General features: G+C 62.8%; 47 protein-coding genes, 2 rRNA genes and 3 pseudogenes. 29 read left to right on the top strand and 23 right to left on the bottom strand.

The genetic code is table 11. The features are described 5' to 3' along the window. From C9I57_RS31175 to C9I57_RS31200, 6 genes and pseudogenes are all read left to right on the top strand, one after another. Positions 1-110 (top strand): 23S ribosomal RNA (locus tag C9I57_RS31175); the annotation flags it as partial. 232 nt (positions 111-342) lie between these two features. After that, positions 343-455: ribosomal RNA gene (rrf, locus tag C9I57_RS31180) — 5S ribosomal RNA — on the top strand. 208 nt (positions 456-663) lie between these two features. Then, positions 664-930, top strand: coding sequence for a VF_A0006 family four-cysteine protein (locus C9I57_RS31185; protein WP_107154405.1), 267 nt, complete (start codon positions 664-666; stop codon positions 928-930). 229 nt (positions 931-1,159) lie between these two features. Further along, positions 1,160-2,626: an alkaline phosphatase family protein gene (locus C9I57_RS31190; RefSeq protein ID WP_107154366.1), complete on the top strand. Its 1,467-nt coding sequence runs from the start codon at positions 1,160-1,162 to the stop codon at positions 2,624-2,626. Positions 2,627-2,934: 308 nt separating this feature from the next. After that, positions 2,935-3,225, top strand: a pseudogene (locus C9I57_RS31195) (hypothetical protein); the annotation flags it as partial. Between the two features lie 110 nt (positions 3,226-3,335). Continuing rightward, positions 3,336-4,148, top strand: coding sequence for an alpha/beta hydrolase family protein (locus C9I57_RS31200; protein WP_107154406.1), 813 nt, complete (start codon positions 3,336-3,338; stop codon positions 4,146-4,148). Between the two features lie 60 nt (positions 4,149-4,208). Here C9I57_RS31200 and C9I57_RS31205 read toward each other — a convergent pair whose 3' ends face one another. Next, positions 4,209-5,390 (bottom strand): metallophosphoesterase, encoded by a 1,182-nt coding sequence (locus C9I57_RS31205; RefSeq protein WP_107154367.1) that lies wholly within the window; start codon positions 5,388-5,390, stop codon positions 4,209-4,211. A 255-nt stretch (positions 5,391-5,645) separates the two neighbouring features. Here C9I57_RS31205 and C9I57_RS31210 point away from each other — a divergent pair, with 255 nt between their 5' ends. Then, a complete protein-coding gene (locus tag C9I57_RS31210) occupies positions 5,646-5,984 on the top strand; it encodes a tetraspanin family protein (RefSeq protein WP_107154407.1) in 339 nt (112 codons plus the stop codon). A 237-nt stretch (positions 5,985-6,221) separates the two neighbouring features. After that, positions 6,222-6,812, top strand: coding sequence for an alpha-ketoglutarate-dependent dioxygenase AlkB family protein (locus C9I57_RS31215; RefSeq protein WP_107154368.1), 591 nt, complete (start codon positions 6,222-6,224; stop codon positions 6,810-6,812). Positions 6,813-7,134: 322 nt separating this feature from the next. On the opposite strand, the gene C9I57_RS31220 is transcribed toward C9I57_RS31215, so the two are convergent. Further along, positions 7,135-7,500, bottom strand: coding sequence for a DUF3564 family protein (locus C9I57_RS31220; RefSeq protein ID WP_020566378.1), 366 nt, complete (start codon positions 7,498-7,500; stop codon positions 7,135-7,137). Between the two features lie 542 nt (positions 7,501-8,042). On the opposite strand from C9I57_RS31220, the gene imuA reads away from it, so the two are divergent. From imuA to C9I57_RS31245, 4 genes are all read left to right on the top strand, one after another. Beyond that, positions 8,043-8,750, top strand: coding sequence for a translesion DNA synthesis-associated protein ImuA (gene imuA / locus C9I57_RS31225; RefSeq protein WP_107154369.1), 708 nt, complete (start codon positions 8,043-8,045; stop codon positions 8,748-8,750). Beyond that, positions 8,680-10,149: a Y-family DNA polymerase gene (locus tag C9I57_RS31230; RefSeq protein ID WP_181322019.1), complete on the top strand. Its 1,470-nt coding sequence runs from the start codon at positions 8,680-8,682 to the stop codon at positions 10,147-10,149. Before imuA ends, C9I57_RS31230 begins: the two co-directional genes overlap by 71 nt. A gap of 413 nt (positions 10,150-10,562) precedes the next feature. After that, positions 10,563-10,829 (top strand): translation initiation factor IF-1, encoded by a 267-nt coding sequence (gene infA, locus C9I57_RS31240; RefSeq protein ID WP_107154371.1) that lies wholly within the window; start codon positions 10,563-10,565, stop codon positions 10,827-10,829. A 305-nt stretch (positions 10,830-11,134) separates the two neighbouring features. Beyond that, complete coding sequence (locus C9I57_RS31245) at positions 11,135-11,425, top strand: hypothetical protein (RefSeq protein ID WP_107154372.1); 291 nt, start codon at positions 11,135-11,137, stop codon at positions 11,423-11,425. 23 nt (positions 11,426-11,448) lie between these two features. Here C9I57_RS31245 and C9I57_RS31250 read toward each other — a convergent pair whose 3' ends face one another. Continuing rightward, positions 11,449-11,673, bottom strand: a complete 225-nt coding sequence (locus C9I57_RS31250; RefSeq protein ID WP_107154373.1) for a hypothetical protein — start codon at positions 11,671-11,673, stop codon at positions 11,449-11,451. A 188-nt stretch (positions 11,674-11,861) separates the two neighbouring features. After that, positions 11,862-12,065, bottom strand: a complete 204-nt coding sequence (locus C9I57_RS31255) for a cold-shock protein (RefSeq protein ID WP_107154374.1) — start codon at positions 12,063-12,065, stop codon at positions 11,862-11,864. A gap of 227 nt (positions 12,066-12,292) precedes the next feature. Here C9I57_RS31255 and C9I57_RS31260 point away from each other — a divergent pair. After that, a pseudogene (locus C9I57_RS31260) lies at positions 12,293-12,563 on the top strand (IS66 family transposase); the annotation flags it as partial. A gap of 10 nt (positions 12,564-12,573) precedes the next feature. Here the strand turns inward: C9I57_RS31260 and C9I57_RS31265 are convergent. The 3 genes and pseudogenes from C9I57_RS31265 to C9I57_RS31280 all read right to left on the bottom strand — a co-directional run. Continuing rightward, positions 12,574-12,852 (bottom strand): annotated as a pseudogene (locus C9I57_RS31265) (GNAT family N-acetyltransferase); the annotation flags it as partial. 6 nt (positions 12,853-12,858) lie between these two features. Further along, positions 12,859-13,296 (bottom strand): hypothetical protein, encoded by a 438-nt coding sequence (locus C9I57_RS31270; protein WP_219909919.1) that lies wholly within the window; start codon positions 13,294-13,296, stop codon positions 12,859-12,861. A gap of 590 nt (positions 13,297-13,886) precedes the next feature. After that, entirely contained in the window at positions 13,887-14,717 is an 831-nt protein-coding gene (locus tag C9I57_RS31280; protein WP_107154376.1) for an SH3 domain-containing protein, read from the bottom strand. A 422-nt stretch (positions 14,718-15,139) separates the two neighbouring features. On the opposite strand from C9I57_RS31280, the gene C9I57_RS31285 reads away from it, so the two are divergent. Further along, positions 15,140-18,289: an error-prone DNA polymerase gene (locus C9I57_RS31285; RefSeq protein ID WP_107154377.1), complete on the top strand. Its 3,150-nt coding sequence runs from the start codon at positions 15,140-15,142 to the stop codon at positions 18,287-18,289. 133 nt (positions 18,290-18,422) lie between these two features. Here C9I57_RS31285 and C9I57_RS31290 read toward each other — a convergent pair whose 3' ends face one another. Beyond that, positions 18,423-19,040, bottom strand: coding sequence for a glycine zipper 2TM domain-containing protein (locus tag C9I57_RS31290; protein WP_107154378.1), 618 nt, complete (start codon positions 19,038-19,040; stop codon positions 18,423-18,425). 407 nt (positions 19,041-19,447) lie between these two features. Here C9I57_RS31290 and C9I57_RS32950 point away from each other — a divergent pair, with 407 nt between their 5' ends. From C9I57_RS32950 to C9I57_RS31315, 4 genes are all read left to right on the top strand, one after another. Next, positions 19,448-19,699 (top strand): hypothetical protein, encoded by a 252-nt coding sequence (locus tag C9I57_RS32950; RefSeq protein ID WP_181322020.1) that lies wholly within the window; start codon positions 19,448-19,450, stop codon positions 19,697-19,699. 653 nt (positions 19,700-20,352) lie between these two features. Then, a complete protein-coding gene (locus C9I57_RS31305) occupies positions 20,353-21,468 on the top strand; it encodes a porin (protein ID WP_107154381.1) in 1,116 nt (371 codons plus the stop codon). A 262-nt stretch (positions 21,469-21,730) separates the two neighbouring features. Then, positions 21,731-22,813: an NAD(P)/FAD-dependent oxidoreductase gene (locus C9I57_RS31310; protein WP_107154382.1), complete on the top strand. Its 1,083-nt coding sequence runs from the start codon at positions 21,731-21,733 to the stop codon at positions 22,811-22,813. Positions 22,814-22,966: 153 nt separating this feature from the next. Next, on the top strand, positions 22,967-23,440 hold the full coding sequence (locus C9I57_RS31315) for a universal stress protein (RefSeq protein WP_107154383.1): 474 nt from the start codon (positions 22,967-22,969) through the stop codon (positions 23,438-23,440). Between the two features lie 79 nt (positions 23,441-23,519). On the opposite strand, the gene C9I57_RS31320 is transcribed toward C9I57_RS31315, so the two are convergent. The 4 genes from C9I57_RS31320 to C9I57_RS31335 all read right to left on the bottom strand — a co-directional run bounded on the left by C9I57_RS31320 (position 23,520) and on the right by C9I57_RS31335 (position 27,554). Beyond that, positions 23,520-23,825, bottom strand: coding sequence for a hypothetical protein (locus C9I57_RS31320; protein WP_107154384.1), 306 nt, complete (start codon positions 23,823-23,825; stop codon positions 23,520-23,522). 225 nt (positions 23,826-24,050) lie between these two features. Next, a complete protein-coding gene (locus C9I57_RS31325; protein WP_107154385.1) occupies positions 24,051-25,844 on the bottom strand; it encodes a chloride channel protein in 1,794 nt (597 codons plus the stop codon). 22 nt (positions 25,845-25,866) lie between these two features. Beyond that, positions 25,867-26,283: a MarR family winged helix-turn-helix transcriptional regulator gene (locus C9I57_RS31330; protein ID WP_018442270.1), complete on the bottom strand. Its 417-nt coding sequence runs from the start codon at positions 26,281-26,283 to the stop codon at positions 25,867-25,869. Between the two features lie 98 nt (positions 26,284-26,381). Beyond that, a complete protein-coding gene (locus C9I57_RS31335) occupies positions 26,382-27,554 on the bottom strand; it encodes an HPP family protein (protein ID WP_107154386.1) in 1,173 nt (390 codons plus the stop codon). A 312-nt stretch (positions 27,555-27,866) separates the two neighbouring features. On the opposite strand from C9I57_RS31335, the gene glgX reads away from it, so the two are divergent. Next, positions 27,867-30,059, top strand: a complete 2,193-nt coding sequence (gene glgX, locus C9I57_RS31340; RefSeq protein ID WP_440130266.1) for a glycogen debranching protein GlgX — start codon at positions 27,867-27,869, stop codon at positions 30,057-30,059. 4 nt (positions 30,060-30,063) lie between these two features. On the opposite strand, the gene C9I57_RS31345 is transcribed toward glgX, so the two are convergent. Genes C9I57_RS31345 through nirB form a run of 5 tightly spaced genes read right to left on the bottom strand, consistent with a single transcriptional unit; the run spans position 30,064 to position 37,285 of the window. Next, positions 30,064-31,188 carry a CmpA/NrtA family ABC transporter substrate-binding protein gene (locus C9I57_RS31345; protein ID WP_107154387.1) on the bottom strand — a complete coding sequence of 375 codons (1,125 nt, stop codon included), beginning with the start codon at positions 31,186-31,188 and terminating at the stop codon, positions 30,064-30,066. Positions 31,189-31,191: 3 nt separating this feature from the next. Beyond that, positions 31,192-31,779 carry an ANTAR domain-containing response regulator gene (locus C9I57_RS31350; RefSeq protein WP_107154388.1) on the bottom strand — a complete coding sequence of 196 codons (588 nt, stop codon included), beginning with the start codon at positions 31,777-31,779 and terminating at the stop codon, positions 31,192-31,194. Further along, entirely contained in the window at positions 31,776-34,499 is a 2,724-nt protein-coding gene (locus C9I57_RS31355; protein WP_107154389.1) for a nitrate reductase, read from the bottom strand. Before C9I57_RS31355 ends, C9I57_RS31350 begins: the two co-directional genes overlap by 4 nt. Before the next feature lie 16 nt (positions 34,500-34,515). After that, entirely contained in the window at positions 34,516-34,842 is a 327-nt protein-coding gene (gene nirD / locus C9I57_RS31360; RefSeq protein WP_107154390.1) for a nitrite reductase small subunit NirD, read from the bottom strand. 10 nt (positions 34,843-34,852) lie between these two features. Next, positions 34,853-37,285 carry a nitrite reductase large subunit NirB gene (gene nirB, locus C9I57_RS31365; protein ID WP_107154391.1) on the bottom strand — a complete coding sequence of 811 codons (2,433 nt, stop codon included), beginning with the start codon at positions 37,283-37,285 and terminating at the stop codon, positions 34,853-34,855. 506 nt (positions 37,286-37,791) lie between these two features. Here nirB and C9I57_RS31375 point away from each other — a divergent pair. Next, a complete protein-coding gene (locus C9I57_RS31375; RefSeq protein ID WP_107154393.1) occupies positions 37,792-38,445 on the top strand; it encodes a peroxiredoxin in 654 nt (217 codons plus the stop codon). 65 nt (positions 38,446-38,510) lie between these two features. On the opposite strand, the gene C9I57_RS31380 is transcribed toward C9I57_RS31375, so the two are convergent. Beyond that, entirely contained in the window at positions 38,511-38,828 is a 318-nt protein-coding gene (locus C9I57_RS31380; protein ID WP_018442260.1) for a hypothetical protein, read from the bottom strand. A 136-nt stretch (positions 38,829-38,964) separates the two neighbouring features. Next, complete coding sequence (locus C9I57_RS31385) at positions 38,965-40,029, bottom strand: hypothetical protein (RefSeq protein ID WP_107154394.1); 1,065 nt, start codon at positions 40,027-40,029, stop codon at positions 38,965-38,967. A 397-nt stretch (positions 40,030-40,426) separates the two neighbouring features. Here C9I57_RS31385 and C9I57_RS31390 point away from each other — a divergent pair, with 397 nt between their 5' ends. From C9I57_RS31390 to C9I57_RS31430, 9 genes are all read left to right on the top strand, one after another. Further along, positions 40,427-41,107, top strand: a complete 681-nt coding sequence (locus tag C9I57_RS31390) for a dienelactone hydrolase family protein (RefSeq protein WP_107154395.1) — start codon at positions 40,427-40,429, stop codon at positions 41,105-41,107. Positions 41,108-41,172: 65 nt separating this feature from the next. Beyond that, positions 41,173-41,673, top strand: a complete 501-nt coding sequence (locus C9I57_RS31395) for a hypothetical protein (RefSeq protein ID WP_146166299.1) — start codon at positions 41,173-41,175, stop codon at positions 41,671-41,673. Positions 41,674-41,779: 106 nt separating this feature from the next. Beyond that, positions 41,780-42,391 carry a YceI family protein gene (locus C9I57_RS31400; protein WP_107154397.1) on the top strand — a complete coding sequence of 204 codons (612 nt, stop codon included), beginning with the start codon at positions 41,780-41,782 and terminating at the stop codon, positions 42,389-42,391. 190 nt (positions 42,392-42,581) lie between these two features. Then, a complete protein-coding gene (locus C9I57_RS31405) occupies positions 42,582-44,033 on the top strand; it encodes a carbohydrate porin (protein ID WP_107154411.1) in 1,452 nt (483 codons plus the stop codon). A gap of 142 nt (positions 44,034-44,175) precedes the next feature. Continuing rightward, positions 44,176-45,279 (top strand): hypothetical protein, encoded by a 1,104-nt coding sequence (locus C9I57_RS31410; RefSeq protein WP_258187922.1) that lies wholly within the window; start codon positions 44,176-44,178, stop codon positions 45,277-45,279. A gap of 2 nt (positions 45,280-45,281) precedes the next feature. Further along, positions 45,282-46,568, top strand: a complete 1,287-nt coding sequence (gene efeB / locus C9I57_RS31415; RefSeq protein WP_107154398.1) for an iron uptake transporter deferrochelatase/peroxidase subunit — start codon at positions 45,282-45,284, stop codon at positions 46,566-46,568. Positions 46,569-46,645: 77 nt separating this feature from the next. Further along, a complete protein-coding gene (locus C9I57_RS31420; protein WP_107154399.1) occupies positions 46,646-47,677 on the top strand; it encodes an iron ABC transporter substrate-binding protein in 1,032 nt (343 codons plus the stop codon). 22 nt (positions 47,678-47,699) lie between these two features. Next, on the top strand, positions 47,700-49,301 hold the full coding sequence (locus C9I57_RS31425; RefSeq protein ID WP_107154400.1) for an ABC transporter permease: 1,602 nt from the start codon (positions 47,700-47,702) through the stop codon (positions 49,299-49,301). A 60-nt stretch (positions 49,302-49,361) separates the two neighbouring features. Then, entirely contained in the window at positions 49,362-50,429 is a 1,068-nt protein-coding gene (locus tag C9I57_RS31430) for an ABC transporter ATP-binding protein (protein WP_107154401.1), read from the top strand. 63 nt (positions 50,430-50,492) lie between these two features. Here the strand turns inward: C9I57_RS31430 and prpF are convergent, their stop codons facing one another. From prpF to C9I57_RS31450, 4 genes are all read right to left on the bottom strand, one after another. Further along, a complete protein-coding gene (gene prpF / locus C9I57_RS31435) occupies positions 50,493-51,689 on the bottom strand; it encodes a 2-methylaconitate cis-trans isomerase PrpF (RefSeq protein ID WP_107154402.1) in 1,197 nt (398 codons plus the stop codon). Positions 51,690-51,761: 72 nt separating this feature from the next. Then, positions 51,762-54,377: a Fe/S-dependent 2-methylisocitrate dehydratase AcnD gene (gene acnD, locus C9I57_RS31440; protein WP_107154403.1), complete on the bottom strand. Its 2,616-nt coding sequence runs from the start codon at positions 54,375-54,377 to the stop codon at positions 51,762-51,764. A gap of 28 nt (positions 54,378-54,405) precedes the next feature. Beyond that, positions 54,406-56,049: an acyl-CoA synthetase gene (locus C9I57_RS31445; protein WP_107154404.1), complete on the bottom strand. Its 1,644-nt coding sequence runs from the start codon at positions 56,047-56,049 to the stop codon at positions 54,406-54,408. Between the two features lie 53 nt (positions 56,050-56,102). Continuing rightward, positions 56,103-56,287 (bottom strand): citrate/2-methylcitrate synthase (locus C9I57_RS31450; protein WP_308836382.1); only part of this gene is annotated, 185 nt, incomplete at its 5' end.

The raw sequence follows: 56,287 nt of genomic DNA on the forward strand, positions 1-56,287 counted from the left end.
CTTCGAGCCCCTTGAAGGGTCGTTCAAGACCAGGACGTTGATAGGTCGGGTGTGTACACGCAGTAATGCGCTGAGCTAACCGATACTAATTGCCCGTAAGGCTTGATCCTATAACCGGAGCGTTTTGCGCCCAGTGTTATCGCTTTAGCGATTACTCTGGGCTCATGCAAAGCTAGTGACCAGTTATCGCTTTAGCGATTACTGGGAACCACCCCCGTAGGGGGTACAGCGCAGAAGGTGCGACTCGCGAATTAGTGCCGCAGTCACTACCCATTACTTCCCTTACTCCCCTTCTTCCCAGATTGGCTGTGCCGCCCACCCGCGACACGGCAACAAGTCATGCCTGATGACCATAGCGAGTTGGTACCACCCCTTCCCATCCCGAACAGGACCGTGAAACGACTCCACGCCGATGATAGTGCGGATCCCCGTGTGAAAGTAGGTAATCGTCAGGCTCCCCAACCCCCAGCAAACCCCCGCCAGCTCTCGCTCGCGGGGGTTTGTGCTTTGGGGGCGTAGTTAAACACACACCGCGACACGAATAGCCGTTCGGAAAAGTCTGATATCAGCGCCGATCGAGAATGGCATAAGGGCCCCGCGCTAGACTTGGGCCCAGTCAGTTCTCGGAGACTTACGGTGCGTAAAGTATTTTTGGTCGTCGCGATGTTGTCGCTGCCCTCTGTCGCCGCCGCATACGGCGGCAACTCCGCCTACGATCAGTGCGTGCTGCAGTCGCTGCGCGATAGTTGGAACAGCGCCGCATCCACGTTGATACAACAGTCCTGCGACGCGCTGTACCGCAATGGCGCGCTGCTGTTGCCCCGTGAGCGCACTTTCCACGAGTGCATGCTTCAGGCGCTGCCGGGAGTTAGAGATGACTTCGCGATTCAGCAAATTTTCGCGATTTGCCGTCGGCGCGGCGCGATGTGAGGTGAGCAGGGCGAGGCACGAGTTCGCGGGCATTCTCCTCGCATTGGCTGCGCACCTTAGGAAGCGCCCCATTCGCACCCTCTCGCGGCAGGCGGAACGATTCTTGCGCCCCCTTCCCGTACCGACAGCGAAAAATCCTTCGTTGCCGGGCCGTTTGCGGTCGATTCCGGCGTAGCCAGCCGCCAGCGCCGCACGACGGCTAGCTGACCGGCTGAATGGAGGCAAAGAGATGAACAATGTCTCAGCGCATCGCGGTTTCGATCGCCGCAGCTTCCTTGCCGGTATGGCCGCAATGGCCGGTGGCGTGGTGCTTTCGGGCTGCGGAGGCGGCAAGCAGAACACGCCGAACGGTAGCGCGCCCGCTCCTTCGATCGGCGACGTGCCGTCACCCGATGCAGGTGACCGCTACAGTCTGCCGCGGCCGCCGCTCCCCGATCCTGCCGCTTCGAACGTCGACTTCATCGTACTCGTGACCATGGAGAATCGTTCGTTCGACCATTTCATTGGATGGGTGAGCGGAGCTGAGGGAATGCCGGCCAACCAGCAATACAACGACGCATTCGGCAGCCCGCAAACGCCGTTTTTGCTTTCTGCGAATCCGTCATATGGCTACCAGGCGTGCGGGCATGCGCAGCCGGATCACTCATACGAAGGCGCGCGAACTCAGCTTGCATCAGGCGCGATGAATGGCTGGCTGCTCACGCCCGACACGAACAAGACGCGTGGCGATCTCTACCCGATCGGGTTCTACGGTCAGTCCGACCTTGATTTCTTCCGCGGCGAAGCAAGCAGCTATGCAGTCTGCGACTTCTTCTTCAGCGGACTCCTAGGCCCTACGTTCCCGAACCGCATCTACCTCCATAGCGGTGCAACTGATCGCCTGACCGACAGTACGGATAAGTGCACGTTGCCGACGATCTGGGATCGTTTTGCCGATGCCAAAGTCAGCGCGAAGTACTACTTCCATGATGTGCCGATCGTTGCGCTCTATGGCGACCGGTACGTCGGCATCTCACGATTGTTCTCCGACTTCCTTTCCGACGCCAAGGCCGGAACGTTGCCTTCGTTCTGCATGGTCGATCCGAGCTTCATCGGCGAGGACGAAGGCACCGCCAACGACGACCACCCGTTTGCCGATATCCGCAATGGTGAGGTGCTTTTGGGGCAGATCTACGATGCATTACGCACTGGACCGAACTGGAGCCGTACGTTGATGATCATCGTCTATGACGAATACGGCGGATTTTTTGAGCACGTGGTCCCGCCCATCCGGCCCATCAGTAACGCCGAGCTGGCGCTCGGAAACGACGGACGGCTCGGCTTCCGTGTCCCGTGCGCATTGCTCGGCCCGCGCGTTGCGGCGGGCAAGGTCTCGCGATATCCGTTCGATCCAAGCTCGATCCATGCACTGTTGCAATGGCGCTTCGGACTGCAGCCGTTAGGCGTCCGCGGCAGCGATCCGGCAACGTTCAATCTCGCGTACGCGCTCGAGTTTGGCGCCGTGCCCCGCTCGGACGCGCCGCCCATCGCTGTAACGCAGGGCACGTTCGGCGGATTGTGCGCGGGAGCGACGCAGCCTTCGTCATCGAGTTCGCCGTCAGCGATCGACAAATCGCAGTCGGCTGTCAGCGCGATGCCCGGTAGCATGGCCGAGTTGCGGGCCAGGGCCGATTCGCTCGGGTTCCCAAGGCCGTAGGCGGGTCACGCTGCTGATGTAGTTCGTGATCGTCGTACGCCCTGGAATGAGCCGATAAAAGACGACGCGCGGCGCAATGCGACGTCACATGCTTCGAGCGAACACTCGCGGCGTTGCCGAAGGCGACATGCGCTCGCTAACGGAACGGATCTCGGCGCGCTTCGCGCTGGCGAAGGCATACATGGATACCCGCGACGCGGCACGCGCCTTCGCGCACCTCGACGAAGGCAACCGCCTGGAGCGGGCGAGCTTTGCTAAGATTCGGCTGCCACGGGAGAGTGGATGGCGCGTATTGTCCGGGCTTTCAGCCCGCAGCGCTACGCAGGGTCGGCGACGAGTCGGTGGTCGACAATCTCGAAGATGAGGCGCGACGCATGATCGATTTTCTCGGACTGCCGTGGGACGACGCGTGCCTCGCATTCCATGCGAACCACCGGGTGGTCCGTACGGCGAGCGTCAATCAGGTACGCGAGCCGATCTACACCACGTCGAAAGGACGCTGGCGGCAGTATGAAGCCCACCTCCAGCCACTGCTCGCGGCGCTCAGTGCAAGTTCGTCCCCGAACGGCGAGATTCCCGGCGACCGGGTGTCGTGGTGACTTCCGGCAAGCGGGATTCGGTGCAGGGCCGGGTTGTCGGGAAGATGCGGTTGCTGCGGCAACGCGCCCTGCACTGGCGCATCGCCGCACGATACGCGTTATGGGGCTTCATGGCCGGTGCGGAGCTACTGCTCACCGCGTGCGCGCAGTTAGACCGTAATGCACATGCTGATGCCCTGGCTGCAACGGCGGGTCTGAAGCGCGAGCAGATCGTAACGGCAAGCTTTGTCATCACCGCTTGGTCGCGCATCGGCCGTCCTGACCAGCCGATCGATTTGTACATCGAAGGGGACGGTCTCGCATGGCTGTCGCGCAGCGAACCATCGCTCGACCCAACGCCGCGCGAGGCCATGGGCCTGGCGCTGGCCGTGGCGGACCCCGCGCTCAACGTCGCCTATGTCGCCCGTCCTTGCCAGTTCACCCCGATTGCGCTCAATCCACGGTGCAACATCCCATACTGGACGGGCAGGCGTTTTGCACCTGACGTCGTGGCGTCGACGAACGAGGCAGTCGATCAGATCGCTGCCCGTGCGCCCGGGCAACGCATCAACCTGATCGGCTATTCGGGCGGCGCCGCGATCGCGGTGCTGGTTGCCGCACGACGCCGCGACATCGCGTCGATCCGCACGGTCGCGGGCAACCTCGACGACGAATACATCAATCGTATCCATCATGTGTCGGCGATGCCGGAATCGCTGAACCCGATCGACTTCGCGCCACGGGTCTCGGCGATCCCCCAGATCCACTTCGACAGCGACGCGGACATCGTGGTGACGCCGGAGGTTGCCCGACGCTTTATCTCCGCGGCGGGTGGCCGGTGCGCAGCGATGCGCACCGTTCACGCCGTAACGCACGACGGAGACTGGAGCCGCCTATGGCCAGGGTTGTTGGGGATGGAGCCAAAGTGTCGAGGAGAACCTTGAAACGGGGAAAGCAAAGATGTCCCCGCGTGGACTCCCGGTGTCTTTCTCGGAGGCTGGGCTCTACGCCGTTTGAGCAAGCGATATCGCCGGCTCGGCCACGAGCCGGAGACGCGTGATTTCGGACGGCGCTCCCAACCGCTTGGGCGGTCCCCAGTAACCCGTGCCGCGGCTCGTATAAACCCAGAGATTATCGATCCGTGCAAGACCCGCGGTGAACGGCTGCTGCAATCGTACAAAGAAGTTCCATGGGAAGAACTGCCCTCCGTGCGTATGTCCGGACAACTGCAACGTATAGCCGAGATCCGCGGCGGCCAATGCGGTGCGCGGCTGATGCGCAAGCAGAACCTTCACGCGGGCTTGCTCGGGTGCGTTCTCGATGGCTGCCGCCGGATCGCTGCGATGCGTGCCATTCAGATGTCCAGTCGAATAGTCGGTCACGCCCGCGACGACGAATGGCGTTTCGTTGTGCTTCAAGACGACATGTTCGTTCAGCAGGACGTTCAAGCCCATACGCCGGAACTCGGCAATCCACTCGTCGGCACCCGAGTAGTACTCGTGGTTGCCCGTTACGAGGTAAGCGCCATACCGCGCGCGCAGACTTGCCAGCGGCTGCGCATGCTCGGCGAGCTGCTCGACGCTGCCGTCGACTACGTCGCCGGTAATGGCCACGAGATCGGGCTCGAGGCGATTGACCTCATCGACGATCGCCTGAACATAGCGTTGCTTGATCGTCGGTCCTACGTGAATATCGCTGATCTGCACGATGGTGAGGCCATCGAGCGAGGCAGGAAGATTGGCGATCGGCACCTCGATGGTCACGACCTTTGCGCGCCGCCGCGCATTGACGAAGCCGATAGCGGTGGACAGCAACGCCAGCGCAGGTACTGCCACGGCCGTATCGATGCGCCACCTGCCGAGCGATATCGTTCGAGGCAACAGCGTGTCGACGGTCAGCAGCGATGCAATCGTGAGGTCGCGCACGATCGTGATGACGAGCAGCGATGAAAAGAAGCCCATCGCAAGAAGGCCGACCCACGCGAGCCTGTCGGCAAGCGGTTGGCGCTCGAGGCGACGAGCGAGCATGCCCAGCGGAATCAAAAAGCACGACAACACGAGCCATATCGCGGCGACCACCTTGACGGGCAGACCGATCGGCCATTCGGGGATCAGCCTGAACCCGACGTAGACGTGCAGCAAGACCCCGATAACGATGACGCGGACTAAGAAAGAGGAGCGGCGCATAGGGGGGAGGGGAACTACGCAGTGACAACAGCGCGGTGCCGCCGAAACATATCAATGGGACTTGAATTGTACAGACGGCATCGGTTGTTTGCCGGTCGCGCCCCGGCCACGGTGGAACCAGTTTCACCGCGGGCTTTCAACGGGGTGTGCGCGGAATTCTTTGTCCTGAGCGTCGATCTAACGAGCGATGGTTGGAGACCCATTCGTGAGTCGAATCCAGCGTGGCTGTCAGCCGCGCGCGGGAGGAGGCGAATGATGAAAATCAACAAATTACCGCATTGGATGCATACGTCGCATCGCCCGCATCCGCCACACCACCTTGGCTACGAGGGTAGCCATGTCAGGTTGCCGCTCGTCGGGCTTTCCGCCATGGCCGTCGGCCTTTACTACCTCGTGCGCCACACCGACTTGCTCGAAATCAGCCGGAGTACTTTGTTCTACGTCGCGATGGTGTTCGTGGCGCTCGGGATTGCGGGACTTTTCGGCGTGGTGGGCGCTTGGCTGCGCTACGGCGCCGACGAGGAAAGCGAAGGGTTTTGCTTCATCGGTGCACTGATCGGCGCGGTCGTCTTTTACATCGCGCTATTCGCATAGTTCGGATCCATTTGGGTATCACGCTGTCTCTGCCCGAAGCGTTCCAGTCGAGAAAGGTTGCGGCTCCGCGCATCGGCCCGGCGGGATGCGTCGCGTCAAACGATTCTCGCGATCTCGTTACCAGCTCCGCGCGTCGGCGCTGTTTCTCCGCAAGCTACGTGAGGCGCATTCACGCGCCGAGGTATAAAGTTTGTTGCGATTCGACCGGCACCCGGTCGTGCCATTGGTTTGATTCAGATGATTGAAGACATGTTCGGAGGCGCTCCGGAGCCCGCCGTGGACTGGTATCCACATTGGCTGAAATCCGAAGACGCGGCGCGCGCGCTCCTGAATTTGGTCGACGAGGTTGCATGGAAACAGGACACGATCGGTACGCCTGGCGGCATCAAGCGCTTGCCGCGCCTGACGGCCTGGCAGGGCGATCCCGGCGCCGTTTACGTCTATTCGGGCATTCGCAATGAGCCGCTCGAGTGGACGCGGACCGTGCTCGAGCTAAAAGCCGCGGCCGAGGCGGTAACGTCCGCGATTTTCAACAGTGTCCTGCTGAACCGATACCGGAGCGGGGACGACAGCATGGGCTGGCACGCCGATCGGGAGCCGGAGCTCGGCGAGGAGCCGGTCATTGCTTCGGTCAGTCTCGGTGCGGCGCGCAGGTTCGATCTTCGACATAACGCAAGCGGGGCGATGCGCAGTTTCCAGCTGACGAGCGGCAGTCTTCTCGTCATGCGCGGGCGCACGCAGGCGGAGTGGCGGCACAGAGTACCGAAGGCGCCGGGTCTCATCGGCGAAAGGATCAATTTGACGTTCCGATTCGTCACGCCGCGCTGATCGATTTACTGGCGCCGGCCCGTGCCGCAGGTAGCGCCGTTCGCCCGCTGCAGCGCGAATTTCTTAGAAGAATTATAAAAAGTTTATGCGCATAACGAGCGCGAGGTGACGGGCGGTTCCCGCGGTTGCCGCGGTCCAAAAGAAAAGCGGCCCGCCGACGTAATGTCGAGCGGGCCTAAGAGGGTTGGCCTCGAGAAAGCCAAGGCCGACTATACCAATCGCAACGCGCCGTGGGGCGTTTCGTAACGAACCGTAAAAAGATTTCCGGCTTCGGCGCGTCGGCGAGATTCCCCTGCCTCGTCGGCGACCCGATGCGAACACCTCATCGCTGAAACGGAAATACGCTGTTTTCGGGCCGAGTCGTTTTCCGCTCAACGGCTTGCAGCCGCCATAGCCCCCCCATCGGCGAATGCTTACTCGTGCATGACCATTCGGCAGCGCCTTGCGCGGCAGCCACTCCTCGATCTCGGTCGACACGTAGGCCGCTCAATGTGCATACCGGGGTATCCACGCTATGCGGGAAAAGTTTGATGACACCATTTTCGTCACGGACGTCCCCCCAAGCGGGGAGGTCGATCCCGTCGTGGGATTCTCTTGACCAGACATGTTCTTCCGTATCGAGCCACAACACGGCGTAATCGTGATTGACGGTGGGATCGGGGCCGTTTATCAGAATCGTGAGTCTCATCGAAATTCGCTCCAGAGGGATGGTACTGCTGGACTCCTCGCTCTGCTTTTTGTGTTCGCCTTGCCTGCTTGTGTGCGGTCCGCTGAAAGCAAGGTGAGAGATACCACTTTAGGCAACTTCCACCGCGGATGCCACTATCTGGTGCCTAGGGTGTTCCCTCGTGATCTGCTCGTACCTTGTTGTGCGGCGCATTGCTGATCATGCGCGTTCTCATGTCCGGTGCGATGCGGCTCTTTGACGCAGCAGTCGGAAGGGCCGGCTGGATTTGACGAACGCGGATATTAATTAGGAATCCGAAGTAAAAAGTTGGAGTGATTCGAGGAGGGACAACGAGCGAAGTTCGCGTCGTGAATTTCATTAGTAGAGCTAACGATTCATGGATGGACGGCAATGTATGGACTATGCCCTGCGATGAGCCGCTGGGGTGTGCGCTGCCATGGTGTCCTCTGCGAGGCAGCTAAAAAGTGACTGTTCTGATTGCCGCGAAAGCGTGTAGGATACTGTATATACATACAGGTTTTATCATACTTCACGCTATCCCGATGTCTGTCGCGATCATTCATCCCGAGGACGTGCATCCGTCCCTTTGGCGCGCTTCCCAGCTGGCTCGGGGCGGTATGCGCACGATCGATACGGGCTACGCCGCGCTTTCGGCCGAGCTGCCCGGCGGCGGTTGGCCGCTCGGGGCGCTCGTGGATTTGCTGATCCAGCAGCCGGGAGTGGGCGAGATGAGGCTTTTGCGTCCGGCGCTCGCCGCGCTTGCCAAGCGCCCGCTTGCGCTCGTGCAGCCGCCCCATCTCGTCAATGCACCTGCATTCGCTTATCTGGGCGTGCCGCTCGAACAGCTGTTTCAAGTGCGCGCGCCGAAAACGGCGGACGCGCTCTGGTCGGCCGAGCAGATATTGCGAGCGGGCACTTGTGGGGCGCTTTTGCTCTGGGCGTCGCACGTGCCGACGGCCTCCTTACGGCGGCTGCATCTCGCGGCCCAGTCGTCCGAGACATTGTTCGTCATGATGAGGCCGCTTACGACCGCCGAAGGCGCTTCACCGGCTCTGCTGCGGCTGGCGGTACGGCCGCAAGGGGAGGGCATCAGCGTCGAAATCGTGAAACGACGAGGACCGACGCGTGCCGAGCCCGTATCGATTCCTTTGCAACCCAGTCCTGTTTTGTTCAGCCGTCATGCGCGTATTTCTCGCCGTCAAGCTGCACCGGCTCGAATTGGAAGTGTTCCGGCCGAAGTGGTTGCCTGAGCCGGCATCGGGGGCGGTCGTGTTCGAGAAGGAGAAAGTCGTCGTCGCTGACGATGCGGCGCGCGCGGCGGGCGTGCGTTCCGGCATGCGGCGCGGCGGTGTGCTGACGCTCGCACCCGGCGCCGAACTCTACGAGCGCGATATGACGAAGGAAGCATCGGCGCAGCGCGAAGTCGCAACGGCGTTGATGCGGTTCTCGCCGGAAGTCGGCATGACCCGGGATGCGACGATCGTGCTCGACGTGAGCGCGAGTCTGCGGCTTTTCGGCGGTATCTTGCGGTTGTGCCGGCAAGTGCGCGGCGTCCTCGGCGATCTGGGTTTCAGTGCGCGCGTGAGCGCCGCGCCCACGGGGCAAGGCGCATGGTTGCTTGCTCAACAGGGCAGGCGGCGTTTTCTCAAAATGCGCTCGCTGGAACGGGCGCTTTCCGCATTGCCGTTCATCATGGTGCCGGAGTTGCAGCCGTTCGCCGACTGGTTCATCGGGCTTGGTTGCGGCACGATTGCCGACGTGCGCCGTCTGCCGCGCGCCGGCCTTCAACGCCGTTGCGGCGCCAGCGTGCTCGAGTCGCTCGATCGTGCGTTCGGCATCGCTCCCGAGATTTTCGACTGGCTGGTGCCGCCGCCGACATTCGCCGCGCGTCTCGAGTTGCCCGATCGCGTCGAGCATGCCGAGGGTGTACTGTTCGCTGCGCGCCGTCTTGTCGCACAGTTGTGCGGCTGGCTCGTCGCCCGGCAACTCTCGCTATCGGCGGCGACGTTTTTCCTCGAGCACGAACGAGGCCGGACGGCGGTCCCTCCAACGATGCTCGATATCGCCCTTGGCGAGCCGACGTGGCGAGAGGATCATTTGATCCGGCTGCTCAAGGAGCGGCTTGGGCGGCTGGAATTGGCTGCATCGGTGATTGGACTTCGCCTCGAAGCGACGGACGTGGCTCCCGCCGCACCGGCATCCGAAACGCTGTTTTCCGAACCCGGAGGCTCCGCGCAAGATCATGCGCGACTTCTCGAACTGCTCGTTGCTCGTCTCGGGAGCGAGAATGTGCTGCGAGCGGCACCCGTGGCCGACTATCGACCGGAAGTCGCGAATCGTTGGGTACCGGTTCACGAGAACATCAAAGCGGCGTCCATGCCCAATGTATTGCCGCGCCCCACATGGCTGCTCGAAAAACCGGTGCGCTTGCTCATGCGCCAGCATCGCCCGTTTTATGGATCGCCGTTGAGAATCGTGTCACCGGGCGAGCGCATCGAAGCGGGATGGTTCGACGGCGAGCTCGTGACGCGCGATTACTTCGTTGCTCAGGCCGAAGACCGGAGTTGCTACTGGATTTATCGAGAACGGGTCAGTAGTCGCGATCCGGAAAAAGAGCCGAGTTGGTTCCTTCATGGGCTTTTTGGATGACGCGAGAACACCATAAGCGAAACCACGGCTCATCGAGGCGCCGCCTCGTCGTCGGCACGCATGGCTGCGTTCGGTTACAATACAGCCTTGGTTCGCTTCCAAGGCGCAAACAAGACACGCGTCTTCGCGAATCCTCCTTTGACTGATATCGCCCAGTGAGGCCGGCGATAGCAGCGACGTCTGGAGTGCACGCGCCGCTTCCAATCGAATTGGATCGCGGTCGCCACGATTTCCCATCCCCTCGCGCATGGTTCGCCGCTGCTCATGGCGGTGTTCGGCACTTCCAGAACGACGGGGCCGCCCATCAAGCCCCATCTTTTCCACTATCGCGAGCGTGTGTCCATCATCGTTCGCGGCTCCTTCACCCGCGAGGCATCCGAACCGATGTCCCGCCATTTGAACAGGAACCTTCAATGGCAAAAGAAGAATTGCTCGAACTCGACGGTATCGTTGACGAAGTGCTGCCGGACAACCGCTACCGCGTCACGCTCGACAACGGCGTTGCGGTGGGCGCGTATGCGTCTGGCCGTATGCGCAAGAACCACATCCGCATTCTTGCGGGCGATCGGGTCACGCTGGAACTCTCGGTATACGACCTGACGAAAGGGCGAATCAATTTTCGCCACAAGGACGAGCGGAGCGGCGGGGCTACACCACGGACCGCGTTTCGCCGCCGTTGAGGGGCGGTACGAAGCGGCCTGCTCGCGTCGCGGGCCACACCTTGCTACGCGCATATCCGCGATCTATTTGCGCCGAAGCAGGGTCGAAGAACTTTCGCTGTACAAATCCGGCCATGGGCGTAGCATGAAGTCGCTGATCGCCTCACGGCCGTTTCTGGCGCGTACCGAGTCGCCTTTCCAATGGAACTCGGCCGCCCACTTTCATCGCAGGCAAAACAACTTAGCCAATCGTGTGCAGACTGACTTAGGCCACTCGCACTCATTCTCCGTTCCGCCGCGTGGTGATGCGGCCTTAGAGGTGCCCTATGACAACAGGTTTTCGTCTCTACCGGGGGCTGGAGATATATCCGCTGGTCTATCCGCATCGGGCCACCGAGCCCGGGTGCGCGCATAACTACGATGAAGGGTTCGACGCCGCCGTCCGCATTCAGGAGCCGGGAAGTTCCGAAGGGACGTCGCGTAGCCGCGTATTCAGGCTTGCGGTCGCGCAACCTTTTCAGAACGCAGGCGACGCGCGACGTGCATCGACCGCATATGCGGAACGCCTCATCGACACCTGCCCTCAGGACAGGAACGTCCTCGATCTCGAGTTGTAATTCGACGTTCGAGACACTCGGCATCAGCCGCGCGTATCGATCCAGTCCCGTGCCCATCGGTCGGAATAGCCGAGTGCATCTGCTTCGCTGCTGAAATATCCGAGCGAATAAAACTCGTAGAGCGGCGAACCGCAACGGGCATCGGACCGCGTCAGCGTTACGTTCGAGGAGAAGCAGCCGTCAGGCAGACAGTGAGCAGACGGCGAGACGGCATAGCCGCGGTATTGTCTGGTGGCAGAAATTTGCATTGGTACTGATGGGATTGAGCATGAGTGTAGGACTGCGCCTTCCCGAAAAGGGACGCTGATCTGTTCGGAGGACAAGCCTCGAGAGGGGAGGATGCAGACTGCGAAGCGCCTTGCTCGACCAAAAAACCGGCCGGGGCGCCGATGCGGCGGGGAGCGTCCGCTGCCGGGGCTGCGGACGCTTGAACGAATTAGAGCGGCTTGATGTTCGATGCCTGAAGACCCTTCGGGCCACGCTTCGTCTCGAAGCTGACCTTCTGGTTTTCAGTCAACGTCTTGAATCCGTTACCCGAGATCTCGGAAAAATGCGCGAACAGGTCGGGGCCGCCCGCATCAGGAGTGATGAAGCCAAAGCCCTTGGTCTCGTTGAACCATTTGACGGTACCGGTATCCATTGATGAATCCCTCAAAAAATAAAATTGATCAGTCCCGCCCAGCGTTGCGACGGGGAAGCTTCAAGAGGGAGAAAGAGGACAACGAACTCCGCGCAAATGGCGGACATGAGACGAGCACCAATTGAACTTCCTGAATACTTCAGCCACGCACGATACGCGGATAGTCCTAGCCCGTCAACTGATTTCGTGATAACGAACGTAACAGCGGGAAACCGCCGGGCAAGGACGGACAGTGGCCCAAGCTCGCCCGTGATGTCAAAAGCGGCAACTGGCCTATCTCGAACGACCTGTGCGAGAACGCGATCCGGCCGTTCGTCGTCGGCCGCAAGTGCTGGCTGTTCGCCGATACGGTTGCTGTTGCGCAGGCGAGTGCGAATCTCCGCTCGCTAGTCGAGACGGCCAAGGCCAACCGCATCGATCCCTATCGTTACCTGATCACGTCGTTCCAGAGGTTGCCTCTGAGTGAACACCGCCGACGACTACACGGCGCTCCGGCCCGAATTGAATGTCAACGGCGAAATGCGCGAGTCAAAGAACGCTTCCGGAAAAACACGACGCGCTCAGTTTCATCAAAGCCGAGTGCGCGGTGTAACGCTTGGGCGTCGACGTTGTCGATAGACGTATCAGAAGCAAATTCTGCGCATTCCCGCGAAGCGCCCCATTGTTCGATCGATGTACACAACGCTTTGGCGATGCCTTGCTGACGCATGCCGGGGACCACGTAAATGCCTTCGAGAAAAACCACCGGCGAGGTGTCGCAGCCGTTGACGTAGTCGTGTCGTATCGCAGCCATCTAATTGAAGAAGGGCAGTCGGGCTCTTATCCGATCAATGAAGCTAGGAGGCATGGCGATGGTGTGATTCGCTTGTTCCTCATCATCTTGATAGGTAATGCTATTTTTTCCGATGGTCAAAGGTTCATGACCGGGCACGCCGTCCCAGAAGACCTTGTATTGCCGTTTTGCTACGACCTCGCCTTGCTCGTCAGTAACCGTCAGTTCGACAGCATCGAAGCTATCGCCAAAAAAATGGCTGTTGTTGGTTCCGCTTCCACAAATGTTGATGATGTACTTTTTTCCGTCAAACTCCTTCACTCCTCCATTGAGCTTGCTATTGTAATTATAGCGTTGGCAGTCGGTGTAGTCGTGATTGCCCCAAAAAGCAACTGTGGTCGCACCGGCTACTAGCACTAGCAGAACGAGAGTAACCGTGAATTTGGGGTACTTCTTCACATTGGTTCTTGATCTGTTCAGCAGTGGACTTCGGTGGTGGGGGCGGTGGAGCTTCGCCAGGTGCAAGCCTCTCATAGGAGACGGTTTGGACAGTGTTGATGGGAACCGCACCTCTGTTCCCATAACGCTCTTTCCAGACCTTTCCACGAAAGACCGAAGGCTCCAGTGTGTAATATGGAACCTTCCTCACCTTTGCGACCATATCTGCCTGCTGTCAGAATGTAGAGCCTCAATGAATATCATCATGTGGGCTATTAAGCCGGAACGCGCGTATCTTACATGAATGCTTTGATTAATTCAACTTGTTACCCAAAACAACTATTTTGAGATAAGCGAAATAAGAGTGAATTGTCGCACAGAATTTTCCTATCAATTTCCTTGTGGCGACAATTCCCACTGCCACACGGCTATGCAGCGCTGAAACCGTGCCCATGCGAATCAGCGGCTAGTCGAAGTGCATGACGGGCCTGCGCTATGTCAAAGCGGCGCTCGCGATGTGCCGAACACATCGATTCAATCGCGCGTACCGTTTCGCCATTGGGCGCCGCCGGCCCGCGGCTGCCCATCCCCCAGAACGACAGCGAAGAGCGCTAGTGATTTGACTGCCCCGGACCTTCCTCACGTTCCCCGCCACGGCCGCCAGCTTGGCCGCCTCGCTCTTCGAAGCGGCCGCTGGGCGCTGCCATGGCACCCGGGGCAGGGCCGGGCCGCATTTGCGGGCCGCCCGTTGCACGCGAGGGCGGTTCTCCGGGCTGAACGCCGCGGCCAACCGGAGGCTGAGGTTGAACCTGAGGTCGGGGCTGCGGTTGAGGCTCGACAGCGCGCGGCGACGGCTGCTCCATGGGGCGCGCATATCTGGGCTGAGCCTCTCCCTGGGGCGGACCGCCGCGCACCGGAGGCGGGGGCACTCCAGGAGTACGTCCATATGTCGGCGCCTCACGCTCCTCGGGCCGCGGCGCCGGCGGCCGGTCGACGTCCCGGCGCTCGGGTGGCCGGACACCGCGCTCTGGTCGTGGATGATTGGCCCAGCGCGCTTCATCGCGATACCAGGGCCGATCGCGGTAATGATGGCCCCAATAGGAATCGAGCGAGAACACGACGATAGGCATTCCGATCGTCGCGCCGTAAGTCATGACTGGAACTTCCGTACCCTGGTAGGGATAGCTAAGGTAACCGCCATAGGCCCATCCGCGCAGGCCGGGCGCGGCGACGTCGCACCAGCTGTAGTCTTCGACGCAGCCTATCACCGTCAGCTCCGAGCCCTCCTGCACTTGGGCGACGATGGGGTAGTCCGGAGCGGGACCGGCGTAAATGTCGATCGGAGCGTTCGTATAGGCCTGCGTTTGTGCAGGCGCAGTGCCGGATAGCACCAGCAAGCCGACTCCGGCTGCGACGGCTCGAATGGCGAAGTCCCTTTGCATGATGTTCCTCCCTGGGCTGATTGGTGTTTGCGGCTTTGGCGAACGGTGTGCGCTTCTTTTCGTCTGTAGGAGCAGCGCGCGCCGCAGCGATTGTTTCGTCTGCCTTAAACAATGAGCAAGTTCCGTGCTTTTGCGACGCCTTGCAGCCGCCAAAGATGGCTCGTGTTCAGCTGGGACGCACCCGGCAGCGCGATCCCGAGGGGCCTCTGACCCAAAAATTCCAGTACACCGTAGGCCCTTTGAGGTGTACGATACTGTACGGATATACAGTCTCTTCTTTCGCTTTTTTGATGCCCGTTGAAGTCATTCGCTCGCCGTTGCGGCGAGCCTCGCTGCGTGCACGAGGCCGCGATCGCGCCGTAAGGCGGGCGATCCGGCGGTGCTCATGCGGGTTCCTTCATGGGTTGTTCGGATGACGCGCGATGGATACCGTTTTCAGCGCGCTGCCGGCCTACGCCGAGCTCTTTTGCTTTTCCAATTTCACATTCCTGCACGGTGCCTCGCATGCCGAGGAGCTCGCTGAGCGCGCCGCGCAACTGGGCTACGCCGGTCTCGCGATCACCGACGAATGTTCGCTCGCAGGCGTCGTGCGCGCGCACGACGCGGCGAAAGCGGCCAATCTGCCACTCGTCATCGGTTCGCACTTCAAGCTCGTCAACGCCGACGGGTCGCCGGCATTCGGTCTGATCCTGCTTGCGCAGAACCGCGAAGGCTACGGCAACCTCTGCGAGCTCATCACGCTCGCGCGAACGCGTGCGCCGAAGGGCGAATACCGTCTGACGCCACAAGATCTCGCCCGGCCGGACAAGCAATACGGTCATTTGCGCGGCATGCCGGACTGTCTCGCGATTCTCGTGCCGGATTTTCCGGCGAAGGAAGACGCGCTGCACGAGCAGCTTCGGTGGCTCGACGAGACTTTTCCCACGAGAGCCTGGTGCGGGCTCGTACTGCACCAGCGCGCGATGGACGATATCCATCGCGGCGTGATCGAATTCGTCGCCGACGATTGCGGAGTGCCCGTCGTCGCGCTCGGGCACGTGGTGATGCATGTGCGTTCGCGCAAGCTGCTGCAGGACACGTTGACGGCGGCTCGTCTCGGCAAGCCCGTGCACGAGTGCGGCTACGATCTCGCGCCCAATGCCGAGCAGCATCTGCGTCCGCGTCTGCGTCTCGCCAATCTGTATCCGGCACGCACGCTCGAGGAGACGACGAATATCCTCGCGCGCTGCGCGTTTTCGCTCGATGAGCTTCGTTACGAATATCCTGACGAGCTGGTACCCGACGGAATGACGCCCGCGGCGTATTTACGGCAGGAAACGTACATCGGCGCGCATCGGCGCTTTCCGCAAGGCATTCCGCACGAGGTCCAGCTCCAACTCGAGCACGAGCTCGAGTTGATTGGCGAGCTCCGGTACGAGCCGTACTTCCTGACTGTCTACGACATCGTCCGCTTCGCGAGAAGCCAGGGCATTCTTTGCCAGGGAAGAGGATCCGCGGCCAACTCGGCGGTCTGCTATTGCCTCGGCGTGACCGAAGTCGATCCGGAACGCGGCAATATGCTTTTCGAGCGCTTCATCAGCAAGGAGCGTGGCGAGCCGCCCGATATCGACGTCGATTTCGAGCATCAGCGTCGCGAGGAGGTCATTCAGTACATCTATTCGAAATATGGCCGGGATCGTGCCGCGATCGCGGCCGCGGTATCGTGCTACCGGCTGCGCGGTGCGCTGCGCGACACGGGCAAGGCGCTTGGCGTCGATCCGCAGATCGTCGATATGGTCGCCAAGTCGCATCAATGGTTCGACGGCAGACACGATTTGCTCAAGCGTTTCGAGGAGTGCGGATTGAATCCCGAAACGCCGCTGATACAAACCTGGGCGACGCTCGCGATTCAATTGCTCGGCTTTCCTCGCCATTTGTCGCAGCATACGGGCGGCTTCGTCATCAGCAAGGGCAAGCTGTCGCGTCTCGTGCCCATCGAGAATGCCGCGATGCCGGAAAGGTCCGTCATCGAATGGGACAAGGACGACCTCGAATCGTTAGGTCTCCTGAAGGTCGACGTGCTCGCGCTCGGCATGCTGTCGGCGATCCGCCGTACGCTCGATTTCGTCTCCGAGAAGCGCTGCGAGCGGTTCGAAATGCAGGACATCCCCCCTGAGGACGCCGAAACCTACGAGATGATCTCGCGCGCTGACACGGTAGGCGTGTTCCAGATCGAGTCGCGCGCTCAAATGTCGATGCTGCCGAGGCTTCGGCCGCGCAAGTTCTACGATCTCGTCATCGAGGTCGCCATTGTGCGTCCAGGGCCCATTCAGGGTGGGGCCGTTCATCCCTATTTGCGGCGGCGTCAAGGGCTCGAGCCCGTGTCTTATCCGAGCGACGCCTTGAGGCGTGCGCTTGCGCGCACGTTGGGCGTGCCGATTTTTCAGGAGCAGGTGATGCAGATCGCGATTCTCGCCGCGGGTTTTTCCCCCGGCGAGGCCGATCAACTGCGCCGAGCGATGGCAGCCTGGAAGCGCAAGGGGGATCTTGGGAAATACTACGATCGCATCGTGGGCGGCATGACGTCGCGCGGCTACGACAAGGCGTTTGCCGACAGCATCTTCGAGCAGATCAAAGGCTTCGGCGAGTACGGTTTTCCCGAAAGCCATGCCGCGAGCTTTGCGCTGCTCGTCTATGCGAGCAGCTGGTTGAAGCGCCACGAGCCCGAAGCTTTTCTCGCCGCGATGCTCAACAGCCAGCCCATGGGGTTCTATTCACCATCGCAACTCGTGCAAGATGCGCGACGTCATGGCGTCGCGGTTCTGCCTGTCGATGTCGCCATCAGCGATTGGGATTCGAAGCTCGAGCGAATCGACGGCACCGTGAAACCGGCGGTCCGGCTCGGTCTCTCTTTGCTGAAGGGCATGCGCGACGGCGCCGCCGAACGAATCGAGGCCGCGCGGGCGGTGCGTCCGTTCGAGAGCGTGCACGATATGGCGCGGCGGGCGCAGCTCGATCGTCACGATCTACAAGTGCTCGCGGCGGCCAATGCGCTTTCCTCGCTTGCCGGCAATCGTCGGCAGGCATTGTGGCAGTCGGTCGCCGCCGTGCCGGATAAGGACATGCTCGAGCGCGCCGCGGTGGACGACGGCACGCCGGAACTCGGTACGCCGTCGGAAGCCGACGATATAGTCGGCGATTACCGGTCGATGGGATTGACGTTAGGACGTCATCCTCTGGCGTTGCTACGGCCGCGCTTGCAGGAAAAAGGGCTGATGCCGGCCGCGGTCTTGCAGCGCTATCCGAACGGGCGTCTCGCTCGCGGATGCGGCATCGTGACGGTTCGCCAGCGGCCCGATACGGCCAAGGGCGTCATCTTCATCACCATCGAAGACGAAACCGGCAACGTCAATGTCATCATCTGGCCGAAAGTGCTCGAACGGCAAAGGAAAGAAGCGCTCGGCGCTTCGCTGCTCGGCGTGCTGGGGGTATGGCAATGCGAAGGCGAAGTGCGACATCTCGTGGCGCAAAGGTTGATCGATCTCTCGCATTGGCTCGGGGAATTGCCTGCGTCCAGCAGGAACTTTCATTGAGACGTTTTCCGCTCTTCTGTTCTTCCGTTCTTCTGTTCTTCTATTACGCTGGGATCGCGGAAGGTCCGCCGGCCTCGAGCGCCGCGCGGCGGGCATCGAGCCCGCCTGCCGCGCAGGCCGGCTCTACGATCGCTCAGTACCGCGAAATCTGATTGCCGTCGATCCGCACGCGATCGCCGGGGCGCAGATCGCCCGGTGTCTGCATGTCGAATGAGCGTCCCGAGCCGTCGCTCAATCGAACGTCGACGCGATAGCCGGCGGGTTGCCCCATCTGTTGCCCGATCTGGTTGCCCGCCACCGCGCCGCCCAGCGCGCCGACGACAGTCGCCGCATCGCGGCCGTGACCTCGTCCGATCTGATTGCCGAGCACGCCGCCGACGAGCGCGCCCACGAGCGTTCCGGCCACGCCCGAGGGGCTCGTCGCGCCGCCGATCGGGCGAATCGCCGCAATCGTGCCGTACTGCGTGCTGTAGCCGCTGCCGGGCTGCGCGTAGGAGGGATCGGCGTAGCCGGGTTGCCCATATTGAGGTTGCCCGTACTGCGGCTGCGCATATTGCGGTTGCCCATAGGCGGGTTCCTGCACGTAAGCGGGTTCAGCGTATTGCGGTTGCGCATAGGCAGGCTGCGCATACTGTGGCTGCGCGCCATACGTTCCGTAGGAGCCAGGCGCGACGCAGGCGGAGAGGGACAAGGCGGCGCCGGCAACGAGAGGAACGAGCAGGGCGGTTTTAGTGAAGACGAGGCGCGTCATCGGTTTTCGATAAGAAGTAACGCTCGCGGAGCGCGGGTAGGTCCAGTTGCGCAACGGAGTATAGGGAAAGCCGTTTTGGCTGTATGCAGGGTGCGGGTAACAGACTGTAAAGTCTGTTGCGGCGGCGATGAGCGCCGCGGGCGACGCTTCAGCGTTGATGGGTGACGCTAATGACTAACGTGCTCCACTCATGAGGGAACAGACATTTCGGAGTCCCGATCATCGGTGTTTCGCGTGCGGAGTATTCGGTCTACTGAACGCCGTAACCCCGGCTTTGCATGCAGTTGCCCCACGAGCGCCAGTAAGTCGTCATCGGCGGCTCGGGGGGAGGCAACGGTGGCATTTTGGTTTCGCTGGCGTTCCCCGTTGCAATCGACGGCCCTGACGCCGCTCCTGGAGCCGATGCCATGGGTGCCGCCGAAGCCGCCGATGCCGCAGTGCCCGACTGGCTTGCGCCCATGCCGGCGCTTGCACCTGAAGCAGCGGTCGGTGCAGCCGCGTTGGGAGCCGCCGCGCTGGCCACGCCGGTACTCCCTGGCAACGGTGGCGCCGATGTGCCGCGCCCTGCATCGGACGCGAACGTGATCGGTGTCGAGCGCGTCGGCGTTTGCGGTTGCCGCGCGACGTCGACGTTCGTTTCCTTTTTCGCCTGCGCATAGCACAGCGCTTGATCGATGGCTTGCTGGGATGGCGTCTGGCTTCGCATCGGATACGTGATCGGCCGTTGCGCCCACGAAATCGCGGGCGCGATAGTCACCAGTAGTGCAAATCCAACCCGAAAACGGACGCTCATTGGTTTCTGATCTTCGTTCGATTGAGGGATACCCAGCGCCGCCAGCCGGCGATGCCGACATTCGACGTCTCCTCCGAGCATATCCACAGGATCGGCTGGGCGACCGAGAGAGTATCGTCATGATCCGCCAATTCGCGGCGTCCGTTGCGGTTCAAGACAGAACCGACGACCTCGCCAGCCGTGACAGCCGTATTAAGCATCTGTTGCGGTTTTGCAACCTTTTGCTCGGAGCGAGACGCGCCGACAAATAGGGATCGATCAAATCAGCGCGCTGAGTATATTTGCATAGTTCAATCAAATCAGCGACATAGCAGGCGCAGGAGACAAGTTCCTTTCAGTTAGTGAAATAACGTATTGCGACCCACGCGTATACCCTAACTAGGGTCAGCCCGTAGACTCGCGGCTCGTAGGACGGTTTTCCGCAGAGGATTCGGTTCGCTCGCCAAGAGGGCGGCGAAGGCAATGCGGCCGTCTGTCGGAAGTCTGGCCCCAGGCCAGTTGTCATAGAAAGGCACTCTCATGAAAAAAACCCTCATTGTTGCCGCGGTCTCCTCGTCGTTCGCGGTTGCCGCTCATGCACAAAGCAGCGTCACGCTCTACGGCGTGCTCGACGCGGGCATCACGTATACGAGCAATGTCGGCGGTCACTCGAACTGGCAGCAGACGAGCGGCGGCATCGACCAAAGCCGCTTCGGTCTGCGCGGCGCGGAGGATCTCGGTAACGGTCTGAAGGCGATCTTCACGCTCGAAAGCGGCTTCAACCTGGGCAACGGCAAGTTCGCCAACAACAACGGCATGTTCAATCGCCAGGCGTTCGTCGGCCTGTCGAGCAACTACGGCACGGTGACGCTCGGCCGTCAGTACGATGCGGAGCAGGACTTCCTCGCGCCGCTGACGGCAACGGGGAGCTGGGGCGGCACGTCGTTCGCGCACTTCGGCAATCTCGACAACCTCAACACGAACGGCGGCGCGGCCGTGAACAACTCGATCAAGTTCACGAGCGCGAACTACTCCGGCTTGCAGTTCGGCGGCACTTACGGTTTCTCGAATCAGACCGGTTTCAACAACAACCGCGAGTACAGCGTCGGCGCGGCCTATCAGTTCCAGGGCCTGCGTATCGCGGCGTCGTATGCGCAAGAGAACAATCCGTTCAGCACGACCAGCGGCGCGACGGACAGCTCGTTCGCAAACTCGGTCTTCGGCCTCTCGAGCCTTGGCAACTTCCGCCTGCGCACGTACGGTGCGGGCGCGAGCTATGCGTTCGGCCCGGCACAGGTCGGCGTCGTTTGGACGCAAGCGCGTGTCGACAACGCTACCGCGATCCCGCTGTCGCTTCGTCAAAACAACTATGAAGCCAACGCCAAGTACAACTTGACGCCGGCGCTGGGTCTCGGCGTGGCTTATACCTACACGAACCAGAACGTGTCGGGCGTGAGCCAGCACTTCCATCAAGTCGGCGCCCAGGCTGACTACTCGCTGTCGAAGCGCACCGATGTCTACGCGCAGGTCGTCTATCAGCGCGCTTCGGGCCCGGCTGGCACGACGGCTTTCATCTATAACCCGACCACGGGCAGCGGCTTCTCGAGCTCGATCAACCAGACGGCCGCAACCGTCGGCTTGCGTCACCGCTTCTAAGACGCATCCGATCGCTCCATCGTAGACAAAGGCGCCGCTTGCGGCGCCTTTTTTGTTGGACGTTTCTCCCTACTGGGGAATGGGCCACTGCGTGTTCGCTGTTCGCTGCCTCGTATACTGCGTTCATTCGCGACGATATCGCCGTATCCCGCTCGTCGCCATTGATGTTGCGCGATGGCGGGTAGTCCGTGCGAGGTAAGGCACGCCTCGTGCGAGAGGGCATGCATCGTCGCACTTTGTCGAGAACCGTGGAGAATCGAGCGTGAACGAGGCAACGTCCCCCGAAACCGGCAATCCGATACGAACCGATGTCGTCATCGTCGGAGCGGGGCCCGTCGGCCTCTTCGCCGCGTTCGAAGCCGGCGTGATCGGACTGTCGTGCCACCTCGTCGATGTGCTCGGCGAAGTCGGCGGCCAATGTATCGAGCTTTATCCGGAAAAGCCGATCTTCGACATCCCGGCTGTTCCCGTCTGCACGGCGCGTGAGCTCGTCGAGCGGCTGATGGAGCAATGCAAGCCGTTCGCACCGCCGATTCATCTCGGGCAGCGCGTCCTTCACGTCGAGCAACGCGCCGAAGACAAGCGCTGGCTCGTCAGCACCGAGCAAGGTCTGACATTCGACGCGGCCGCCATTCTGCTTTCAGCGGGGAATGGTGCATTTGTTCCGCAACGCGTGGCACTCGAAGAAGCCAAGGCGCTGGAAGGGCGGCACGTTCACTATGCTGTGCGGCAGCGCTCCACGTTTGCCGATCAACGCGTCGTCGTGGCCGGCGGCGGCGATTCGGCGCTCGATTGGGCCTTGGCATTGCGTCGCGTGGCGAAGCGCGTCACGCTCGTTCATCGACGCGAGACGTTTCGTGCGGCTGCCGCGACGGTGCAGGAAGTCAAGGACGCCGCGGCGGCGGGCGAGCTCGACCTGATCATCGGCACGATCGCTGCCCTCGATGCGCCAGGCGGCAACTTGCGATCCGTCGAAGTGAAGCGGATCGGTGGGTCGGTCGTCATCGACGCCGATCATCTGATCGCGCTTTTTGGCCTCGTCGCGGAGCTCGGTCCGATTGCGCGATGGGGATTGGAGACGCTCGGCGGGCGCGTGGCCGTCGATACGTCGAACTACGAATCGTCGAAGCCCGGGATCTTCGCCGTCGGCGATATCGCGGTCTACCCGAACAAGCAGAAACTGATCCTCTCGGGCTTTCACGAAGCCTCGCTCGCGCTGCGCAAGGCCTATACCTATGCATTCCCCGACAAAAAGCGCGTGCATGTGCATTCGAGCTACGATCAGAAGCTGTCCGAGCGGATCCTCGGCGCCGAGGGCGTGGCCGCGCACGCCGAGGGGCATTGAGCGAGCGTGCGCACGCGCACGCTCGGCCCATCGAGTCGAGCATGGCGGCAGTTGTTCCCGGGCGGGATCCCAACCATACTGCCTCATGTACCGGACGTTCGCGAAGCGTAGCGATGCGCCTGGCGGACGCCGTTCTCTGAATGGAGGCGTCTCATGTACAAGCGAATCTTGGTGCCAGTCGATGGCAGCGAAGGCGCGATGCATGCACTCGACAAAGCCATCGAGCTTGCACGGTCGCTGCACGCGGAGGTGCAGGCCGTCTTCGTGCTCGTGCATCCGGCGCAGCTCGTCGATATCGGCGGTGCGTACGTCGAGGAAATGCCCCCTACCGATACGACGAGCCGCACTGCAACGTCCGTTCTCGACGAGGCGCGCGAGCGTTTCGCGCGCGCGGGCGTGGTGGGGAGCGTCCGAGCGATCGATTCATACGGAGACAGCATCGTCGCTGTTTTGAGGCGTGGCATCGACGAGTTCTCGGCCGATCTTGTCGTGATGTATTCGCATGGCCGCCGGGGATTCAGGCGGCTCCTTGCCGGCAGCGTCGCCGAATCGTTGCTGCGCGATACGACGATCCCGTTGCTGTTGCTGCGCGACATTACCGAAGAGGAGGAGGGCGCGGCAAGCTGACGCTCAGTGCGCGGCGCGCTCCGTCATCGGCCTTGCGGCGCCCGGGCGCGCTCATCCGCCGCCGCGGGCACGGGCAAGCTCAGCCTGCCCGGGAGCGAAACGCGCGGGCAGCGGGCCGGACGACTACCGACACGCGGCGACACAGCAGTGCACGGCGGTGCGCGCGTCGCGCACGCACCGCCGCGCTACGCGGGACCGGTTGCTTCGTTGGGTGTGGAGGGTCCTCGCGCTTGGCCGATTCCGCCAGCGTTGCCGCCTTGACCGAATCGGCGAATCGTTGCAGAGCGGGGAGCGAACCGCTGATGCTGTGGTAGGTCTGGCTGCCGATGCGTGCGTCGAGCAATACCTGCAAGCCTGCTTGTGTCGCCAGTTCCAGAATGTTCATGTTCGGCCTCCCCGTTTGCAGCCGGCACCACTCGAGCGCGGGTGCTTTGGCCTCTTTCTCGACCGCGCTTGAGCCAATTGTCAGACTTGCCGCGTACGGCGAATGTGCGATGGCTAACGGCACTCGTCCGCTTACCCACTGAATCGCGTCTGATCGGTGCGTTCACCCACCCAGGACGAGCAGCGCGTCCCGTCGTCAGGGTTCCGGCTCAATTCGCGCGCCGTCCTACGACGTTTTCCTCCGTGGGGGGCGAGAGGGGCGCAGCAGAGTCAGGCCGCGAAATCGCTCTCTCTTGTGTTCTTCCTCGAAATGAGCGCGAGCCGGCTTGACGAGGTCGCTTCGAGCGACGATGCCCACGAGTTCCAGAGAGTCGCGATCCGCGACGACGGGTAGTCGTTCGAGGCCATGCACGGCGAGGCGCGTTGCAACGAGCCTGCAGGTTTCGTCGGCGAGCGCGACCGGTGTCGAGCGGCCAGCCAGTGCATCGCCGAGCGTGAGATCCGCCGTTCGGTCGCCGTGCTCAGCGTTCAAGGCCACGACCGTGCTGCGATCGACTACGCCGATGAGTTTGTTGCCACGTACGACCGGGTAAGCGCGATGCGACTGACTCGCGCCGAAGAACGTCTTCAGCGCTTCGTGCGTCGTCAGTGACGCATCGATGGTTCGGACGCTGCGTGTCATCACTTCCTCGACGTAGTGACGTTCCAGCGGGTCGACGCCATATTCGCGATAGATGTGATATCCGCGCCGCGCGATCTTCTCGGTCATGATCGAGCGTCGCATGACGACGGTCGTAAAGCCGTGTGCGACGAGCGTCGCCGTGAGGAGCGGCAAGAGCGCATTGCTGTCGTGCGTCAATCCGAACGCAAAGAGAATCGCGGTTAGCGGCGCGCCAAGCGTGGCGCCGAGCGTCGCGGCCATCGAAACGAGTGGCCACAGTGTCGGCTCACCGCCCGGCAGGATATGGCCGAGGACGACGCCGAGCCCCGCGCCGAGCATGAGCAGCGGCGCGAGCACACCGCCCGACGTCCCGGAGCCGAGCGCGATGACCCATACGATCGCCTTGACGACGAGGATCGCGACAGCGATTTGAATCGACAGATTTTGATGCAGCAGATCGCCGATGACGTCGTAACCGACGCCGAGGACGCGCGGCTCGATGAACCCGCCGATCCCGATGATGAGGCCGCCGAGCGCGGGCCACCACATCCAATGCAGCGGCAGCTTGCCGAAGAGGTCTTCCGTCTTGTAGAGCGCGACCGACAGGCCGCAAGCGAGTGCGCCGCTGCCGAGCCCGAGGATCGCGCACGATGCGAGCGAAATCGCATGAGGCGCGGCCGTCTGCAGCGGAAAAAGCGGCCCCGCGCCGAACCATGCGGCGCGCACGAAGCCTGCCACGGCGCACGCGAGTGCGACCGGCAAGAAGCTGCGCGGGCGCCATTCGAAGAGCAGCAATTCGACGGCGAGCAGCACGGCCGCGACCGGCGTGCCGAAGACGGCCGTCATGCCGGCCGCCGCGCCCGCGACGAGCAGCGTCTTGCGTTCGGCCGCCGTCACCTTGAAGCATTGCGCGAGCAGTGAGCCGAGCGCGCCGCCGGTCATGATGATCGGACCTTCGGCGCCGAACGGCCCGCCGCTGCCGATGACGATGCCCGAGGAGAGCGGCTTCAACACCGCCACTTTGGGCGACATGCGGCTTTTGCCGAAAAGGATCGCTTCTATCGCTTCGGGAATGCCGTGACCGCGGATCTTTTCCGAGCCGAAGCGCGCCATGAGGCCGACGACGAGACCGCCGGCGGCGGGCACGACGATGACCCAGGGCCCGAGCGCGTTATACGCGGGCGAATGATCGTCGAACGAGAACGTCCCGTAGAAGAAGAGATTCGTGAACAGATGGATCAGATGAAGCAGAACGTAAGCCGCTACCGTGCCCAGCACGCCGATGACCGCGGCCAGCGCGCAAATGGCAGGCAAGCGCGCATTCGCGGAAAAGTCTCGTTTGTGAATATCGACGTTCATTGCTTCTCTGTTCATAAACCGGTTAAAGATCGATCTGCGGCACGTTGAACGTGTCCTTCAGTGAATTCAATTCGGCGCGGTGCAGCGCCGCGAGCCGCGCGAGGATGGATTCGCCGGCCTTCAGCAAATGCACCTCCATCTGCCGCCGATCGACCTCGCTCTGCCTGCGCTCGACGAGACCGATGGCTTCGCAGCGGGAGACCAGCGCGACGACACCATGATGCTGCGCCTGAAGGCGCTCCGCCAACTCGCCGATCGTCGCCCAGGCGCGGCCCGGATAGCCTTTCACATGAAGCAGCAGCAAGTACTGCAAAGGCGTGATACCTTCGCTTTGCGCCGCACGCTCCGAAAATCGTTCGAAGCGGCGCATCTGATAACGGAACTCTGAGAGCTGCTCGAAATCTTCTTTGTCGAGCGCGCGCGAAGCAGGGTTTCTCATTTTCGGCCGGACACTGTTCAAAAGGGCCGAAAATTATATCACATTGTGATATTTTTGCCCTGGCGTCGCCATCGTGGCGCGATGCTCTGCACATGAGATCAGGCGCGGGCCAGCTTCAGCCGTTGCGTTTGCGTTTGAGTTTGCCGATGCAGGCCGCCGATCAGGTCCGATTGCGTGATCATGCCGGCAAGCCGCCGATCGCCATCTAGCACAGGAATATGGTGATGGCCGTAATGCGCGAAGAGCGGGATCAGCTCGGCGACAGGCATGGACGCATCGACCGTGCAAACAGCTGGTGTCATCAATTCGCCGATACGTCGGGTGGCGGCGCCATCGCGCCTGAAAGCGGCGAGCCCGGTGCGAATGCGGCGCAGGCCGAACGGCGTACGGCCGACGAAATCGGTTCGCGTCACGATGCCGACGACGCGGCGTGCATCGTCGATGACGGGCAAGGCCTTAATGCGATGTCGCTCGAGCAGGCGCCAAGCGGCTGCCGCTGTTGCGTCGCGCGATACCGTCACGACGTTGCGCGACATGATCTGATCACAGGTCATATCGCTGAAGCTCCGTGCGTAGGCGAGCAATTGCGCTTCATGCACGAGAGACTGCAGGTCGTCGGCCGCCACGTCGATCCATTCGCCGCGATGCCGGACGATCGCCTCGATATCGGCGCGCGTCACGCCGGCACGCGTATCGTCCCCTCCAGAAGCGGCGTTCGCGCCGGCACGGCCAACATGTGCGTGCGGATAGCGATGCCCTGTCAATCCGTGATAGACGATGGCCGCGCCGAGCAGAACGATCGATTGCAATCCGATCGGCTCCAATACAAAACGAAAGCCGAGCGCATGGATAGTCGGGCCGCCGAGCACCGCCGTCAAAGCGACGGCGCCTGAAGGCGGGTGCACGCAGCGCAGCGCGAACATCGCGCAAGTGGCCATCGCGATCGCCAGCGCCGCTGCCGCAATCGGATTCGCGAGCCAGTGCGACGAGAGCACACCGAGCGTGGCCGCCACGAGGTTGCCGCCCAGGAACGACCAAGGCTGTGCCAGCGGGCTCCCGGGCACGGCGAAGAGCAGCACGGCCGAGGCACCCATCGGCGCGACGAGAAGCGGGATGTCCGCCTGCGAGCCGAGGAGCCAATACATCGTCACGCCCGTTGCTCCGATGCCGATCAGAGCGCCGAGACAGGCGCGAACCCGTTCGCGCCATGCAACGGCGATGGGATGCGGGGCAAAGCTCTGAAACCAGCGGGCAACGGCGAGGCGCGACACGGTTTGATCCGATCAAACGAGTGGGAAGTCCGAACAGGGGTGACGAGCGGAATGGGCCTGCGCTGTTGCACGACCCGCGCTCACATTCGCTCTCTCCGCCCCGAGGGTGCGGCTTACTCTCAGAGGGCCGGAGCGAAGCAAACGGGGTGCGATTATATCTCAACGTGAGGTATTGACGCGCCCACGTGCGGGGCGCGTTGTATTGATGCAAACGAAGCGGGCCGTCCCGGCCGTTTCATGCGTTTCATGCGTCGATTCGGAACGAAGCTTGCTCCACTGTCGCGTCACGGACGACTCTTGATGCGAGCACCCATGTCAACCACCACCATGCCTATCGCCGAAGGCCTCCCGTTCCCGTTGGGTGCGACATGGGACGGCCAAGGCGTCAACTTTGCGTTGTTTTCCGCCAACGCAACTCGGGTCGACCTGTGTCTTTTCGACGAAAACGGCAAGCGCGAGCTTGGGCGGATCGAATTGCCCGAGTTTACGGACGAGATCTGGCACGTTTATATACCTGGCTTGCGGCCGGGCGCGGCTTACGGGTATCGCGTGCACGGCCCCTTCGAACCCGAGGCCGGCCATCGCTTCAATTCGAGCAAGCTGCTACTCGATCCTTACGCGAAAGCCCACGTCGGGAGTCTGAAATGGAACGCCGCGGTATTCGGCTACAGACTCGGAGCCAAGGACGTCGATCTGACGCTCGACAAGCGCGACAGTGCTCCGTTCGTCCCCAAATGCGTCGTCGTCGATCAGAACTTTTCCTGGACCCACCCCACCCGCATACGCGTGCCGTGGGAGCGCACGATCATCTATGAAACACATGTGCGGGGATACTCGAAGCGGCATCCTGCCGTAGCGCCCGAGCTGCGCGGCACATTCGAAGGCTTGGGTCAGAAACCGATCGTCGACTACGTGAAAAGCCTCGGCGTCACCTGCATCGAATTGATGCCCATTCACGCGTTCGTCAACGACAGTCATTTACTCGACAAAGGCCTTACGAATTACTGGGGCTATAACACGATCGGCTTCTTTGCGGCCGACCCTCGCTATTTCGCGCGCAGCTCCGGCATCATCGACGAGTTCAAGCAGATGATCGACCGCTTTCACGAAGCCGATCTCGAAGTGATACTCGATGTCGTCTACAACCACACCGCCGAAGGCAACGAGCTTGGCCCGACGCTGTCGTTTCGCGGTATCGACAACGCTTCTTACTACCGCTTGATGCCCGACGAGCCGCGCTATTACATCAACGATACCGGCACGGGCAACACGCTGAATCTTTCGCATCCGCGCGTGCTGCAGATGGTCATGGATAGCCTGCGCTACTGGGTCACCGAAATGCGGGTCGACGGCTTTCGCTTCGATCTCGCGACGATTCTCGGCCGCGAGCCGTACGGCTTCGACGAAAGCGGCGGTTTTCTCCACAGTTGCCGCCAAGATCCCGTGCTCTCGAGCGTCAAGCTGATCGCGGAGCCATGGGATTGCGGCCCGGGCGGCTATCAGGTGGGCGGCTTTCCGCCAGGATGGGCGGAATGGAACGATCGCTTTCGCGACATCGTGCGCGCATTTTGGCGCGGCGAGGACGGTGCCGCGCCCGAGCTCGCCAGCCGCATCACCGGCTCGGGCGACAAGTTCAATCGCCGTGGCAGGCGCCCCTGGGCCAGCGTGAACTTCGTAACCGCACACGACGGGTTCACGCTCAACGACCTTGTGTCATACAACGATAAGCACAACGATGCCAACGGCGAAGACAACAAGGACGGACATTCGGACAACAAGTCGTGGAATTGCGGCGTCGAAGGACCGACCGATGATGCGCAAGTGGGCGCGCTCCGTGAGCGCCAAAAGCGCAATCTGCTCGCGACGTTACTGCTTGCGCAAGGTACCCCGATGCTCGTTGCGGGCGATGAATTCGGCCGCACCCAACAAGGCAACAACAACGCCTACTGCCAGGACAACGAAATGAGCTGGCTCGACTGGGAGGGCATGGGTGATGAGGGACGTGCGCTGACGGAATTCGTCATCAAGCTGACGACGCTTCGTCATACGCTTCCTGTGTTGCGGCGGGGCCGCTTCCTGACAGGTGCGTTCAACGAAACGCTTCAATTATCCGAAGTGAAATGGATGAGCCCAGCGGGTACGGAACTGACGGCGCAGCATTGGGACGATCCCTTGATGAAATGCTTCGGCCTTGTGATCGATGGCCGCGCGCAGGTGAGCGGCATTCGCCGACCGGCATCCGATGCCACGCTGCTGCTCGTGCTGAACGCGCATCACGACGTGGTCGACTTCACGCTTCCCGAGATACCCGGCAGCGATCAATGGAGCTGTCTCATCGATACCAACGTCCCTGTCCGTGAGGAATTGCCGGATTTCGAATCGGGAGACATCTATCAGGTCACGGGCCGCTCACTTCTGCTGTTCGCGCTTCATGCCAAGGGTCAAACGAAGCGCATTTTTGCGAAGCTCGAAAAGCAACTGACGGAAGAAGGCGGTGTGAAATAGATAGTCAACGCCATGCTGCGCCATCGCAAAGCAAAACGGTCTGCGTGTCGCCAGGGATAGGAACTTCGCTCAACGTGGCGGCATCGCGATAGAGCGCGGTCTGATTGATGGCGGCGGCGATGGCGGCATCGTTCGCGGTTTCATTGCCATCGCCGCCCGACCGTGTGCGAAGCAGGTGCCAACGTCGATATTGTTCGATGAACCACCGTCCCTCCGAAACGCGCGGATAGTTGACGGTCCCGCCATCGAAGAACGAGACGGTGAGCGGCGGCTGCGGGAAACGCTTGCCTCCCTCGCGGCCCGCGAGTCGAGCTGCGATCAGCTCGAATGGAACGTCGAGCGCTTCGGGCTTGGCGAGCCAGCGCGCGATTTCCTCCCGATGCGAAGGGGCATCGACCCATCGGCATGCCTCGAGCATCGTCTGGATCAATGCCCGCGCGGTATTCGGGTGTTGGGCGACGAAGTCGCGCCGGCAGGCGAGCACCTTCTCGGGGTGGCCGGGCCATATTTCGCTCGTCGCGGCGACCGTTTCTCCCACGCCGCGCGCTTCGGCGACAGCGTGCCAGGGTTCGCCTGCGCAAAAACCGTCGAGCGTATCGCGCTCGAGGGCGTCGACCATACGCGGCGGCGGAATGACGACGCTTTCAATATCTTCGAGTGGATGCACGCCTTGCGCAGCGAGCCAGTAATAGAGCCACATCGCATGCGTGCCGGTCGGAAACGTCTGTGCGAATACGGCGGGCCGCCCGAGCGTGGCGAGCGCGGACTTGAGATTGCCCGCTTCGTCGAGCGCGCGGGCGAGGCGGGTCGAGAGCGTGATGGCCTGACCGTTCCGATTCAACACCATGAGGACGGCCATGTCCGCCTGCGGCCCGCCGATGCCAAGCTGCACGCCGTAGACGAGGCCGTAGAGCGCATGGGCCGCATCGAGCTCGCCGGCCAGCAGCTTGTCTCGCACGGCCGCCCACGACGGCTGCCGGCAGAGCTCGAGCGTCAGTCCATGCCGATGCCCGAATTCGAGCACCTTCGCCGCGATGAGCGGGGCCGCGTCCGAGAGTGCGACGAAACCGACACGCAGATGCGTCTTTTCAAGGGCCTTTTCGGCGACGGGGAGCATTTCGGTATCCATGTCCTACCTCGATGAATCGGCGGCGTCGACGAGCCGCCGCGCGATTTCGGCAAGCCGCACGCCGGCATCCATCGCGCGCTTGCGCAACGTAGCGTAGGCTTCGTGCTCGGACATCTTGCCGCGCTCCATCAAGAGCCGCTTCGCCCGGTCGATCGTCTTGCGTTCGGCGAGCTCGCCCTCGACTTGGGCGAGACGTTGCCGCAGTTTCTCTTCATGAGCGAAGCGGGCGAGTGCGACTTCGAGAATCGGCGCAAGCCGCTCGGGCGCGAGGCCTTCGGCCACATAGGCCGTGACGCCCGCATCGACGGCCTCGCGGATCAAGCGCTGGTTCGCATCGTGGCTGAACATGAGCACGGGCCGTGGCGCCGTCTCGTTCATGACGGCGAGGTGCTCGAGCGTGTCGCGCGAAGGCGATTCGGTATCGATGATGACGACGTCGGGCCGCTCGCGCTCGACCACCTTCGGCAGCGCCTGCGGCGTCGCCGCTTCGGCGAGCATCTCGTAGCCGAGACGCGCGAGCGCCTCGCGCATTTCGCCGATCGGTTTTTCAGTATCGGTGACGAGCAGGATGCGCAGCTTCGATGGGGTCATGCAACGGCCGTGGCGTTCAACAATCGCTTGATTTCGGGTACACAGGAGCCGCACACAGTACCGCAGCCGAGTGTCGATTTCAATTCGTCGAGGCCGGCGTTCGCCGCGATGGCTTCTTCGATCTGTGTCTGCGTCACCTGTTTGCAATTGCAGACGATTCGGGCGCGGGGCGCAAGGGCGCGCAGCGCGTCTTCGCCGCCGGGCAGGAAAATCGTATGGCGCGGGCCCGTCCATGGCGTCGCCGCCCGGATCTGTTCGATCAGCGAGCGCGCGCCGCTCGTATCGCCTGTCAGCAAGAACCCGTCGATCAGCTTGCCGTTCCATGCCACGCGCTGCTCTCGGCCGCGGCGTGCGTCGCGATACTCCAGCAGATCGTCGCCGCGCGGCAGTCCAAGCGCATCATGGAGCCGGTCGGCCCAGTCGGGGTGCGCGATCGCGTCCGCGGCCGAAACGACGAGCAGGTCTTCGTCCTCGATCCGGACGGACGCATAGCGCCGCTCGCCGAGCAAAGACTGCACGGCCGCTCGCAGCGCCAGCGTGTCGCCGCGCTTCGCGGCGACGAGTCGCCACGGCAAGTCGGGCACCTCGATTCTGACGGCGGCATGCTTGAGCTCGGGCTGTGCCGAGTAGGGATCGACGGCGCCGATGGTCGCCTCGTTGACGCCGCCGTTGTTCAGATACTGTCCGCTCCAATGCATCGCGGCGAAGAGCGTGCCGGATCGGAGATCGTCCGACGTTTCGAGCGGAAGCACCATCTTTCCTCGGCGGCTCGCAATCGTCACGAGATCGCCGTCAGTCAAGCCGCGGCGGGCAGCATCGCCGCGGTGCATCACGACGGTCGCTTCGGGCGCGTGCGAGAAGAGCGCGTCGGCGCGGCCCGTGCGGCTCATGCCGTGCCATTGGTCGCGCAGGCGCCCCGTCACGAGCCGGAACGGGTAGCGTGCATCGGTCGATTCAGCGACGGGCAGATAGGGCGTCTTATGAAACAGAGCGCGGCCGTCGGCCGTGGCGAATACCCCATCGGTGTAGCGGCGCGCATCGCCGCGCGCCGCACCGGCGACGAACGGCCATTGCTTCGGGCCCTCGTCTTCGAGCAAGGCATACGAAAGCCCGCCGATATCGAGATCGCGGCCGACCGTTAGCGCGCGGTGCTCATCGAAGATCTCGTGGGGCGAGGCATAGGGGAATAGTTTGGACTCCGAAGCGACGACATCATGCGCGCTCTCATGTCGAGGCATCAGTCGCCGCTCGAGGCGTCGCGCAACCTCCGCGACGATCCACCAGTCGGCGCGCGCGTCGCCCGGCGCCCCGACGGCGGCCTGCACGCGCGAAATGCGTCTCTCCGAATTCGTGACCGTGCCGGACTTCTCGCCCCATGTCGTCGCGGGAAGCAGCACGTCGGCATAGGGAACGGTATCGGTCTCGACAAAAGCCTCCTGCACGACGACGAACTCCGCCTTGGCCAGCGCCTTGCGAACGCGTGCGATGTCGGGCATCGAATGAACCGGATTGGTGCAGGCGATCCAAACTGCCTTGATCTTGCCGTCGGCGATCGCATCGAACATATCGACGGCGGGCAGTCCGACCTTCTCGGACAGTCCCTGGACGCCCCAAAACGCCGCGACTTCGGCCCGATCGTCGGCGTTGCCGATATCGCGGTGCGCCGCGAGCATCGTCGCCATTCCGCCGACCTCACGGCCGCCCATCGCATTCGGCTGGCCGGTCAGCGAAAACGGCCCTGCGCCCGGCTTGCCGATCTGCCTCGTCGCGAGATGGAGGTTGATCAGCGAGAGGTTCTTGTCCGTGCCGTGACTCGACTGGTTGAGCCCCATGCAGTAGAGCGACAGCGTCGCCGGGCTGTCGGCGAACCATTCGGCCGCGCGGATCAGGTCTTGCTCCGCAATGCCGCAGATCCCCGCTGCCGTGCGTGGCGAGTATTCGCGCACGAGCGCCTTGAGATCGAGGAACCCGTGCGTGTGCGCGTCGATGAAGTCGCGCTCGAGCAGGCCTTCCCATATGAGATGGTGAAGCATGCCGTTGAAGAGCGCGACATCGGTGCCCGGTTGGATCGCGAGGTGAAGATCGGCCAGTGCGGCGACGTCGGTGCGGCGCGGATCGACGACGACCCAACGGATGTCGGGATTCTTCGCCTTGGCATCCTCGAGCCGACGAAACAGCACGGGATGCGCATACGGCATGTTGCTGCCCGCGAAAAGCACTGTCCGAGCAAGCTCGAGGTCTTCATAACAAGTCGGCGGCCCATCGGCACCGAACGCCTTCTTGTACGCCGTCACGGCGCTCGACATGCAAAGCCGCGAATTCGTATCGATGTTGTTCGTACGAATCAATCCCTTCGCGAGCTTGTTGAAGACGTAGTAGTCCTCGGTCAGCAGCTGGCCTGAGATATAAAACGCGACGGAGTCGGGCCCATGTTGCTCGACGATCTCGGCGAAGCGAGCGGCGACGTGATCGAGCGCGCTCGCCCAGTCGGTCGGCTCGCGCTTCGCCTCACGCGTCGCGCGCAGCTCGGGCTGAAGCGCGCGGCCGGCGGTGCTGGCCGCCGTGAGAGGCAGGGAGCGGCCTTTCGTGCAGAGGCGCCCGAAGTTCGCGGGATGATCGGGATCGCCGGCGATGCCCGTGATGCGGCCGTGCTCGGCTTCGATCAGCACCCCGCAGCCGACGCCGCAATAGCAGCAAGTCGAGCGCGTGACGGTTTTCATCGCGACGTGCCCTCCATCAAGAAAGGCAGACGTAGACCGCGACACCCTCGACTTTCACGGGAAATCGGCGCGCGCATCCTTGGTCGGGTGCGCGGGCCTCGCCCGACGCCAACTCGATGTTCCAGCTGTGAAGCGGGCAGGTGACGGTCTTGCCGTAGACGATGCCTTGCGAAAGCGCACCGCCCTTGTGCGGGCAGCGGTCCAGCAGCGCGAACACTTCGTCTTCGGCGGTGCGAAAAATCGCGATGTCGCCGTCGGCATGCTTGAGCACGCGGCTGCCGAGCCGCGGGATGTCGGACAGCTGGCAGACGTGAGTCCAGTTGGGCAGGTTCGATCGATCCATGGTCAAGTCCTCACTCGATTACCGTAAGCGGAATGTATTCACGTTGCTGCACGCCTTCGATGCGTGCCTGCCAAGGATCGGGCAGGCCTTCGAGCGAGTAGAGCAGGCGTTCGTAGAGCGCCTTGCGGCTTGCGGCATCCTCGACGATCTTGCGCTTCACGTAATCGAGGCCGACACGCGCGATGTAATGAACCGTGCGATCGAGGTAATGCGCTTCTTCACGATAGAGCTGAAGGAAGGCACCGGTGTACTCCTTGACCTCGTCGGGCGTCTTCACCTTGGCGAGGAATTGCGCGACCTCGGTCTTGATGCCGCCGTTGCCGCCCACGTAGAGCTCCCAGCCGCTGTCGACGGCGATCACGCCGACGTCCTTGATGCCCGCTTCCGCGCAATTGCGCGGGCAACCCGACACCGCGAGCTTGACCTTGTGCGGCGACCACATGTTGGCGAGCATCGTCTCGAGATCGATGCCCATTTGCGTGCTGTTTTGCGTGCCGAACCGGCAGAATTCGCTGCCGACGCAGGTTTTCACCGTGCGGATCGATTTGCCGTAGGCATGACCTGACTGCATGCCGAGATCGCGCCAGACGTCAACGAGATCTTCCTTCTTCACGCCGAGCAGATCGATGCGCTGGCCCCCCGTCACCTTCACCATCGGGATGTTGTATTTATCGGCCACGTCGGCGATGCGGCGCAACTCGTCTGGCGTCGTCACGCCGCCCTTCATCTGCGGCACGACGGAGAACGTGTTGTCCTTCTGGATATTGGCGTGCACACGCTCGTTGACGAAGCGGCTTTGCGGATCGTCGACGGCTTCGTGCGGCCACGTGGAGATCATGTAGTAGTTGATGGCCGGGCGGCATGTCGCGCAGCCGTTCGGCGAGCGCCACTCGAGGAAGTCGTACACCTCCTTGTGCGTGAGCAGCTTGTTCTCGCGAATCGCCTTGCGCACTTCGTCATGATTGTGGTCGGTGCAGGCGCACATTGCCTTCGTCTTCGGTGTTTCCTGGAAGCTCGTGCCGACCGTGCTCATCAGAATCTGCTCGACGAGGCCCGAGCATGAGCCGCAGGAGCTCGCTGCCTTCGTATGCTTCTTGACGTCGTCGAGCGTGAAGAGGCCCTTCTCCGTGATCGCCTTCACGATCGTGCCTTTGCACACGCCGTTGCAGCCGCAGACTTCGTCGCCGTCCGCCATTGCCGCGGCGCGGTTGTGACCTTGCACGCCCGCATCGCCGATGCTCGATTCGCCGAACATGAGGCGGTCGCGCAGCTCGCCGAGCTTGCGGCCTTCGCGCAACAGCTTGAAGTACCAGGCGCCGTCGGCCGTATCGCCATAAAGACAGGCGCCGACGAGACGATCGTCCTGGATGACGAGCTTTTTATAGACGCCGCTCGCCGGGTCCGACAGAACGATCTGCTCGGTGTTGTCGCCGCCGATGAAATCGCCCGCGGAGAAGAGGTCGATGCCCGTCACCTTCAGTTTCGTCGAGAGCACAGACCCCTTGTAGCTGCCGATGCCCATCAGCGCGAGGTGATTCGCGCACACTTTCGCCTGCTCGAAGAGCGGCGCGACGAGGCCGTAGGCGATGCCGCGGTGGCTCACGCATTCGCCGACGGCATAGATGCGCGGGTCGTACGTCTGCAGCGTGTCATTGACGACGATGCCGCGATTGCAGTGCAGGCCGGCCGCTTCGGCGAGCGTCGTGTTCGGACGAATACCGGCCGCCATGACGACGATATCGGCGGCAACCTCGTCGCCGTCCGCGAAGCGAACCGCGGCCACTTCGCCGGCTTCGTTGCCGACGATTTCAGTCGTTGCCTTCGAGAGCAGAAACGAGAGTCCGCGTTCTTCGAGCGAGCGTTGCAGCAGTTTTCCGGCGCTCGCGTCGAGCTGGCGCTCGAGCAGCGTCGCGGCCAGATGGACGACCGTCACATCCATGCCGCGCAACATGAGCCCGTTGGCCGCTTCGAGCCCGAGCAAGCCGCCGCCGATCACGACCGCGCGGCGCTTCACTTGCGCCGCATCGATCATCGCTTGCGTATCGTGAATGTCGCGATAGGTGATGACGCCCTTTAGCGTGGCGCCGGGCACCGGAAGGATGAACGGCTGGGAGCCCGTTGCAATGAGCAGGCGATCGTACGGCGCCTCGGTGCCGTCTTCGGCGACGACGCAACGGCGCTTGCGATCGATGCGCGCGATAGCCTTGCCGAGATGCAGGTTGATGCCATTGCGCTCGTACCAATCGAGCGGATTGAGCACGATGTCGTCGAACGTTTGCTCGCCGGCGAGCACGGGGGAGAGCAGGATCCGATTGTAGTTCGGGTGCGGCTCGGCGCCGAAGACGGTGATGTCATAGTGATCCGGGGCGAGCGCGAGCAGCTCTTCGATCGTCCGGATGCCGGCCATGCCGTTGCCGATGACGACGAGTCGGGGCCTGTTCATCGATGGTCACTCCTTGAAGCGGGCGTCGCAGCATCGTTGCTCGACCGAAAATGCTTATTCCGCATGAGCCAAAACGAAACGGCGTCCGCTCGTGTCCGAAAGCACGAGGGGACGCCGTTGTCCTTAAATCGATGGCGAGCAGGGCATTTCATCGCCGCATCGCATCTTGCTGCATGCATCCCGACGCCGTTGTCGGGCACGCGCCGGTTAAAGCAAGCCCTGTGCCAACAACGTCAAACCCAACCCCGTCGCGGGTTTCGCCGAATTCGGGGGAAGCGGCGCGAACTGTTCGAGGGCAGCTGTTGCACCGCAGCAGTGCAGGGGCCTTATGCCATCGCACTGGTTTTGCGCCGCGATGTCTTCTTCGGTGCGTTGCGTTGCATAGCGCACGTCCATTCGGCGTCTATAATTCCTAGCCTCATCTCTTGCGGTGCCTCGCGCGATTTATTCGCGTCGCATATCGTAAGAATCCGGGCCTGCCAACCACATAGCAAAGGAGGTTTGATATGACCATCCGCATCGGTGACGAAGCACCTGATTTCACCGCCGAGACGACCGAAGGACCGATCAAGTTTCACGAATGGATCGGCAATGGCTGGGCGATTCTCTTCTCGCATCCGAAGGACTTCACACCCGTCTGCACGACTGAGCTTGGCTACATGGCGGGTCTCAACCCTGAATTCGAGAAGCGCAATACGAAGATCATCGGCCTGTCGATCGATCCCGTCGGCGATCACAAGAAATGGGTGGGCGACATCGCCGAGACGCAGGGACACGCCGTCAACTATCCGATGATCGGCGACGACGATCTCAAGGTCGCCAAGCTCTATGACATGATCCATCCGAACGCGAGCGCGGGCCCGCGAACGGCGAACGACAATGCGACCATTCGCTCCGTCTTCATCATCGGGCCGGACAAGAAGGTGAAGGCAATGCTCATCTACCCGATGAGCGCGGGCCGCAACTTCGACGAAGTGCTGCGCTTGCTCGATGCGCTGCAGCTCAACGCCAAGCACTCGGTCGCCACGCCGGTCAACTGGCGCCCCGGTGACGACGTGATCATTCCGACGTCAGTTTCGGATGAGGATGCGAAAAAGAAATATCCGCAGGGTTTCAAAACCCTCAAGCCGTATCTGCGGACTGTGGCTCAGCCTAAATAACAGATTGCGATATGAATATGCCGGCCAGTTCGGTCGGCATATCGGCACGCCTAATTGAAGTCGATTCAGTGATTGAGTCTTTTCATGACTTCGGACTCCAAAGCGGCGTGCCACTCTTCCGATGCTTCTATCGGATCCATTTCATCTTCGATGAAACCCTGAGCACGTTCGGCCGCTAGCCGCGTTCCGTCGAAATCGGGGCCGAAGTCGTCGCTGTCGTCGCCGGGCGGCTCGAGCATATCGCGTAGCATCGCCGCAAGCTCCGGCGTATCCCATGGCTTGCCTTGTTGCTTGCGAACCTTGATGTAATGCCTGATTTCCGCGTCCTGCTCCGGCGTCAACGGGAGCCCGCGAAACGTCCGGTTCGGGTCGAGGTCGGTCATGGTGGCTCTCCGGCGCGATCAGTCGATATGAGTGTAGCGCCGTTGAGGGCTGGCACGCTACATCAAACCGTATCGGAAGCGTTCAGGGCGAGATGACAGCTAATGGCGCGATCGATCCCGAAGTTGGGAGCCGTGCTCAGTCGGCAGGAATCGTGACGATCGGCGCCTTGGCGCTCGTATCGACTTGCGCGAGCGCCATCAGGTCCTGGACGACGGTGAACGCATATTTGGAATCGAAATCGTCGTGCTCGATCCAGTAGTTCGTGCCGTTGTAGCTTACCGTCACGTAGGCGTTCGATGGCGCGCCGCGGCCGCTCCGAACGATGATCGTGGGTCGTGTCTCGCCGCCGATCAACGGGACTGTCGATTTCGTCGCGCCCTTCGCGACTTCGGCATCGGGAACATCGATCTGCGCGCCGAGATCGCTCAGCACGGCGAGCACCGAGCGCGTCAGTATCGCGATCTGACCTGGCGGCGCCCATTGCCCGTACACGACTTCGAAACTGCCGGTGTCGGCGGGCAAGTGCAGCAGTCGTTTCAGCGCGGTGCGATCGGCTAGCGCACCCGGCGGATCGTCGGCGCTCTCCCTGATGGCGAGGAATACGCGGCTGGCCCCATTGCCATTGCGCGATTCGACGTTGAGATCGCCTTCGAGTTGAAGCCGCCTTGCGGCGCGCAGCAATTCGAAAAACGCGGGCGATCCCGCGCTGCCGGGGCCGCCGAGGGCCGTCCCGTTACGTAGATCGCCGATCGATTGGGCGACGATTCGGAGCAGCAGGTCCACGGGAATGCCGCCTTGCGCGAGCGGCAGCACGAGCGCCGGCGCCAGAGGGCGGATGAAGGCCGTTGCGAATGCGTCCCCGGTGGTCGGCACGAAAGTGAAGGTCGGGTGATTCGAATAGGACACCGAACCGGTCGCCGAGGCGTAGCTCGCTTGAGCGCCCGAGCCGAGATTGAGCGTCGGTCCGCCGCGCGCATCGAACGAATACGAGGCGATGATCTGGCTGACGCTGACGAACGAAGGTGCGTCGGCGTACCGCAACTGCACCATCGACGCGAGGATCGCGCGCTTGTTCGCCTCTCCGAGCGCGCGTGCGTAATCGACCTGATCCGCTTTCAGGTGTCCCGGGCCGATGAGCGAGCATGCGCTCGCAAGCATCGCCGCGCAGACGATGACGAGGGTTCGGCGTAAGCGTTTCATCACACATATCGAGTGGCGCTTCGGGCGAGCCGCACGACGCATGCCTGTCGCCGCCAGCGTCGCGCCGCGTGCGTTGCAGGCGCGCGAACCGGCTCGCCCTGTACCGGTTACGCGTACGCTTTACAGCGTTGCGCGAGAAGGTTGCGGGACTTGCGGTGGGTCTCGATGGAGGCCAATTGAAGGCTCTGCGTAAGAGGATTGCATGTCCGAGCTCGCGTTAGCGCTTTGGTGGCCAACCTGTAAGGCGGCCGAGGAAATGTGCGGTTGTCCACAGTTTCTGTGAACGTCTCTGTGGATATCTAGTGGGGCACCGCGCATAAGTCATTGACACGGCTCGACTTCCGTCTGCGGCATCGTCTTTGCGCGCAGTGAGGTATCCCCGCCCGGAGCAACGACGATGCAAACGGCAGATGTACAAATCCCCAGCGATGACCTCCTTCTCGACGGGACGCTGACGGTGCCGGATGCTGCCCGCGGCATCGTCGTATTCGCGCATGGCAGCGGCAGCAGTCGGCTCAGCCCGCGCAACCGCGATGTGGCGAGCGTTCTCGAGCACGCGGGTCTCGCGACACTGCTTTTCGATTTGCTGAGCGCCGATGAGTATCGGCAGGACGTGTTTTCGGCCGAATATCGCTTCGACATCCCGTTGCTCGCGCGAAGATTGGGCGGTGCGCTCGACTGGGTGCGCAGCCATGCCGTCTTGTCGTCGCTGCGAGTCGGCCTCTTCGGCGCCAGCACCGGCGCCGCTGCTGCGCTGAGCGCTGCGGCGCGCGACGATACCGTACGCGCGGTCGTCTCGCGCGGCGGTCGGCCCGACCTCGCGCGCGAGGCGCTCGAGCTTGTCAAGGCGCCCACGCTGCTGATCGTCGGCGAGATGGATAACGAAGTGGTGCGCCTCAATCAGTTCGCCGCTCAGCAACTCGCTTGCGAACATCGAATCGAGATCGTCCCCGGTGCCACGCATCTGTTCGAAGAGCCGGGCGCGCTCGAGCAGGTGGCGCAGCTCGCCGCGCAGTGGTTCGTCAAGCGGCTTGCTTCCGATGAGCGGGGTGAGCGAGAAGGGCGGCGACAGGAATAACCGACCACCGGCGAACGTTTAGTCGTTGGGGCCGGGCGTGGCCGGCGATCCTCTCGAGCCACATCATGGGAAACATTCTTCGGTGCGGGCCTGTGTGGGCGGCCGGCCTGCTATGCGCCGCGTGTGCCGGCGCGCAGACGTACGACGGGTCGAACGTCGACAATTCGTACATCGATACCTCACGGTGCCAAATCGTCTCCGGACAGACTCAGATCGAAGGCACGATGCAGCCGTTCGTCGGTCGAGCCTGCCTGCAGTCGAACGGCATCTGGGTTTTCGTGAGCGAGTACGGTTCCTGGGTGGCGCCGGCCGACGGCTACACGTATTACCCGTCGCCGTGGTGGTACGCGGAGTCGCCTTATTTCTTCGGCTCCACGGTGGTGTTCGTCGACCGCTTCCATCGGTTCCATCACTTCCATCATTTCGATCACGATTTCGATCACGGCTTCGGCCGCCATTTCCATGAGTGGAACCACATGCCTGCAGCCAGCAGCCGTCCGTCCGGAATCCACTCGTGGGGCGGCGGAATGCATGCATGGGGCGGAGGTGGCATGCGGCGAAATTGATCGGGTCTTGCCACGGCATTCTTCGGGTGAGGTCTGCACGACTCGATGTGCGGGTGCGTCTCGCGTTTGCGCCGTGCGCAACGACCTTGGTCGAGCACGGGGTGCAATGGCGTGGATTTGCGGAAGGCCGCTCGCGTTTGCCCTCGTGCTGGGTTTCATGTCGCAGATGGCATGGTCCGCGACGTTCGATGCGGCGACACGCCTGCCCGAGCATTACCGGCTGGTTCCGGAGCGCTCCAGCGTTGCATTGTCTGTCCAGATCATCGGACACACGCATTTGAGAATGCGTTTTCGACGCATCGACGCCGAGCTCGATCGGCCGCCCGGCCGCGCCGACGATCCGCTCGTTACCGTTACGATCGACGCGGCCAGCGTCGATGCGAACAAGCCCTTCGCGACACCCATCGTCAAAAGCCGGGCGGTGCTCGACGTCGAGCACTATCCGAGCATCCGGTTTGCGAGCACGCGCTTCGTCAGGACCGCAAACGGTACGGGCTTTTTGACAGGCAACCTCACCATTCGCGGCGCGACACGACCCGTTACGCTCTTCGTCACCTTCGAGCGAAGCGACGGCCATTCGTTGCGCGAGGACGAGTCGCTCTCGTTCGCGGCCGACGGCCACTTCAGCCGTGCTGCCTTCGGCTTGTCCGCCTGGTCTTCGACGATCGGCGACGACATCCATATGACGATCCACGCGGAATTCGTCCCTGTGCGCTGATCGATCCAGTAAGTAAATCGTAAAATTCGTTCGTCGCTAATCGTAATGCGAACGATTCGCATTGTCGTTGATGTTTTCGTTAGCGCTGCGTACAATTGCGCCCAACGTCGACGTCGACTTGCGCAGGAGTCCGAACGATTGTCGCTGCGACGATGGGCGCCCTCATTCAATCAACAAGAAAGGAAGTTCGATGACGCTTGCGTCACACGCTCGATGCGCTGGACACGCACCTTCGCGACGCCGTTTGGCGTGGTCCACCGCTTTGCTATGGAGCGCGCTGTTTTCTTCGGCCTCGTTCGCCGCCGGGACTCCCGATGCGTTGCCGCAATCCTCGGAAGAGGATCTGAACATCCAGGCGCAGCCGATCAGCCCGTGGACGGGCATCTGGACGCGGCAGACCCTGCTGGGCGACATCGGCGGGCTTCGGCCGTGGCTCGGCAAGTATGGCGTGACGCTCGGCATCACCGAGACGAGCGAATACCTCGCGAACCTGCGTGGCGGTCTGGCGCGCGGCGGCACGTACGACGGATTGACGACGATGACGCTCAACGTCGATACGCAAAAAGCGTTCGGCCTGCCGGGCGGCACCTTCAACGCGAGCGCGCTGCAGATCCATGGGCGCAACCTGAGCCAGGAAAACCTCGGCACCTACAACACGGCAAGCGGCATCGAGGCTCAGGACACCACGCGTCTCTGGGAGCTCTGGTATCAGCAGGCGTTTCTCGGTAAGCGCATCGACGTGAAGATCGGCCAGCAGAGTCTCGACCAGGAGTTCATGGTCAGCCAGTACGCGGCGACCTTCATCAATACGATGTTCGGTTGGCCGGGATTGCCTTCGTACGACATGCCGAACGGCGGCCCCGCCTATCCGCTGTCGTCGCTCGGCGTTCGCGTGCGCGGACAGATTACGCCTTCGCTGACGGCGCTTGCCGGCGTATTCGACGGCGATCCGCTCGGTAACGATCCGAGCAACCTGAGCGGCACGAATTTGAACCTACATAGCGGCGCGCTCTTCATCGGCGAGCTGCAGTATTCGATCAATCAGCCTGCCGAGGGCGAGATGGACTTCGGCAAGGCGCGCGGCCTGCCCGGGACCTACAAGATCGGCCTCTGGTACAACAACGAACGATTCGACGACCAGCGCTTCGACAATACGGGGCTTTCGCTCGCGAACCCGGCATCGACGGGCAGCGCTCAGCGGCATCACGGCGACTACAGCTTCTACGCCGTGGCCGATCAGATGATCTGGCGCCCCGATCCCGACGAGGCGAGGAGCATCGGTGTCTTCGCTCGCGTGATGGGCGCGCCCGGCGATCGCAATCTCGTCAGTTTCAGCGCGAACGCCGGCATCGTGATGAAAGCGCCGTTCAAGGGGCGCGATAACGACAGCGTCGGCCTCGGCCTCGCCTTCATTCAGATCGGCAACCGTGCAAGGGGGCTCGACCTCGATAGCGGCAATGTCGTGCGCGGCAGCGAGACGGCCGTTGAAGCGACCTATCAGTACCAGGTCACGCCGTGGTGGCAGTTGCAAGCCGATATGCAATACACGTTCAACGCGGGTGCCGGGCAAAACCCGAACGATCCGACGAAGGCACTCCGCAATACGTTCGTCGTCGGCGTGCGTACCAATATTATCTTCTAGGCTGATTCCCATCATGGCCCATCTATTTAGGAATCCTGACAACCGAGGCGCACGCGGATTTCGTTCGGTTGTTTCCGTGGTGCGAACATTCGTCGAGGCTTTTGCGAAGCGCCCTACGGCAAGGTCCGCGGCGGCTGCCGCGATGACCGTCGCAGTCGCGCTCGGCGGATCGATCGGACCAAGCACGGCATTCGCCGATCCGATCGGGTTTCTAGAAACCATCCATCGACATACGACGCTCATCAACACGGTGCCCGACAACGGCGACCAGAATCCCTATGCGATCACGATCGCACCGGTTTCGGCGGGAGCCGTAAAGCAGGGCGACGTGCTCGTCGACAACTTCAACAACTCCGCGAATCTACAGGGGACGGGCAGCACAATCGTCGACTATCGCCCGGACACGAAGCAAATGACGTTGTTCGCGTCGATTCCCCGTGAACTGAAAGACTGCCCGGGCGGAATCGGCCTTTCGACGGCGATGACGATGCTGAGGTCGGGCTGGATCATCGTCGGCAGCACGCCGAGCAACGACGGCACGACCGATACGAAGGGCGCGGGCTGCCTCGTCGTGCTCGACAGCCAGGGCAAGATCGTGTCGACGTTCGCGAGTCCGAATATCAACGATCCATGGGGCAACATGGCCGTCGTCGACAACGGCGGCACGGCGACGCTCTTCGTCAGCAACGCGGGTTTCGGTGTCGGCTCCGCCAAGGGCAACCCGCCGGTCTACAAGCAGGCCACCGTTCTTCGGCTCGACCTCGAGATCCCTGACGGCAAGCCGCCGGTTATCAAGCACGAGACGGTGATCGGCAGCGGCTTCGGTGCGCAGGCCGACAAAGGCGTGTTCCTCGTCGGGCCGACGGGCCTCGCGCTCTCGGCCGACAAGAAGCTGCTCTACGTGTCAGACGCCATCGGCAACCGGATCACCGAGATCGACGATCCGTTGACGCGCGACACGAGCGCGGGCGTCGGCCGCCAGCTGACGGCGGACGGCCTGCTGCACCGGCCGCTTGCGATGACGACCGCACCGAACGGTCACCTGCTCGTGACGAATGCGCTCAACGGCCAGGTCGTCGAGATCGATCCTCTGAGCGGCAAGCAAATCTACGCGCGATGGATCGATACCGATCGCGCGCAAACGCCGCCCGGAAACGGCGATCTGTTCGGCATCGCGATGACGCCCGAGGGCGACGGCTTCTATTACGTCCAGGACGACGTCAACACCCTCGTGCTGGCCAAGTGAACATGGCAAACGATCGGAACGGTCCATTTCAGCCCGCCCGGCGCGGCTTTCTGAAGGCGGGCGGCGCGGCCGCCGTCGCGGCTACCGCGTTGGGCACGGCCGCCGCCGCACAGGCGACGCCAGCCGCCGCGAACGACGATCCGTACCGGGCTCTCGAGCCGTTTTTCGGCCAGCACCAGGGCGGAATCGTGACGCCGCAACAGAGCCATACCTACGTCGCCGCACTCGACCTCACGACGAACAAGCGCGCCGATGTCATCGGCCTTCTGCGCGCGTGGACTGAAGCGGGGTCCCGGCTCACGCGCGGCGAGCCCGCCGCCTCGATCGACGGCCCGGACGATCGGCCGGCCGAAGACTCGGGCGAGGCGCTCGGGCTCGGCGCGGCTCGACTGACGATCACGTTCGGCTTCGGTCCCGGTTTGTTCGCGCTGGAAGGAAAGGACCGCTACGGTCTCGCGAATCGTCGTCCCGCCGCGCTCGTCGATTTGCCGCGCTTCAACGGCGACCAGCTGGTGCCCGAAAAGACCGGCGGCGACTTGTTCATCCAAGCCTGCGCGCACGATGCGCAAGTGGCTTTCCACGCCGTGCGCCAGCTTGCGCGGATCGGCAGCGGCGTCGCTCATATTCGATGGGGGCAGGCCGGTTTCCTCTCCGGCCCGCGTGGCGAGACGCCGCGCAATCTGATGGGTTTCAAGGACGGCACCAACAATCCTTCCATCAAAGATCCGCAACTCATGAACGAGTTCATCTGGGCCGGATCGGAAGGACCGGCCTGGATGCAGGGTGGAACCTATACGGTCGTGCGCCGGATCCGCATCACGCTCGAGCATTGGGATCAGATGGAGCGCGGCTTTCAGGAGTCGGTCTTCGGCCGGCAGAAGAAGACTGGCGCACCGCTCGGCAAGACGAACGAGTTCGATGCCCTCGATCTGGAGGCGGCCGATAAGGACGGTAATGCGGTGATTCCGGAGAATTCGCACGTGCGCTTGTCGAATCGCGCCACGAACAACGGCGCGCAGATTCTGCGCCGCTCCTACTCGTACAACGACGGCACGAACTTCTACATCGAACGCTGGCCGCCGTGGCGGCAGGAAACCGAGTACGATGCGGGGCTGATCTTCATCGCGCACCAACGCGACCCGCGTACAGGTTTTATTCCAATCAACGAGAGGCTCGCGAAGTTCGACATGATGAACCAGTTCACGACGCACATAGGCAGTGCGATATTCGCTTGCCCGCCGGGCGCGAAGCCCGGCTCGTTCATCGGCGCCGCGCTCTTCGACGCTTGACTCGATCGCGGGCCGACATCGACTCGTTCGGACTACTCAACAATTAATGCAGCAATAGTTTCACGGGAAATTCGATCATGAAGCAATTCCAATTCGGCAAGCGCGCGGCCGCCGCGGCACGTATCGCGGCGCTTGCACTCGCCGCGCTCGGCGCACTGCCGGACCTCGCGCATGCCGCATCGATCACGCTTTACAACGCGCAACACGAGCAACTCGTCGGTCGGCTCGCCAAGGATTTCGAGAAGGAAACGGGGATCACGGTCAAGATTCGCAACGGCGAAGGCCCCGCGCTTGCCGCGCAGATCGTCGCCGAGGGCTCGGCGACGCCGGCTGATGTTTATTTCACGGAGAACTCGCCCGAGTTGATGCTGCTCGAGGAGAAGGGCCTGCTCGGCGCGGTCGACGAGCAAACACTCGCCACGGTGCCGAAGCGGTACAGCTCGCCGACCGGGAAGTGGGTCGGCGTGTTCGCACGCGAAAACGTGCTGGCCTATAACACCGCCAAAGCACAGCCGGGGCAACTCCCTGCCTCGCTGATGGATCTTGCGAAGCCCGAGTGGAAAGGAAAAGTCGGCATCGCGCCGAGCGACGCGGATTTTCTGCCGCTCGTGAGCGGCGTTCTCGCGTCCAAAGGGCACGACGCGACGCTGGCCTGGCTCAAGGGTCTGAAGGCGAACGCGCAGATTTTCGACGACGAGGAAGGCGTGGTGGCCGCGGTCAATCGCGGCGCCGTCGCGACCGGCGTGATCAACAACTATTATTGGGATCGGTTGAACACGGAACTGGGCGCGAGCAAGATGCGCAGTGCGATCTATCACTTCGGCCATGGCGATATCGGCGCGCTCGTGAACGTGTCGGGTGCCGCCGTCCTCAAGACGGCGCACAATCCCGACGGCGCGCAGCGTTTCCTCGCGTATCTCGTCGGCCAAAAAGCGCAGACATTGATGGCGCAAAGCCACGTCGGCTACGAGTATCCGTTGCGCGCCGGCGTCGCCCCCGATCCGATGCTGAAGCCGTTCAACGAACTCGATCCGCCGGCGCTGACGATCGAGCAACTCGGCGACGATAGTCAGGCTGCCAAGCTGCTGCGAGAGGCGGGTCTGCTCTAGCCCTCGTTTGGATGAGCACACCGTGGTTTCGTTAGTCGAGCCAACTTCTCCCCCTGCCGCGCGCGGCGCGCGCCCGAACGCGCCGCGCCTCGTGACGCTCGCCGCGGCATTCGCCGCGCTGCTCGTGCTGTTGCCGCTCGCGTTCACGGTTTGGCGGGCGGCGAGTTTCGGATTCGACAACGCGGTCGAACTGATCTTCCGGCCGCTCGTCGGCGAACTGCTTGCGAACACGCTGCTGATCACGGTGACGGCCACCGTCGCGGCGGCGATCGTCGGCACCGCGGCGGCATGGTTCGTCGAGCGCACGGCGCTGCCGGCCCGCCGGGTCTGGGCCGTACTGATGGTCGCGCCGCTCGCGATGCCGCCGTTCATCACGAGCTACGCCTGGGTCTCGTTGAGTCTCGACTTGCAAGACTTCGCCGGCGCGCTGCTCGTCGTGACGTCGACTTACTTTCCGCTCGTCTATTTGCCTGTCGCGGCGGCGCTTCGCGGCATGGATCCGGCGCTCGAGGAGACCGCACGCTCGCTCGGCTGCGGACGCTTCGCGACGTTCGCGCGCGTGGTGCTGCCGCAGCTTCGCCCGGCCTTGCTCGGCGGCATGCTGCTCGTCGCGCTCAACGTCATGTCCGAATTCGGCGCGTTCTCGCTGCTTCGTTTTCGCACGTTCACGACCGAGATCTATGCGGAATATCGAACCAGCTTCGACGGCAGTGGAGCGGCATTGCTGGCCTGCCTGCTGATCGGGCTTTGCCTCGTGTGCGTTGCGCTCGAATTTCGCGTGCGAGGCGAAGCGCGCTATGCGCGTATCGACCGCGGCACACGGCGCGCGGTGCAGCGAGATCCGTTGCGAGGTTGGCGGTGGCTCGTCGCCGCTTGCTTGGCACTCCTCAGCATCGTCACGCTCGGCGTGCCGCTCGGCATGATAGGGTACTGGCTGACGCAGCATGGCGACGCGGCGATCACGCCGGTCGACGTGTCGCCGCAACTGCTCTTCGACGCGGCGAGCGCGTCGATCGGCTTCGGACTGACAGCGGCGTTGGTCACGACCGCGCTTGCGCTCCCGCTGTCGTTTCTGCTCGTGCGATATCCCGGCCGGCTCGCGATCGTGCTCGAGCGGATCGTCTTCGTCGCGCAGGGCGTGCCGGGCCTCGTCATCGCGCTCGCGCTCGTGTCGGTGGCGGTGCGTGCCTTGAGGCCTCTCTACCAGAGCACGGCGCTCCTCATCGTAGCCTATGCGATTCTGTGCCTGCCGCTCGCGCTCGTCAGCGTGCGCGCGGCACTCGCTCAGGTACCGCCTAGACTCGAAGAAACGGCGCGCTCGTTGGGTCTCGGGTGGATGGGAACGTTGCGCCGAGTGTTGTTCCCACTGACGAGCCCGGGCCTCGGCGCGGCCGCGACAATGGTGTTCATCGCGGTTTCCACCGAGCTCAACGCGACACTGTTGCTTTCTCCGCTCGACACGCATACGCTCGCGACGCAGGTCTGGAGCGATACGTCGACGCTGGCTTTCGCCGCGGCGGCACCCTATGCGGCGCTGCTCGTGATCATTTCGCTCGGCGCTTCGGCATTTCTGTTCGTGACGCTCGGCCGTTCGGCCTTGCATGTCGGTACCGGGGATCAATAATCGGCAGGCAGCGGCGGGGGCATCGCTTTGCGACGCGACGCGCGACGCCGTCGACACAATATGAGCAATCTATCCATACAGGGCCTCTGGAAGACGTTCGAGGGCCATGCCGTGCTGCGCGGGGTCGATCTGTCCGTGAAGAGCGGCGCGTTGTTGGCGCTTCTCGGCCCGTCGGGCAGCGGAAAGACGACGCTGCTTCGCACGGTCTGCGGTTTCGAGCGCGCGGACAGCGGCACCATCGCGATCGACGACCGGCGGGTGGCGGGCGAGGGCATGCACATGCGACCCGAAGCGCGGCGCGTCGGTTATGTCTCGCAGGAGGGGTCTTTGTTTCCGCATCTCTCGGTGGCGGAAAACATCGTGTTCGGCCTGCCCTATGCCAGACGTCGAACCCGCCATCGCGTCGCGGAGCTGCTCGAATTGGTCGGCTTGCCGGCTTCGTATGCCGATAGGCCGCCCCAGGCGTTGTCGGGCGGGCAGCAACAGCGCGTCGCGCTTGCCCGCGCGCTTGCGCCGTCGCCCAGAATCGTCATGCTCGATGAGCCGTTCTCGTCGCTCGATGCGGCGTTGCGCGCCGAAACGAGACAGGCTGTCGCCGCCGCGCTTGCACACGCGGGGGCGACGGCCGTACTCGTCACGCATGATCAATCGGAGGCGCTTTCGATGGGGCACGAGGTCGCCGTGCTGTGGAACGGTCGAATGATCCAGACGGCGGTACCCGACGAACTGTATCGGCGGCCTGTCACGCGCGAGCTTGCCTCCTTCATCGGCGAGGCGGTGCTGCTTCAGGGAATGGCGAGCGGCGCGGAGGTAGCGTGCGATCTCGGCCGACTCAGATTGGCGGCCCCTGTCGAAACAGGGACGGTCGACGTCATGGTGCGCCCAGAGCAGATCAAGGTCGAACCGGTCAGTTCGCAAGGCCAGGCGGATCGCGACGCGGTGGAAGCGACCGTCGAGGAAATCACCTTCTATGGACATGACGCCACGCTGAGCTTGCGGCTGGCCCAGCGTTCGGATCGGTCGAAGGAAGCCGCGGTGCGCGCGCGCGTGCCCGGCCATCAGGTTCCGGCAACGGGCGTTAGGGTGCGCCTCACTGTCGAAGGCGAGGTCATCGCCTACCCGCGTTGACTAATGCGTCGTTCATCCGCTTGCCGGCGCGGAACGCCGCGTCGGCCGCCGGCTTCATCGTCGTCAGGAGTCCTGATGAACGTCGGGCACCCGTACCCAGCCTTCCATTAGAACGCGTGCGCTGCGGCTCATGATTGCTTTCGTGACGACCCACTCGCCGTCTCGCAGCATAGCTTCGGCGCCGACGCGCAGCGTGCCCGACGGGTGGCCGAACCGGACGGCATCGCGCTTTCCGCCGCCGGCCGCCAGATTGACGAGCGTGCCAGGAATCGCCGCCGCGGTCGCGATCGCGACGGCAGCCGTACCCATCATCGCGTGATGGAGCTTGCCCATCGAGACGGCTCGTACCAACAGGTCGACGTCGGCGGCTTGGACCGCCTTGCCGCTCGAGGCGACGTAATCGGCCGGCGGCGCGACGAACGCGACTTTCGGCGTGTGCTGCCTCGTCGCGATTTCATCGAGCTGAGTGATGAGCCCCATTCGCAGCGCACCGTGGGCGCGGATCGTCTCGAGCCTCGACAGCGCCCCGGCATCGCCGTTGATGGCTTCCTGTAATTCGGTGCCTCGATACCCGATTGCCTCGGCGTCCACGAAAATCGTCGGAATGCCCGCATTGATCATCGTCGCCCTCAGGGTGCCGATGCCCGGTACGTCCAGATCGTCGATGACGTTCCCCGTCGGGAACATGGTGCCGCCCGCGCCTTCCTCGTCGGCGGCAGGGTCCATGAACTCGAGCTGGATCTCCGCCGCTGGAAACGTGACGCCGTCGAGCTCGAAATCGCCCGTCTCCCGCACCCTGCCATCCACGACCGGCACATGCGCGACGATCGTCTTGCCGATATTGGCCTGCCAGATTCTGACGACGGCGGTGCCGTTGCGCGGAATGCGGCTCGCGTCGACGAGCCCGGCGCTGATCGCGAACGGGCCGACGGCCGCAGACAGATTGCCGCAGTTTCCGCTCCAATCCACGAACGGCCGGTCGATCGATACCTGGCCGAACAAGTAATCGACATCGTGATCGGGCCGGCTGCTCTTGCCGACGATCACGGCCTTGCTCGTGCTCGACGTGGCGCCTCCCATTCCGTCGATGTGCTTGCCGTACGGATCGGGGCTGCCGATGACGCGCAGCAACAGCGCGTCGCGCGCGGCGCCCGGCATGCGCGCGTTTTGAGGCAGATCCTCGAGTCGGAAAAAGACACCTTTGCTGGTGCCGCCGCGCATATATATAGCGGGAATCCTGAGCTGCGGAAGGTACGTCATTATTCGGTAGTCCTTAGGAAACAGCGGCGATCGGTCTCCTATCGCCGCAAACTGTCTCGCCGCGAGCGGTCGTCAAGCCGAGCCGAGAGCGTCTTGGTCGGCAAGCGACGATTCGAGAAAGTCCTGTGCAAAGCGTTGCAGCACACCGCCGGCTTCGTAGATCGACACCTCTTCGGCCGTATCGAGCCGGCAGGTGACGGGAACATCCACGCGCTCGCCATTTCGGCGGCGAATGACGAGCGTCATCTCGTTTCTTGCGCGGCGCTCGCCGACGACATCGAACGTCTCGGTGCCATCGATGCCGAGCGTAATGCGGTTGACGCCTGGCTTGAATTCGAGCGGCAATACGCCCATGCCGACCAGATTTGTCCGGTGAATGCGCTCGAACCCTTCGGCGACGATCGCTTCGACGCCCGCGAGCCGGACGCCCTTCGCGGCCCAGTCGCGCGACGAGCCCTGGCCATAATCGGCGCCCGCGATGACGATCAGCGGCTGCTTGCGCGACATGTAGGTTTCGATCGCTTCCCACATCCGTGTGATTTTGCCTTCGGGCTCGATGCGAGCCAGCGAACCGGCCTTCACCTTGCCGTCTTCGACGACCATCTCGTTCTTCAGCGTCGGGTTGGCGAACGTCGCGCGTTGCGCGGTCAGGTGGTCGCCGCGGTGTGTCGCATACGAGTTGAAGTCCTCTTCGGGCAGGCCCATCTTCGCCAGATACTCGCCGGCGGCGCTGTCGGGGAGAATCGCGTTCGACGGAGACAGGTGATCGGTCGTGATGTTGTCGCCGAGCACGGCGAGCGCACGCAGGCCCGCAAGCGTGCGCTCGCCGGCCAGTGCACCCTCCCAGTACGGCGGGCGGCGGATATAAGTGCTGCGCTCGCGCCAGTCGTAAAGCGGGCTGACGGTTTTGCCGTCGTCGGCGGAAACGGCGAACATCGGTTCGTAGACCTGACGAAATTGCTCGGGCTTCACACTGGCGGCGACAATGGCGTCGATCTCTTCGTCGGAGGGCCAGATGTCCGTCAGCGTCACCGGCGTACCGTCGGGGCCGATGCCGAGCACATCGTTTTCGATGTCGAAGCGGATCGTGCCGGCGATCGCATAGGCGACGACGAGCGGAGGCGAGGCCAGGAACGCCTGCTTCGCGTACGGATGGATGCGCCCGTCGAAGTTGCGATTGCCCGACAGCACGGCGGTCGCATAGAGGTCGCGCTCGACGATCTCCCGCTGAATCGCCGGGTCGAGCGCGCCCGACATGCCGTTGCACGAGGTGCAGGCATAGGCGACGACGCCGAACCCCAGCTGCTCGAGCTCGGGCAACAAGCCTGCTGCCTCGAGGTAGAGCGTCACGGCTTTCGATCCGGGCGCGAGCGAGCTCTTGACCCAGGGCTTGCGCGCGAGGCCGCGCCGGTTGGCATTACGCGCGAGCAGCCCGGCCGCGATCATGTTGCGCGGGTTGTTCGTATTGGTGCAGCTCGTGATGGCGGCGATGATGACCGCCCCGTCGGGCAATTTTCCGGGCTCGATGTCCACCACGCCGCTGATGCCGCGCGCGGCGAGCTCCGAGGTTGGCACGCGTCGATGCGGATTCGACGGCCCGGCGATATTGCGCGTCACCGACGAGAGATCGAACCGCAAGACGCGCTCGTATTCGGCGTGCCGGAGGCTGTCGGCCCACAGGCCCGCCTCCTTGGCATAGATCTCGACGAGCTTCACGAGCGCATCGTCGCGTCCCGTGAGCTTCAGATAGGCGATGGTCTGTTCGTCGATATGGAACATCGCCGCTGTCGCGCCGTACTCGGGCGCCATGTTCGAAATCGTCGCGCGATCGCCAAGCGTGAGGCGCGCGGCGCCCTCGCCATGGAACTCGAGATACGACGAAACGACCTTTTCCTTGCGCAGGAATTCCGTCAAGGCGAGCACGATATCCGTTGCGGTGATGCCGGGCTCGCGCTTGCCGGTCAGCTCGACGCCGACGATATCGGGCAGCCGCATCCACGACGCGCGGCCTAGCATGACGCTTTCGGCTTCGAGCCCGCCCACGCCGATCGCGATGACGCCGAGTGCGTCGACCATCGGTGTATGCGAATCTGTTCCGACGAGCGTATCCGGAAACGCCACGCCGTCGCGCACCTGGATCACGGGACTCATCCGCTCGAGATTGATCTGATGCAGGATGCCATTGCCCGGCGGAATCACGTCGACGTTACGAAAAGCCTTTTTAGTCCAATCGATGAAATGGAAGCGGTCTTCGTTGCGTCGTTCTTCGATTGCGCGATTCTTTGCGAATGCATCCTTGTCGTAGCCGCCGCACTCGACGGCCAGCGAGTGGTCGACGACGAGCTGTGTCGGCACGACGGGATTCACCAGCGCGGGATCGCCGCCGCGCGCTGCAATGGCGTCGCGCAGCCCCGCGAGATCGACGAGGGCGGTCTGGCCGAGAATGTCGTGGCAGACGACGCGCGCGGGATACCAGGGGAAATCGAGGTCGCGCCTGCGTTCGACGAGTTGGGCGAGCGAGGCTTCGAGCGTTTCCGGCTCGCAGCGGCGCACGAGGTTTTCGGCCAGTACGCGCGACGTGTAAGGCAATTTTTCGTAGGCCCCCGGCCAGATCGCGTCGATGGCGGCGCGCGCATCGAAGCAATCGAACCGGGTGCCGGGCAGGGGCTTGCGATAGTGTTCGTTCATGGAGTGGGTGAGAGGGAAAGCGTCCGTATCAAACGTCGATGGCGGCCACGGAGCGGGCACGCTTACGTAATTCGAACTTCTGGATCTTGCCGGTTGCCGTTTTCGGCAGTTCGCAGAATTCCACTGCGCGCGGCACCTTGAAGCCGGCCAGGTGAGCCTTGCAATGCGCGATCAGGTCCGCGGCCGTGGCCGTCGCCCCGGCCTTCAGTTCGACGAACGCGCAGGGTGTCTCGCCCCAGCGCTCGTCGGGCTTCGCGACGACGGCCACGGCGAGAACGTCGGGGTGGCGATAGAGCACATCCTCGACCTCGATGCTCGAGATGTTCTCGCCGCCCGAGATGATGATGTCCTTGCTGCGATCCTTGATGCGGATATAGCCGTCCGGGTACACCACGCCAAGATCGCCCGAGTGAAACCAGCCGCCGCGGAAGGCTTCCTCGGTCGCTGTCGGATTCTTGAGGTAGCCTTTCATCGTGATGTTGCCGCGAAACATGAGTTCGCCGATCGTTTCGCCGTCGGCGGGGACAGGCGCCATCGTGTCTCGATCGAGCACGACGACGGCATCCTGCAGGTGATAGGCGACGCCCTGTCGCGCGTTGAGGCGTGCGCGCTCGCCGATGTCGAGCGACTTCCACTCCTCCTGCTGCGGGCATACAGCGGCCGGGCCGTACACCTCGGTCAGGCCGTAGACGTGCGTCAGCTCGAAGCCGAGCTTCTCGAGGCTCTCGATCAGCGCGGCGGGCGGCGCCGCGCCGGCCACCATCGCATTCACGCGATGTTCGATGCCGGCCTTCAGTTCCGCGGGCGCGTTGACGAGCATGTTGTGCACGATCGGCGCGCCGCAATAGTGGGTGACGCGCTCGTTGCGGATGAGATCGAAGATCGTCTTCGGCTCGACCTTGCGGAGGCAGACGTTGACGCCCGCGCGCGCGGCCACGGTCCACGGAAAGCACCAGCCGTTGCAGTGAAACATCGGCAGCGTCCACAAGTACACGGCGTGCTTCGGCATGTCCCATTCGAGGATGTTGCTGATCGCGTTCGTATAGGCGCCGCGATGGTGGTAGACGACGCCTTTTGGATTGCCCGTCGTGCCCGACGTGTAATTGAGGCTGATGGCGTTCCATTCGTCGGACGGTGGCTGCCATTCGAAGGCTGGATTTCCGCCTTCGAGCAGCGCTTCATATTCGATCTCGCCGATTCGTTCCCCGGAGCCCTCGTACATCGGGTCGTCGACATCGACGACGAGGATCGGCCGCTCCACGCCTGCCAGTACGGTTCGCATGACCGCTGAAAACTCGCGGTCGACGAATATCGCCTTCGCTTCGCCGTGGTTCAGCATGAATGCGAGCGTGGCCGCATCGAGGCGCGTATTGAGCGTGTTGAGGACCGCGCCGATCATCGGCACCCCGAAATGTGCCTCGACCATCGCCGGCGTGTTCGGCAGCATCACGGCCACGGTGTCGCCGAAGCCGATGCCGCGGGCGCTCAACGCCGAGGCGAGGCGGCGCGTGCGCGCATAGGTCTCGGCCCAAGTTCGCCTTACGCTGCCATGCACCACGGCAAGGCGCGAAGGATAGACCGCTGCGCTGCGCTCGATGAACTTCAGCGGCGTGAGCGCCGTGTAGTTCGCCGCGTTCTTATCGAGGCCTGTCTCGTACATTTCGGCGGTCATGGCTGTCTCCTTACCATGTCGAATAGCGGGTTGATTGCCCCTATCCGCGCCGCTCAACGTTTTCCGATCGGCACGAAGTCGAGGTCTTCCGGTCCCGTGTAATTGGCGCTCGGCCGGATGATCTTGTTGTCGATCCGCTGCTCGATGATGTGCGCGCTCCAGCCGGAGGTGCGCGAGATCACGAAGAGCGGCGTGAACATCGCCGTCGGCACGCCCATCAGGTGATAGGACACGGCGC

Origin of the sequence: Trinickia symbiotica, from assembly GCF_003028655.1 — a bacterium.
Classification (GTDB): Bacteria; Pseudomonadota; Gammaproteobacteria; order Burkholderiales; family Burkholderiaceae; genus Trinickia; species Trinickia symbiotica_A.

What these genes read in the sequence shown, in the direction of transcription:
- C9I57_RS31185 (WP_107154405.1), top strand. Translation starts at nt 664, where the DNA reads ATGTTGTCGCTGCCCTCTGTCGCCGCCGCATACGGCGGCAACTCCGCC.
- C9I57_RS31190 (WP_107154366.1), top strand. Translation starts at nt 1,160, where the DNA reads ATGAACAATGTCTCAGCGCATCGCGGTTTCGATCGCCGCAGCTTCCTT.
- C9I57_RS31200 (WP_107154406.1), top strand. Translation starts at nt 3,336, where the DNA reads ATGGCCGGTGCGGAGCTACTGCTCACCGCGTGCGCGCAGTTAGACCGT.
- C9I57_RS31205 (WP_107154367.1), bottom strand. Translation starts at nt 5,390, where the DNA reads ATGCGCCGCTCCTCTTTCTTAGTCCGCGTCATCGTTATCGGGGTCTTG.
- C9I57_RS31210 (WP_107154407.1), top strand. Translation starts at nt 5,646, where the DNA reads ATGAAAATCAACAAATTACCGCATTGGATGCATACGTCGCATCGCCCG.
- C9I57_RS31215 (WP_107154368.1), top strand. Translation starts at nt 6,222, where the DNA reads ATGATTGAAGACATGTTCGGAGGCGCTCCGGAGCCCGCCGTGGACTGG.
- C9I57_RS31220 (WP_020566378.1), bottom strand. Translation starts at nt 7,500, where the DNA reads ATGAGACTCACGATTCTGATAAACGGCCCCGATCCCACCGTCAATCAC.
- imuA (WP_107154369.1), top strand. Translation starts at nt 8,043, where the DNA reads ATGTCTGTCGCGATCATTCATCCCGAGGACGTGCATCCGTCCCTTTGG.
- C9I57_RS31230 (WP_181322019.1), top strand. Translation starts at nt 8,680, where the DNA reads ATGCGCGTATTTCTCGCCGTCAAGCTGCACCGGCTCGAATTGGAAGTG.
- infA (WP_107154371.1), top strand. Translation starts at nt 10,563, where the DNA reads ATGGCAAAAGAAGAATTGCTCGAACTCGACGGTATCGTTGACGAAGTG.
- C9I57_RS31245 (WP_107154372.1), top strand. Translation starts at nt 11,135, where the DNA reads ATGACAACAGGTTTTCGTCTCTACCGGGGGCTGGAGATATATCCGCTG.
- C9I57_RS31250 (WP_107154373.1), bottom strand. Translation starts at nt 11,673, where the DNA reads ATGCAAATTTCTGCCACCAGACAATACCGCGGCTATGCCGTCTCGCCG.
- C9I57_RS31255 (WP_107154374.1), bottom strand. Translation starts at nt 12,065, where the DNA reads ATGGATACCGGTACCGTCAAATGGTTCAACGAGACCAAGGGCTTTGGC.
- C9I57_RS31280 (WP_107154376.1), bottom strand. Translation starts at nt 14,717, where the DNA reads ATGCAAAGGGACTTCGCCATTCGAGCCGTCGCAGCCGGAGTCGGCTTG.
- C9I57_RS31285 (WP_107154377.1), top strand. Translation starts at nt 15,140, where the DNA reads ATGGATACCGTTTTCAGCGCGCTGCCGGCCTACGCCGAGCTCTTTTGC.
- C9I57_RS31290 (WP_107154378.1), bottom strand. Translation starts at nt 19,040, where the DNA reads ATGACGCGCCTCGTCTTCACTAAAACCGCCCTGCTCGTTCCTCTCGTT.
- C9I57_RS32950 (WP_181322020.1), top strand. Translation starts at nt 19,448, where the DNA reads ATGGGTGCCGCCGAAGCCGCCGATGCCGCAGTGCCCGACTGGCTTGCG.
- C9I57_RS31305 (WP_107154381.1), top strand. Translation starts at nt 20,353, where the DNA reads ATGAAAAAAACCCTCATTGTTGCCGCGGTCTCCTCGTCGTTCGCGGTT.
- C9I57_RS31315 (WP_107154383.1), top strand. Translation starts at nt 22,967, where the DNA reads ATGTACAAGCGAATCTTGGTGCCAGTCGATGGCAGCGAAGGCGCGATG.
- C9I57_RS31320 (WP_107154384.1), bottom strand. Translation starts at nt 23,825, where the DNA reads ATGAACATTCTGGAACTGGCGACACAAGCAGGCTTGCAGGTATTGCTC.
- C9I57_RS31325 (WP_107154385.1), bottom strand. Translation starts at nt 25,844, where the DNA reads ATGAACGTCGATATTCACAAACGAGACTTTTCCGCGAATGCGCGCTTG.
- C9I57_RS31330 (WP_018442270.1), bottom strand. Translation starts at nt 26,283, where the DNA reads ATGAGAAACCCTGCTTCGCGCGCGCTCGACAAAGAAGATTTCGAGCAG.
- glgX (WP_440130266.1), top strand. Translation starts at nt 27,867, where the DNA reads ATGTCAACCACCACCATGCCTATCGCCGAAGGCCTCCCGTTCCCGTTG.
- C9I57_RS31345 (WP_107154387.1), bottom strand. Translation starts at nt 31,188, where the DNA reads ATGGATACCGAAATGCTCCCCGTCGCCGAAAAGGCCCTTGAAAAGACG.
- C9I57_RS31350 (WP_107154388.1), bottom strand. Translation starts at nt 31,779, where the DNA reads ATGACCCCATCGAAGCTGCGCATCCTGCTCGTCACCGATACTGAAAAA.
- C9I57_RS31355 (WP_107154389.1), bottom strand. Translation starts at nt 34,499, where the DNA reads ATGAAAACCGTCACGCGCTCGACTTGCTGCTATTGCGGCGTCGGCTGC.
- nirD (WP_107154390.1), bottom strand. Translation starts at nt 34,842, where the DNA reads ATGGATCGATCGAACCTGCCCAACTGGACTCACGTCTGCCAGCTGTCC.
- nirB (WP_107154391.1), bottom strand. Translation starts at nt 37,285, where the DNA reads ATGAACAGGCCCCGACTCGTCGTCATCGGCAACGGCATGGCCGGCATC.
- C9I57_RS31375 (WP_107154393.1), top strand. Translation starts at nt 37,792, where the DNA reads ATGACCATCCGCATCGGTGACGAAGCACCTGATTTCACCGCCGAGACG.
- C9I57_RS31380 (WP_018442260.1), bottom strand. Translation starts at nt 38,828, where the DNA reads ATGACCGACCTCGACCCGAACCGGACGTTTCGCGGGCTCCCGTTGACG.
- C9I57_RS31385 (WP_107154394.1), bottom strand. Translation starts at nt 40,029, where the DNA reads ATGAAACGCTTACGCCGAACCCTCGTCATCGTCTGCGCGGCGATGCTT.
- C9I57_RS31390 (WP_107154395.1), top strand. Translation starts at nt 40,427, where the DNA reads ATGCAAACGGCAGATGTACAAATCCCCAGCGATGACCTCCTTCTCGAC.
- C9I57_RS31395 (WP_146166299.1), top strand. Translation starts at nt 41,173, where the DNA reads ATGGGAAACATTCTTCGGTGCGGGCCTGTGTGGGCGGCCGGCCTGCTA.
- C9I57_RS31400 (WP_107154397.1), top strand. Translation starts at nt 41,780, where the DNA reads ATGGCGTGGATTTGCGGAAGGCCGCTCGCGTTTGCCCTCGTGCTGGGT.
- C9I57_RS31405 (WP_107154411.1), top strand. Translation starts at nt 42,582, where the DNA reads ATGACGCTTGCGTCACACGCTCGATGCGCTGGACACGCACCTTCGCGA.
- C9I57_RS31410 (WP_258187922.1), top strand. Translation starts at nt 44,176, where the DNA reads ATGACCGTCGCAGTCGCGCTCGGCGGATCGATCGGACCAAGCACGGCA.
- efeB (WP_107154398.1), top strand. Translation starts at nt 45,282, where the DNA reads ATGGCAAACGATCGGAACGGTCCATTTCAGCCCGCCCGGCGCGGCTTT.
- C9I57_RS31420 (WP_107154399.1), top strand. Translation starts at nt 46,646, where the DNA reads ATGAAGCAATTCCAATTCGGCAAGCGCGCGGCCGCCGCGGCACGTATC.
- C9I57_RS31430 (WP_107154401.1), top strand. Translation starts at nt 49,362, where the DNA reads ATGAGCAATCTATCCATACAGGGCCTCTGGAAGACGTTCGAGGGCCAT.
- prpF (WP_107154402.1), bottom strand. Translation starts at nt 51,689, where the DNA reads ATGACGTACCTTCCGCAGCTCAGGATTCCCGCTATATATATGCGCGGC.
- acnD (WP_107154403.1), bottom strand. Translation starts at nt 54,377, where the DNA reads ATGAACGAACACTATCGCAAGCCCCTGCCCGGCACCCGGTTCGATTGC.
- C9I57_RS31445 (WP_107154404.1), bottom strand. Translation starts at nt 56,049, where the DNA reads ATGACCGCCGAAATGTACGAGACAGGCCTCGATAAGAACGCGGCGAAC.